This is a genomic window from Thioclava sp. DLFJ4-1 (assembly GCF_002020145.1).
Classification (GTDB): Bacteria; Pseudomonadota; Alphaproteobacteria; order Rhodobacterales; family Rhodobacteraceae; genus Thioclava; species Thioclava sediminum.
Genome location: NZ_MPZT01000001.1, coordinates 561,969 through 619,639, shown reverse-complemented (window position 1 = coordinate 619,639; position 57,671 = coordinate 561,969). Strand labels below are relative to the sequence as shown.

The following is a 57,671-nucleotide window of genomic DNA, read 5'->3' as shown; positions in this document are numbered from 1 at the left end:
GCGAATCTCGATCTCCTCGTCAGATGAGGGCACGCGCATCGTGTCGAGCAGGATGCCGCGCGTCACCAGCTGCACCATCCCGCCCACGGTCGCCACATCCGCGCCGAAGCGGCCTGCGCGGGTTACGTCCACGTCGACCACCCAGTCGATGCCGGGCAGGGGGCGGGTGTCTTCGATCGCGGTGACGCCCTTCATATCCGCCATATGTGCCTCGACCTGCCGCACGGCCTTGTCGAGCGCCGCGAAATCATCGCCCTCGAGCCGGAGCTGGATCGGCTTGCCGGAGGACGGCCCGCGATCCTGAGCGAGATATTCGGACTGGATGCCGGGGATCGTGGCGATCTTCGCCATGATCTTCTCCATCACCACATCGCCATCGAGCGCCGGGTCGTCCTTGCGCTCGGCCCAGGGGATCATCTCGACCTGAATCTGGCCGATCGTGTCGCGCGGCGCGCTGGCCCCGCCATTGTTCTGGTTCAGCCCGCCTTCGCCCGCGAAGGAGAAGACCGCGCCGACGCCGGGCGTGCCGATCACCATGTTCTCGGCTTCCTGCAGCAGCGCGTCCTTCTCGGACAGCGAGAGGTTGCCGCGGCCCCGGATATAGACGATCGCCTGTTCGACCTCGCTGTCGGTGAAGAACTGGGTGCCGTTATTGTTCTTGCCGTAATAGCCGAAGGTCATGACGACGCCGGTCACGATCACCGCGACCACGATCAGCGGCATGATCGGATTGCCTGCGATGGCGGCGGTGAAATAGCCGAAGGGGCGGCGGCGATAGCCCGCCTCGATGGGCTTCGGTTTGCCTTGGGGCTTGGCCGCTGTGAAGGTGATCGAGCTGAGCAGCGTCGCGATCACGAAGAGGATCACGCCGGGCAGCGACGCCAGCAGATTGCCCGAAGCTGTATGCGTGCCCGAGAAGAAGGCCGGGTTGAGCGTCAGGAGCGCGCCGAGGAAGACGAGTCCGGCCGAAGCTATGGCAAGCAGCAGGCGCAGCCCGTACGGCCAGCCCTTGATTACCCGCGCGCCTATGTCGAGACGGCGGCTCATCCGGCCCGCGACGCCGCCCACGACGGGCAGGTAGATCAGCGCCACGACCAGCGAGGCCGAGAGCACGAAAATGATCGTGACCGGCAGCATCCCCATGAACTCGCCCGGCACGCCCGGCCAGAACAGCATCGGCAGGAAGGCGCAGAGCGTGGTCGCAGTCGACGACACGACCGGCCAGAACATGCGTTTCGCGGCTTCCGTGTAGGCGGCCATCGGGCCGGAGCCCTCAGAGATCCGCTTGTCGGCATATTCCACCACCACGATCGCACCATCGACCAGCATCCCCACCGCGAGGATCAGGCCGAACATCACGATATTCGAGATCGGCACGCCCATCGCGCCCAGCAGCAGGAAGGTCAGTAGGAAGGAGGTCGGGATCGCGAAGCCCACCAGCAGCGCCGAGCGCGTGCCCAGCGTCGCCAGCACAACGATCATCACCAGCGCGATCGCGGTCAGCACCGAGCCCTCCAGCTGGCTGACCATCGCGCCCACCGTCTTCGACTGATCGAGCGAAATCCCCACATCGACGGCGCGCTGCAGCGGCTCGGGCCAGCGGCTCTCGGTCTCGGCCACGGTCTTGCGCAGCAGGTCCACCGTGTCGATGATGTTGTAGCCTTTGCGCTTGACGATCTGCAGCGCCACCGTCGGCTCGCCATTGAAGCGCGCGGTGCCGGTGCGGTCCTCGAAAGTCAGGCGGATATCGGCCAGATCGCCCAGCGTCACGACGCTTTCGCCGTTCTTCTTCACCGGCAGCGCATAGACATCCTGCGCGGTCTCGAAGGTCGCGGGGATCTTCACCGAGAACGCGCCGCCATCGGTCTCGACCTCGCCTGCCGCGATCAGCTGGTTGTTGGCCTGCACGACATTGATCAGCTCGGGGGCGGTGACGTTATAGGCCTCGAGCTTCAGCGGATCGATCACGACTTCCAGCATCTCGTCGCGCTGGCCCGCGATCTGGGCTTCCAGCACCGGCTCCAGCCCCTCGACCTCGTCCTGCAATTCGCGGGCGAGCTTTTGCAGGGTGCGCTCGGGCGCGTTGCCCGACAGCGTCACCACGACGATCGGGAATTCGGAGAAGTTGATCTCGTTGATCGAATACTTTTCGGCCCCGTCGGGGAACTTGCCCTCGGCGGTGTTCATCGCATCGCGCACATCGGCGATGATCTTCGTCTTGTCCCAGCCGAAGTCGAATTCGAGCATCAGCCCCGCGTAATTCTCCTTCGCGATGCCGGTCATCTTGTCGAGCCCGTCGAGCCCGGCCAGTTCGGTCTCCATCGGCTTGACCAGCAGCTTCTCGGAATCGGTGGCCGAAATGCCGGGGAAGGGGACCGAGATGAACAGCATCGGAATCTCGATATCCGGCTCGCCCTCCTTGGGCAGGCTCAGATAGGCGGTCAGCCCCGCGAGGATCGAGATCGCCACGAAGGCGATCACCATCCGCGCGCGTGCTGCGGCCCAATCGACGATGCCGGTCATTGCGCGGCCCCGTCGGTGGCGTCGCCATCGTTTTGCGGGGCGGGCGTCATGGGGGCAGGCGTGTCTTGGGCCGCATCGCCCGGCGCGTGCTCGACGAGGGTCACGGCGACGGGCGAGCCCTCGGTCACGTAGTCTTGCCCGACCACGATCACTGTGGCGCTTTCCGGCAGGCCCGCCAGCCAGACGCCCTCGGGCGTGTCACGCAGGAAGTCGACCGGGGCGAAGCGGGCCACGCCGTCCACCGCGAGCCGCACGCCCAGCTTGCCCTGATCGTTCAGCGTCATCGCGGAGGCGGGCAGGAAATGTGCCTTGGTCCCATCGGCGGCGACGATCATCTCGACCGTCTGGCCCTCGCGGATCGAATGGCCGCCATTGGGCGCTTCGGCCTCGATCCGGAAGGTGCGGGTGGCGGCATCCGCCGATTGCGAGACGAAAGTGACCTTGCCCATCACCTCGCGCCCGGTCGCAAGCCGTGCGCCGACCATCGCGCCGGTCTTGACCCGGTCGATCTCGGTTTCAGGGATATAGCCCACGAGCTTGATCGGATCGAGCTGGATCACGGTCGCGCAAAGCCCGCCCGCCGAGAGCAGCGAGCCCAGTTCGGCGGTGTCTTCCTCGATCATCCCGGCAAAGGGCGCGGTGATCTCGAGCCGCGCCAGTTCCGTCTGCGCGGCCCCGACGGCGGCGCTTGCGGCTTTCAGCGCCGATTGCGCGGAGGCGGTGGAGGTTTCCGACCGGTAACCGCCTTCTTTCAGCTTCTCGGCGGCGGTGGCGTTGAGCCGCGCTTCCGCCAGCCGGGCCTGCGCTTCGGCCAGCGCTGCGGGCCGCGTGCCGGGATCGAGCTTGCACAGCAGCTGACCTTTCTCGACCTGCGCGCCCTTGCCGAGCGGCTCGGAAATCACCTTGCCCGTCGTCTCGGAGCGCACCTCAACGCGGCGCGCGGCCTCGGTCTGCCCGCGCGTCAGAACGCCCTGATCGAGCGGCTGCGCGGTCGAGACCATCGCCTGCACCGGCACGGCGGGGGTGCCGGTCGCCTCGACCTGCTGCGCTTGCTCGGCAGGCGTCGCGGCATCGCCGAGATAGCCCATCAGGCGGTCGCGCTCGAACACCAGAAGGTAGAGCGCGACAAGAACGAGGATCGCGTTAAGGATCGGGACCGGACGCATCGGCGGGCTCCTGTATGTGGGCACGGCGTCTCGCCAAAATGGGGACTGAACCGCAGCGTTCAACTTACCGAGAGCGGCGCGTGATCTCAAGGCTTGCATTCCTCAAGGACCCGCGTGAACAGAGCGGTTCGTGCGGCCCTTGGCAGCGCCGGGGGAGCCGTGTAAGAGGGGCGCCAAAGCTACGAGGAGACCCGCGCGTGAGTGATACCGACAGTTTCATCGACGAAGTCACCGATGCCGTGCGTCAGGACAAGCTCTGGGCGGCGTTCAAGAAATGGGGCTGGATCGGCGCGGTGATCATCCTCGCTATCGTCGGCGGCACCGCTTGGAATGCGTGGCAGAAGGAAAAGACCGAGGCCGATGCGCGCGCCTTTGGCGATCAGGTGATGGCGGCCGTGAACGGTGACGCCACCAGCGCCGATCTCGCCAAGGTAACGCCCGACGGTCCCGGCCGCACCGCGGTTCTCAAGATCATGCAGGGCGACGCCGCGATCGAGGCGGGCAAGCCCGACGAGGCGATCAAGTTCTTCGATGCGGTGAGCGCCGAGCAGGGCCTGCCGCGCTCGATCAGCGATCTCGCGAAGCTCAAGGCGGTGATCGCGGCGGGCGACAAGATGGATTCCGCCAAGCGCGACGCGACGCTGCAGGAACTGGCGACCCCCGGCGCGCCCTACCGCCTTCTGGCGATGGAGCAGCAGGCGGCAGCAGCCGTCGCATCCGGCGACACGGACGGCGCGATCTCGATCGCCCAGCAAATTCTTCAGGACGCCGGCCTCACGCCGGGCTTGCAACAACGCGCGACAGAGTTGATTGTGGCGCTGGGTGGCGAAGTGCCGACCCAGCCGGGGCAGTCCGCTCCGGCACCGCAAGAGTAAAGGGTTGAACCGGCGCGCCTTTATCGGGCGTGCGGGCACTGCAAGAGAGCCGAGACAGGCAGGGGGAACGGGCGTGAAGCTGAGCAAGACGATCTGCGTGCTGAGTGTGGCGGCTTTCGTGGCAGGCTGTACCAAGGAAACGATCCTCCCCGGCGAGCGTCTCTCGCCCCGCGACGCGCTGCGCGCCGAAGAGGGGCTGCCGCTGGCCGACGCGCCGGCCCAGCAGTCGCTGCCGATCTCGCTGCCGCGTCAGGTGGGCAATGCCGAATGGCCGCAGCGGGCTGGCTCGGCGACCCATAGCCTGTTCAACGCGGCGCTCGGCAACGGCACGACGCCGGTCTGGTCCGCCGATATCGGTTCGGGCAATGCGCGCCGCTATCGCATCACCGCCGATCCGATCGTGGGTGGCGGCAAGGTCTATACGCTCGACAGTCAGGCCCGTGTCACCGCGACGGCGACGAATGGCGGGCGCGTCTGGCAGACCGACATCACGCCTCCGGGCGACCGTCAGGGCGATGCTTCGGGCGGCGGCGTGGCCTATGCCAACGGCACGGTCTACGTGACCTCCGATTTCGCCGAGCTCGTCGCGATCGACGCAGCCACCGGCGGCATCAAGTGGCGGCAATATTTCGACGCGGGCATCGGCGGTGCGCCGACCGTGAAGAACGGTGTGGTCTATGTGGTCGCGCGCGATTCCTCGGCCTGGGCGATCCGCGCCAGCGACGGCAAGGAAATCTGGCAAGTGCCGGGTGCGCCGTCGGCTTCGGGCATGACCGGCGTCTCCTCGCCTGCCGTCACCGATCGCATGGTGATCTTCCCGTTCTCCTCGGGCTTCCTGAGCGGCGTCCTGCCGCAAAGCGGGATGCAGATGTGGAACTCCAAAGTGCCGGGCGCGCGTCCGGGCGTGGGCTATGCCAATATCGTCGATCTGACCGGCGATCCGGTCGTGGTGGGCGATACCGTCTATGCGGGCTCCTCGGCGGGCAAGCTGGCGGCCTTCGACGTGAATTCCGGCGAGCGGATCTGGACCGCGACCGAAGGGGCCAACAGCCCCGTGCAGGTTGCGGGCGGCTCGATCTTCCTCGTCTCGGATCAGGGCAAGATCGTGCGTCTCGATGCCAAGACCGGCGATCAGATCTGGTCCAAGGATCTGCCCTATTACACCAAGGACAAGCCGAAGCGTCAGCGTGACATCGTCGCGAGCTACGGTCCGGTTCTCGCAGGCAACAAGCTGTTCGTCGCGTCTTCCGACGGCGTGCTGCGCGTCTTCAGCCCGATCGACGGCAGCCTGATCGGCCAGGCGAAGATCCCGGGCGGGGCTGCGACCGATCCGGTCGTGGCGGGGCGCACCCTCTACGTCGTCGGCGGCGATGGGAAACTGCACGCTTTTCAGTGAGCCCTTTAGGGTGTAAGGGGGCCGCTTACGACCGCCCAAGGAGGGCATCATGAGCTTTACCCTGGCCATCGTGGGCCGCCCGAATGTCGGAAAATCGACGCTGTTCAACCGGCTTGTCGGCAAGCGACTCGCGCTTGTCGACAACATGCCCGGCGTCACGCGCGACCTGCGCGAGGGCGATGCGCGTCTGGGCGATCTGCGCTTCATCGTGATCGACTCGGCCGGTCTGGAACTGGCCGAAGACGACAGCCTTCAGGGCCGGATGCGCCGCCTGACCGAGCGCGCCGTGGAAGAGGCCGATATCTGCCTCTTCATGATCGACGCGCGCGTGGGCGTGACGCCCGCCGACGAGATTTTCGCCGATATCCTGCGCAAGAAAAGCGCTAACGTCATCCTCGCGGCCAACAAGGCCGAAGGAGCGGCAGGCGATGCGGGCGCGATGGAAGCGTGGAGCCTTGGTCTGGGCGAGCCGCTGCGGATCTCGGCCGAGCATGGCGAAGGTCTGGACGATCTCTATACCGCGCTGGTGCCGCTGGCCGATGAATTCGCCGAGCGCAACGCCGCGAACGCGCCGGTCACCGATATCGTGATCGAGGACGAGCTCGAGGAAGGCGACATCCCCGCCTACCAGCCGCCCTCCGCCACGAAGCCGCTGCAGCTCGCCGTGATCGGGCGCCCGAATGCGGGCAAGTCGACGTTGATCAACAAGATTCTGAACGAAGACCGCCTGCTGACCGGCCCCGAGGCCGGGATTACCCGCGATGCGATCTCGGTCACCGCCGATTTCATGGGCACGCCGATGCGGATCTGGGACACGGCGGGGATGCGCAAGAAGGCGCGTGTCACCGACAAGGTCGAGAAACTGAGCGTGGCCGATGGCCTGCGCGCGGTGCGCTTCGCTGAAGTGGTCGTGGTGCTGCTCGACGTGAATATTCCGTTTGAAACCCAAGACTTGCGGATCGCCGATTTCGCCGAGACCGAGGGTCGCGCCGTTGTGGTTGCTGCGAACAAATGGGATCTCGAAGAGGATAAACCCGAGAAGCTGAAGGAACTGCGCGAGGCGTTCGAGCGCCTGCTGCCGCAGCTCAAGGGCGCGCCTCTGGTGACCGTCTCGGCCAAGACCGGCAAGGGGCTCGACCGGCTGCATAATGCGATCCTGAAGGCCCATGAGGTCTGGAACCGCCGCGTGCCGACCGCGAAGCTGAACAACTGGCTGACCGCGATGACCGAGGCGCACCCGCCGCCGGCTCCCGGCGGTCGTCGGATCAAGCTGCGCTACATCACGCAGGCGAAAACCCGTCCGCCGGGCTTCGTGGTGAAATCCACCCATACCGACAAGATCCCGGAAAGCTACGAGCGCTATCTGGTCAACGGTCTGCGCGAGAGCTTCGACATGCCGGGCACGCCGATCCGCCTCTACATGCGCGATCAGGGCAAGACGAACCCCTACAAGGATCGCAAGAAGTCGATCCCGTCGCGCCTGAAAAAGCACGTCGATGCGAAAAAGCGCTCGGCCCACAAGGAATCGGCGCGTAAAGCGCGCGAGGCGAAGAAGGGCGAGTAAGGCTCTAATCCTAAAAGAAAACGCCCGCCGGAGGATGTCGAAATCTCCGGCGGGCGTTTTTCGTTTCAGCGATGCCGACGCGCTTTACAGAAAGCCCAGCCGATCGAGGGCGGCTTGAGCGCGTGCGCGCTCTTCGGTCGAGTCCGAAAGCACGCTCGCATTGATCTCCGCCATCAGTTTCGACAGCGTCTTTTCCCGGCGCATCGCGATGATCTGCGCGGGGATCTGGTCCTCACCGATCTCGAGAATGCGCCTCATCAAGACGCTATCCCGCTTGTGCGTGACTGTTACGGACATGTGCAGCTCTCCCGGCGACTCACTTCTAACACGGAAACGTTAACAACGTTCCCGCCCGGAGTCTTGCGTCGCCGGGTCGCAGTGTCAGGCCAGCTTGCCGTCGACCAGGCGCGTCTTGCCGCCGAGATAGGGGTGCAGGCAGGCGGGCAGGGTGACCGAGCCGTCCTCTTCCTGACCGTTCTCCAGCACCGCGATCAGGCAGCGCCCGACCGCGAGGCCCGAGCCGTTCAGCGTCGCGATGAATTCGGGCTTGCCGCCGCCTTCGGGCTTGTAGCGTCCGTTCATCCGTCGCGCCTGGAAGGTGCCGCAGGTCGAAACCGAAGAAATCTCGCGATAGGTGTTCTGACCCGGCAGCCAGACCTCGAGGTCATAGGTCTTCTGCGCGCCGAACCCCATGTCGCCGGTGCAGAGCACGATGCGACGATAGGGCAGTTCCAGCGCCTCCAGCACCGCCTCGGCGCATTTCGTCATGCGTTCATGTTCGTCGATCGCGGTCTCGGGCGTGCAGAGCGTCACCATCTCGACCTTCTCGAACTGGTGCTGACGCAGCATTCCCGAGGTGTCCTTGCCTGCGGACCCGGCTTCCGAACGGAAGCAGTTCGTATGGGCGCACATGCGCTGGGGCAGGGCGGCAGCGTCCATGACCTCGCCATTGGCGTAGTTGGTCAGCGTCACCTCGGCGGTGGGGATCAGCCACCAGCCATTGGTGGTCTGATAGCTGTCCTCGGCGAATTTCGGCAATTGCCCGGTGCCCATCATCGCCTCGTCGCGCACCAGCACGGGGGTGATGTTCTCGGACAGATCGTGCTTGTCCACATGCAGGTCGAGCATGAATTGCGCGAGCGCCCGGTGGACGCGGGCGACCCCGCCCTTGAGCACCACGAAACGCGAGCCCGACAGCTTTGCCGCCGTCTCGAAATCCATCTCGCCACCCACCGCGGACAGCTCGAAATGCTCTTTCGGATCAAAGGCGAACTCGCGCGGCGTGCCCCAGCGGCTCACTTCGACATTCTCGTCCTCATCTGCACCATCGGGCACATCGGCCAGCGGCAGGTTCGGGATCGTCATCAGCAGATCGCGCAGCTTGGCGTCGAGTTCGCCCGCCTCGGTCTGCATCTGTGCGACCTCGGCTTTCTTCTCGGTCACCAGCGCGCGCAGGCGCTCGAATTCGACTTCGTCGCCTTTCGCCTTCGCGGCGCCGACTTGCTTCGACGCGGCGTTCTGATCGGCTTTCGCGGTCTCGGCGGCGTGGATTGCCGTGCGGCGCGCCTCGTCCATCGCGAGAATCTCGGGCGAGAGCGGCGAGAGCCCCCGCCGCGCCAGCTGCGCGTCGAATTCTTCGGGGTTTTCGCGGATTGCGCGGATATCGTGCATCTCACCATCTCCAAGACTGTTGCGGGAAAGGCTTTAGCGCATGAAAGTGAAAGCGAAAACCCCCGGCGATGCGGCCATGACACAGGTCAATGAATTCGAGCCTGTGGAGTGGTTGTATTCTGTTGGGCGAATACATATTCAATAACCGGAATATAAATTGCAGGCGCAGGGGCGCGCCGGTAAGGGAAGGGAACCCGAGATGACGTTGAAGCTTCTGCCGTTGGCATTCGCCGCGTTGATCCTGCCGGGAATCGCGTTGGCGCAGGACGGGGCGATTACGGTCGAACCGCAGGTCGTGACCGATTGGAAGTCTGTCTACGGGCAGGTCGAGGCAAAGAACACGATTGCGGCGCGTGCGCGGATTTCCGGCACGATCACCGCGCTTGACGTGACCGAGGGCGACGAGGTCAAAGCCGGTCAGGAGATCGGCAAGATCACCGACCAGACGCTCGATTATCAGATCGGCGCGGTCGATGCGCAGATCAACGCGCTCGAAGCTCAGCTGGAAAACGCGAATACCGAGCTCAAGCGCGGGCAGGAATTGCAGGCGCGCGGCGTCTCGACCTCGCAGAATGTCGATCAGCTTCAGACGCAGGTGAATGTCTACGAGGGCCAGATCGCGGCGCAGAAAGCGCAGCGCAAGGTCTATGAGCAGCAGCAGGAATTCGGCACCGTGACCGCGCCGATCGACGGCAAGGTCGTGACCGTGCCGGTCACCAAAGATGCCGTCATCATGGGCGGCGAGACCATCGCGACGATCGGCGGCGGCGGGTTCTTCCTGCGTCTGTCGATCCCCGAGCGTCACGCTGACACGCTGCACATGGGCGACACGATCATGATCACCGATCCCGACGGCAAGGAAATCGAGGGTAAGCTGGCCAAGATCTACCCCGAGATCGAGGGTGGCCGGGTGCAGGCCGATGTCGAAGTGCCTGATCTGGATTCGCGCTTCGTCGGCGCGCGGCTTCTGGTGAAGCTGCCGATGGGCGAGCGTGACGCGATTGTCATCCCGCAGGACTATGTCTTCAACCGCACCGGGCTCGATTTCGTCCGCGTGAAAGAAGCGGACGGCACCTATCTGCGCACGGTCGTGCCGGGCGTTAAGGTCAATATCGACGGCCAGGACATGGTCGAAGTTCTTACCGGTCTGAACGCCGGCGACACGGTGGTGCCGAACGATGAGCAATAACCAAGGCACCGGGCCCGAGACGCCCGAAGACGACGAAATCCACGTCAAGCTGGGGATCGCGGGGGGACTCACGAAGTCCTTCATCCGCTCGGCGCTGACGCCGCTGATGATCCTCGCCGCGATCGCGGTGGGTCTGGTCGCGCTGATCTCGCTGCCGCGCGAAGAAGAGCCGCAGATTTCCGTGCCGATGGTGGATATCCACCTGCAGGCGCCGGGTCTGAAGGCGCAGGACGCGATGAAGCTGGTGACCGAGCCGATGGAAACCATCGTGCAGGGCATCAACGAGGTCGAGCACGTCTATTCGCGCACGCAGGACGATTATTCGCTTGTGATGGCGCGCTTCAAGGTCGGCACCTCGTCGGATGCCGCGATCCTGCGCGTGCATGAAAAAGTCCGCGCGAATATGGACAAGATTCCGAAAGGCATCCCCGATCCGGTGATCGTGGGCCGCGGGATCGACGATGTGGCAATCGTCTCGCTGACGCTGACCGGCAAGGATGGCGCGCAGGTCGACAGCGACGAACTGACCCGTGTCGCGCGCGAATTGCAGACCGAGGTCACGAAGATCCAGAACGTCGGCCTGACCTATCTGGTGGGGGACGCCACGAGCGAGATCCGCATCGAACCCGAGCCCGACAAGCTCGCGCTCTACGGCGTCACGCTGCAACAGCTCTCGAACAAGGTCACGCAGGCGAACCGCGCCTTCAACACCGGCAATATCCGCCATGAGGGCAAGCAGATCAGCCTGTCCGCGGGCGAGACGCTGACCGCGCCTTCCGAGATCGCGGGCCTTCTGCTGACCACGCGCGACAACCGCCCCGTCTATGTGGCCGATGTCGCGAAGGTCTCCTATGTGCCGGACGCCTCGGACCATATCGTCTCCAACGTGCAGCGCGACGCCAATGGCAAGATCGAGCGCTCGCCTGCCGTGACGCTGGCCATCGCCAAGCGCGCAGGCTCCAACGCCGTGGTCGTGGCCGAGCATATCCTCGACCGCGTGCACGAGCTGCACGGCCAGCTGATCCCCGACAATGTCGAGGTGAAGGTCACCCGCGACTATGGCGAGACGGCGAACGAGAAGGCCAACGAACTGCTGTTCCACCTTGGCCTCGCGACGGTCTCCATCGTGGGCCTCGTGCTGGTCGCGATCGGCTGGCGGGAATCCATCGTGGTTGCGGTGGTCATTCCGGTGACGATCCTGCTGACGCTGTTTGCGGCCTATATCATGGGCTTCACGCTGAACCGGGTGTCGCTCTTCGCGCTGATCTTCGCGATCGGTATTCTCGTCGATGACGCCATCGTGGTGATCGAGAACATCGCGCGACACTGGGCGATGAAGACGCCCGGCAGCCGTGTGACCAAGGCGATCGAGGCCGTGGCCGAAGTGGGTAACCCCACCATCGTCGCCACCCTAACCGTTGTCGCCGCGCTGCTGCCGATGCTCTTCGTGTCGGGCCTGATGGGGCCCTACATGTCGCCCATTCCGGCGGTGGCCTCGGCGGCTATGATCTTCTCCTTCTTCGTGGCGGTGATCATCACCCCGTGGCTGATGGTGAAGGTCGCGGGCAAGGCGCAGCTGCATGGCCATCACGGCGATGACGACGCCTATGGCGGCGAACATGCGGGCGGCAAGCTCGGTCGGATGTATAGTGCCGTGGCGCGGCCGATCCTGAAGACCAAGGGCCGCTCGGGTCTGTTCCTGCTGGTCGTGTCGGTGCTGTCCTTCGGCTCACTGGGGCTGCTCTACACCAAGCATGTCACCGTGAAACTGCTGCCCTTCGACAACAAATCCGAACTCTCGGTCGTGGTCGATATGCCTGCGGGCACCTCGGTCGAGGGCACGGATGCGGTCGCTCAGCAGGTGGCCGAGATCGTGACCAAGCTGCCCGAGGTGCTCTCGGTGCAGACCCATGCGGGCACCTCTGCGCCGTTCAACTTCAACGGGCTCGTGCGCCACTACTACCTGCGCGCGCAGCCCAATCAGGGCGATGTTGAGCTTCAGCTTGCGCCGAAAGGGGAACGGGATCGCACCAGCCACGAGATTGCGCTGGAGATCCGCGACAAGATCAAGGCGATCAAGCTGCCTGAAGGCGCGAGCCTGAAGACGGTCGAACCGCCGCCGGGTCCGCCGGTGATCGCGACGCTTCTGGCCGAGGTCTATGGCCCGACGCCCGAGATGCGCCGCGACGCGGCCCGCCGGATCGAGGACGCCTTCAAACAGGTGCCTTATATCGTCGACGTGGATAACAGCTTCGGCATCCAGCCCGACAAGTTGCGCGCCACGGTCAATTCCGACGATCTGGAGTTCTACTCGGTCTCCGAGGGCGATGTCTGGGATACGCTGGGGATGCTGAACGGCTCGACCACGGTGGGCTATTCCCATCGCGGGCAGGAGCGCCAGCCGATCCCGATCGTGATGGAGCGCTCGAAGTCGAACAAGGTGATGAACGAGGAAACGCTCTCGACGCCGATCCCGGCCAATGTCCTGCCCGGCGCGCGCGGCGTGGTGGAGCTGGGCGACGTGGTCAGCGTCGACAAGGAGAAGGCGTCCTATCCGATCTTCCGCCATAACGGGCGCGAGGCCGAGATGGTCACCGCAGAGCTCGCCGGCAAATTCGAGGCGCCGCTCTACGGGATGCTCGCCGTTGACGATGCGATCAACAACATGGACTGGCCCAAGGGCGAGAAACCGGTCGTATCGCTGCATGGCCAGCCGCAGGACGAAAGCCATGTGACGCTTCTGTGGGACGGCGAATGGGAGGTGACCTGGGTGACCTTCCGCGACATGGGCGCGGCCTTCGCCGTGGCGCTTCTGGGGATCTACATCCTCGTCGTCGCGCAGTTCGGCTCGTTCCGCCTGCCGCTGGTGATCCTGACCCCGGTGCCGCTGACCTTCCTCGGGATCATGCTCGGCCACTGGATCTTCCACGCGCCGTTCTCGGCCACGTCGATGATCGGTTTCATCGCGCTGGCGGGGATCATCGTGCGCAACTCGATCCTGCTGGTGGACTTCATCCGCCACGGCAGCCACGAGGGCAAATCGCCGACCGAGGTGCTGATCGAGGCGGGGGCCATCCGCTTCAAGCCGATCCTGCTGACCGCGATCGCGGCGATGATCGGTGCGGTGGTGATCCTGGCCGACCCGATCTTCCAGGGTCTCGCGATCTCGCTGCTGTTCGGCCTGCTCAGCTCGACCCTGCTGACCGTGCTCGTGATCCCGGCGATCTACCGGATCTTCAAGACCTGATCCGGTCACCGACCTGAAACGCGAAACCGCCCGCACGTCTCTCTCGTGCGGGCGGTTTTTCTTTATCGGATCGCGGAGCGGCCCCCCCTTCGCCTTGGCGAAAATATCCCGGGGGTGAGGGCGCAGCCCGAGGGGGCAGAGCCCCCTCCCTGTTAAGTTTTGTCGCCCTCCGGCGACGGGGGCAGAGCCCCTTAACCCGGTTGCCGCTCAGCCCAGCCTGCGAAGATCTTCTCCAGCGCGACGACGGCGTAATAGAGCAGGATGCCCAGGAAGGCCAAGGCGATCAGCACCGCGAACATCAGCGGGTAATCCCCGTTGGTCTGACCCGACAGGAACAGCGCGCCGAGGCCTTTGCCATGGGGCGAGATGATCTCGACGAGGTTGGTGCCGATGAAGGCCAGCGTCACCGAGACCTTCAGCGCGCCGAAGAATTCGGGCAGGGTTTTCGGCAGGGCGATCTTGCGGAAGATGGTGAATTTCGAGGCCCCCAGCGCGCCCAGAATATCGCGATATTCCGGCTCCAGCGTCGACAGGCCGATCCCCACCGAGACCGCGATCGGGAAGAAGGAGATCATGAAGGCCATCAGCACGGTGTTGAAGTCATGCGCGCCGATGAAGAGAAGCGCGAGCACCGGCACCACGGTCGCTTTCGGCACCGCGTTGAAGCCCACCAGAAGCGGATAGAGCGCATCGCGCGCGGTGCGCGAAAAGCCCATCACCATCCCGAGGAACGTCCCGAAGACGATCGAGATCGCAAGACCTGCTACCGTCCGCCACAGCGTCTGCCAGCTATCGATCAGGAACAGGTTCCAGTAGCGCATATAGGCGGCGGGCAGGTCCGAGGGCGAGGCCATGACGTAATTCGGCCAGCCATTCGCCCAGACGATGAATTCCCAGATCGCGAGGAAGGCGATGATCGACAGGATCGGGGTGAGGATTTTCTTGAAGTCCATCAGTGCATCTCCTCGTCGCGGCCCTGAGCGATCCGGATCTGGTCGCGCAGCAAATGCAGCATGTCGACGGCTTTCGGCTCGTAGAGAATGTCGATCGTGCGATCCTTCGGCAGGTCCACATCCAGCACATATTGCGTATGTGCCGGGCGGCCCGAGAGCACGATGACCTGATCGCCGAGGAAAACGCTCTCGCGCAGGTCATGGGTGATCAGAACGGCGGTGAAGGGCTCGGCGGCGCGCAGGTCGCGCATCGTCTGCCACAGATCTTCGCGGGTGAAATTGTCGAGCGCACCGAAGGGTTCGTCCATGATCAGGACATCCGGCTTATGCACGATGGCACGGCAGAGCGAGGCGCGCTGGCGCATCCCGCCGGACAGCTCGGAGGGGCGCTTGGTCTCGAACCCCTTCAGGCCCACCATCTCCAGCAGATGCTCGGCGCGCGCGACCTTCTCGGATTTCGCCATGCCCGGAGCCACGATCTCCAAGGGCAGCATGACGTTCTCGATGATCGAGCGCCATTCCAGCATCACCGGGTTCTGGAACGCCATGCCGACGGTCTTGCGCGGGCTGGTGACCTTCTCGCCATGCAGCCAGACCTCGCCCTGATCGGGCTTCATCAGCCCCGCCACCAGACGGGTGAGAGTGGATTTCCCGCAGCCCGACGGGCCGACCACGGCGCAGAACTCGCCCTGCGGCACGCGGATGTCGAGATGGTCGAGCACGGGCAGGGGGCCATGCTTGGTTTGATAGGCGTGGGTCACGCCGCGAATGTCGATGAGGTTTTCCATGAGGGTCCGGCGCGAGAAGGCAGAGAAAAGGAGCGGGCGCGTCTGCGGCGCCCGCCCCCGAGACGGTGACGGATCAGTCGATCTTCAGCTCTGCCGCGTCGGGCAGGTATTCGCGGTCGAAATAGAGCGCCGCGTCAGGCGTGTTCTGGAACTCGTAGACGGTTTTCGTCTGCTCGATCGCGGTGGCCATACGGTCCGCGTCGATGCCGCCCATGCCGTTTTCCTTGACGTAATCGGTCAGGACGTTGGCATCGATCGCCATCTGCAGGCGCTCGGTCTCCAGATCCTTGTCGGCGGCGGGGTTGCGCTTGAGAAGCGCGTCCACGGCCTTGCCCGGATCGGCCACGGCGGCTTTCCAGCCCTCGGCGGTCGCTTTGATGAAGCCGGTGATCTCTTCGGGATGCGCCTTCGCGTAATCGGTGTTCACGATGATCGCGTTGCCGTACAGCGCCACGCCGTAATCGGCCATCAGCAGGATCGACTGGTCATCCATGCCGACGCCGAGGCGCTTGAGGTTGAGCGTCGAGGAGAAGGAGAAGCCGGTGACCGCATCGACCTTGCCCTCGGCCAGCATCGGCTCGCGCGTGGGGAAGCCGACGGGTTCGACCTTGATCTTGTCCATGTCGAGGCCGGTCTCCTTGGCGAAGATCGGGAATTGCGCCCAGGCACCATCCGGCGGCGGCGCGCCCAGCACCTTGCCTTCGAGGTCTTTGGGCTCGTTCACGCCCTGCGACTTGCGGCCGACCACGGCAAAGGGCGGCTTGTCATAGACCATCATCACGGCGGTGACGGGTGCGCCGGGGTTCTGGTCGAGGAATTTCATCAGCGAGTTGATATCGGCGAAGCCCACCGGATAGGCACCGGTCGCCACTTTCGGAATCGCGTCGAGCGAGCCCTTGCCCTCTGCGATCTCGACGTCGAGCCCGGCATTGCCGTAATAGCCCTCGTCCACTGCAAGGAAATAGGGCGCCGAGGGGCCTTCGAATTTCCAGTCCAGTGCGAAAGGCATCTTGGTTTCGGCCTGTGCCAGCGTGGCCGAGAGGCCGAGCGCGAGCGCCGCGAAAAGCCCCGGTTTGATGTGCAGCATGATATCCCTCACTTCGTTAATCCGTTTTCGCCCCGATCCTGACCGGCGGCGCGCGGGGGTAAACTCAAACCGCGCGCGCCATGCGAACAGGCGGGGCGCTCACGGTTCCGTGATTAAGTTTTGGGCGGGGTGCTGTAAGAATGCAAGAAAATTAGGCGCGGCATCGGCGGGCGCTCAGAGCGAAATCTCCAGGGGCAGAAACCCATTCGCGTCGACCGGCCCGGAAGACGCGCGCAGCCCCGCCTGTTCCAGTTCGCAGAGATAGGCCGCGGCACCGGGACCCGTATGGTAGAGCGCGCGCGCACCGGGCAGGGGAGAGAACCGCCAAATCGGGGGCGCGTCGAGATGCAGCGGTCCCTCCTGCGCATCGATCTCTTCGAGCAACAGGTCGCGCACCAGCACCGGCTCCGGATCGATTGGAACGGGACGGCCTCGCCGCTTGAAACCGCCGCCGCCCGACAGGCGGAAATCATTGCTGACGACGATGAAGCGGTCGGTGTTGCTGATCCGAGCGCCCTCATGGCGCAGGTCGCGGATGCGCCCGGGCGCGGCGGGGCGCAGGCTGCCATCGGGGCGGAAACGCGGGGGTTGAGAGAGGTCGATCTCGTAGGTGATCCCCGAGATCACGTCGAAATGGTAGCTCGCGAAGGTGAGGTCGCAGAGCATCCGCAACTGCCCGTCGGGATGCTGCTGGTTGTAGATCGAGGCCGCCTGTTCGAGCCAGTCGCGCAGCTCCGCGCCGTTCAGCTCCACCGCGCCGACCGTATTATTGAACAGGTAGATGTCGTCGACATGGCTCATCCGAAGCGGGCCGGGGGGGATGTCGATGAAATGGGCCGAGCCCGCCGCGCCGCCCGATTTGAAGCTCGACGCGGCGCCGAGCAGGGGCAAATCCGCCTCGGGGCGACCGGCGAGCCGTTCGCGGGCGAAGCGCCGCTTCGCCGCGCTGATCAGCGCGAGCGTCCGGTCCGGTGCGATCTGTGTGAAATAGCTGTGCAGCGGGTCCGCAGTGGTGCCGATGGGACGGCGGATATGATCGAGCGTGCGGCGATGCGCGCGATCGGAGGCGGCGAGCACCGCCGCGCTGTCTGGCCCGGTCTCCTGCTGCGCCGGGCGCAGTTCCGCCCGATGTGCCGCGAGTCTCCAGCCGTCTTGCGTCTGTTCCAGCACGAGGTCGAGCACCCCCAAATGCGTGCCGCGCGCGCCCGCATTGAGCGCGGGCTTGCCGTGAAGCGTGCCGAGAACGGGGTCGATCCCCGCGAAGGCCGGCCGTGTGGCATCGGGAAAGCCATGATGGTCATGCCCGGCCAGCACGACGTCGATCCCGTCGAGCCGCGCGACCGCGAGCGCCGCCCGTTCGGCAGAGTGTTCGGGGTCTTGCGATTCCTCGTCCAGCGGCGGCAGGGGCGAAATCCCGGTATGGGCGAGGGCGATCACAAGATCGGCGCCCGAGGCGCGGACCAGTTGCAGCTGAGCCTCCGTCGCCTCCAGGAGCGAAGAGGTCGAAAGCTCGGCCCCGGGCCGGGCCTCGAGCCAGGCGAGGCTGGGGGGCGGCAGCACGCCGATCACCGCGATGCGCAGGGTCTGCTCGGTGCCGTGACTGTCGAGCAGGCGGCGTTCGAGCATCGCCCAAGGGCGGATCGGCGTGCCGATGGAGGCGCTCAAATTGGCGCAGAGCATCGGAAACTTCGCCGCTTCCAGCGCTTGAGCGAGCGGCCCGATCCCGAAATCGAACTCATGATTGCCAAGCGCCGCCGCGTCGTAGCCCAGAGCGTTCATCGCCGCGATCATCGGGTTCTCGCCGTCGTGGCTGCCTGCGATCTCGCATGGCTCGCTCCAGAGCTGCGTCAACGGCGTGCCCTGAAGGAAATCGCCGCAATCGAACAGAAGGCAGTTCGGGGCTTCGCTGCGCGCTTGCGCGATTTCCGCGGCCAGCGCTGCTAGGCCTCTGCGCGGGGCGGGGCGGTCATTGAAGTAATCGTATCCCCGAGCTTGACCATGCAAATCGGTCGTCTCGAGAAGCCTCAGCGCGAGTGTGACGCGCTGATCCGAAAACTGGCCGGGCCAATCCCGGTCAGACAGTTTTCCCATATGATCCCCTTGGCCCGAAATTGACCTTTTATCGTTGTAATGCCGCCTTTTGGCGGTCGCGTGTCCCCATACGCAACCTAGAGTAGAGGTCGGTCATTTGCCAAGTTTTAAATTGACGTAACGTACTTGCGAGGTAAGGCGGGTGGCGAATGTGGCCGATGCGCGTCACCTGATCGGCACTGGTCTCCGGTCGGCGGCTCGTGGCATGGGTAGGGCGTTCCGCAGGAGTTTTTCATGCCGCCCGATTCCCTCGCCGAGACCCAGCAACCGATTTCGCAGCCCGCCCGGCTGTCTCAAGGACGCATGCTCGATCCGCGGGGATTGGCCTTCGCCGAAGCGCCGGGCGCGTTGGAGCGGGCGGCCCATCTGCGGGGCGACGCAGAGCGGCTCGCGGAGTTGCGCGCAGGCGAGGCTGCGCGGGTGGTTGCACTTTGGCGCGGGCGTCCGCTGTTCGGGCCCGAAGGGCTGCACCTTCTGCGCGCGGGCGAAGTGGCGCTCGGGGCGATGCCGGGACCGGAGATATTCCTCGGGTGTCACGACGGGCTTGCGCTGTTTTCCCGCGATGTATCTGCGTTCGAGCCTGATGGCGAACGACCCGACGGGGCCGCCTTCTTCGACGCCTCCGAGCAGCGTCATCCAGATCTGCCCGACGATATCGTCTTCGCGGAGCTGCGCGGGCGGATGGGTTTCCTCAGCCCGGTCGAGGCGGAGATCGCAGCCACCGCGCGCGGGCTCGTGGAATGGCACCGGACCCATCGCTTCTGCTCCACCTGCGGCGCCGAGAGCGAAGCCGAACAGGCTGGCTGGCACCGGCGCTGCCCGGTCTGCGAGCGGCACCATTTTCCGCGCACCGATCCGGTGGTGATCATGTTGATCACCCATGGCAACCAGCTCTTACTGGGGCGCGGCCCGCATTGGCCCGAGACGATGTATTCCTGCCTCGCGGGGTTCATGGAGCCGGGCGAGACGGTCGAGGCCGCCGTGCGCCGCGAGGTCTTCGAGGAGAGCGGCGTCGAAGTGGGCGAGGTCTCTCTCGTGGCCTCGCAGCCCTGGCCGTTTCCGGCTTCTCTGATGCTGGGCTGTCGCGGGGTGGCGACCACCACCGAGATCACCATCGACCCGGTCGAGATCGCCGATGCGCGCTGGATCAGCCGCGAGCGGCTGCTGCAGGTGGTGGCGGGGCGCGATCCTGAGATATCTGCGCCACGCCAAGGCGCGATTGCCGGTTGGCTGATGCGCGAGTGGCTTGCAGATCGGTTGGAATGAGGCCAGTTTGCCCCGCACGGTGTGCCACTCCCCGGTCTCCGATCTGCTGCCCTGAGGAACTCGCCTGATGAAATTGTCGACCCGCACCGATATTTCCGCGCCCGCCGGTTTCGTCTTCGAGCGGCTCGCGGATTTCGGCAGCTTCGAGCGGGTGGCGATGCGGCGCGGGATCACGCTGAAACGGCTCGACACGCTGAGCGAACCCGGCGCGGGCATGTCTTGGGATATCGGCTTTCGCTTTCGCGGCAAGCAGCGCCAGATGATCACCGATGTGAAGCAATTCGAAGTGCCGGAGCTGATCGTCTATGAGGGCATGTCGAACAGTTTCGAGGCGGTGATGGATTTCGATCTGACCGATCTGTCGAAGACCCGCACGCGTCTGCAGGTCGGGCTGGATCTGAGGCCGCGCAGCCTCGGCGCGCGGCTGATGATCCAGTCGGCCAAGCTCGGTAAGGGCAATCTGGAACGTCGCTTCAAGGAGCGGATCGAGCAATTCGCGCAGGATATCGAGCGTCAGCACGAGAAAACCGCCTGACGCCCTGATCCTTAGCCGTCGCGTTCGGGGGCGGAGGGATAGACGCCCAGAATTTCCAGATAGCTGGTGAAGTAGTCGAGTTCTTCGAGCGCACGCGCCAGCGCCGGATCGTCCGGGTGGCCTTCGACATCGGCGTAGAACTGGGTCGCGGTGAAATGCCCGCCGACCATGTAGCTTTCCAGCTTGGTCATGTTCACGCCATTGGTCGCGAAGCCGCCCATCGCCTTGTAGAGCGCGGCCGGGATGTTGCGCACCCGGAAGACGAAGGTGGTCATCATCTTCTCGCCGCGCGGGCGGGTGTCGGGCTCGGTGCCCATGATCAGGAAGCGCGTGGTGTTATGCGCGTGATCCTCGATATGGCGGGCGAGGATGTTGAGGCCATAGGTCTCGGCGGCCATGTCCGAGGCCAGCACGCCGACGCTGCGGGTCTGCGCCTGCACGAGTTCGGCCGCTGCGCCCGCGCTGTCGGCGGCGGCTTCGCCACGGATGCCGTAGCGCGCGAGGAAGCTCGCCGCCTGCGGCAGAAGCACCAGATGCGCGCGAACCTTTTCCAGCTCCTCGATCTCGACGCCGGGCAGGGCCATCAGGCTGATATGCACACGCACGAAGGCCTCATCGAGAATATGCAGCCCCGATTCCGGCAACAGGCGGTGAATGTCGGCCACCCGCCCGTAGGTGGAGTTCTCCACCGGCAGCATCGCGAGATCGGCATCGCCTTTCTTCACGGCGGCGATCACGTCCTCGAAGGTGCGGCAGGGGACCGGCTCGAGGTCCGGGCGTGCATCGCGGCAGGCCTGATGCGAATAGGCGCCCAGCTCGCCCTGAAAGGCGATCCGACCGGTTTTCGGCGATTGTCCTTGGCGGCTCATGTGCAATCCCCCGCACTGATCTTGTCTTGCGCCCTGCCTAGCCCGTGCCCGCGCGGAAGGGAAGGGCCGGGACGTGGGAGGCTCACGCCGCGTCATTCATTATCCACCCTCTGAAAATCCGATCACATCTGGTAAAGTTCCCTTGATCTGAAAGGCCCTGTGCGGATAGATGCGCGGGACGACGACGCATATCAGGGACGAGACATGTTCAATACCATGACCTTTACCAAGGCGGCGGGCGCGTTTCTGGGCGCGTTGCTGTTCTTCCTGCTCACGGCCTGGGCCTCGAGCGCGCTCTATACCGTTGGCGAGAGCCACGACGCTTCGGGCGGCAGCGAGCACGAAATGAAGGACATGATGTCCGCAGCCCCCGGCGACCTACTGGCGACTGAGGACGCAGGCGATGGCGCGGCTCAGGAAGAGGAAGTCGCACAGATCGAGCTTGGCACCGGCGACGCGGCCAAGGGCGAGAAGATCTTCGGCAAGTGCAAGGCCTGCCACTCGATGGAAGGCAAGAACGGCGTTGGCCCGCATCTCGATGGTGTGGTCGGTCGCGCGGTCGCCTCGGTCGGGGACTTCTCCTATTCGGACGCCCTCAAGAGCCACGGTGGCGAATGGACGCTCGAAGCGCTCAACTCGTGGCTGGAGAACCCGAAAGACTACATCCCGGGCAACAAGATGTCCTTTGCCGGTCTGAAGAAGCCCGAAGACCGCAACGACGTGATTGCCTATCTGCAAGAGAATTCGAACTGAGGCAAATCCCTCTCGAATCTTCTCAAGGCCGCCTCTTTGGGCGGCCTTTTGCATTTCCCGTCCTGCTTTACAGATTCGTAACTTGCTCCCTGCGCACTTAGGCTTTTAGCTAGGCGGACGCGAAAACGCTTTGGAGCAGGGAGCAGGTGTGCATGGCAAAAGCGCGAGTGGCGAGTAAAGCGATCGATACGGATTGGACGCAGGTGGCGCCGCGCGCGCTGAGCGGGCTGGTTGCAGCGGGTCTGATCTGGGCGGGACTGGCCTTTGGCGCACATGCACAAGACAGCACGCAAAGCGGCGATACGATCACCTCCTACGGGATCGCGACGCTCGGACATCTGAAATATCCCGCCGATTACACCCATCTCGATTACGTCAATCCGGACGCGCCGAAGGGCGGAGAAATCTCGGAATGGGCGCCGGGCGGGTTCGACAATTACAATCCCTATTCGATTCAGGGTCGGGCCGCCGCGCTGTCCTCGGTTCCGCTGGAATCGCTGATGGAGGGCACCGCCGATACGGTGGGGGAACTGTATTGCCTGCTCTGCAAGAGCCTCGAATATCCGCCGAGCAAGGACTGGGTCGTTTTCACGCTGCGCGACGGGATCAAATTCTCCGACGGCACGCCGCTGACCGCGCAGGATGTGGTCTTCTCCTATGAACAGTTGCGCGACAAAGGGCTGAGCTCCTTCCGCGCGGTGATCGCCCAGCAGGTCAAATCGGCCGAGGCGATCGACGACACGCACATCCGTTTCGAGTTCCAGCCCGATTACCCGCGCCGCGATATCATCCAGTCGGTGGCGTCGCTGCCGATCTTCTCCAAGGCGCAGTTCGAGAAGGAGAACATCGACCTGTCGCAGACCTCGCCGGTGCCCTTCATCGGCTCGGGGCCGTACGTGTTCGACAGCGTCAAAAGCAATCGCGCGATCACGTGGAAGCGTAACCCCGACTATTGGGGCAAGGATCTTCCGATCAACAAGGGGCGCTCGAATTTCGACAAGATCCGCGTCGAGTATTTCGGCGATTACCAGTCGGCTTTCGAGGGCTTCAAATCCGGCACCTACACCTTCCGCAACGAGGCCAGTTCGATCATCTGGGCCACCGCTTACGACTTCCCGGCGATGCAGTCGGGCGAGGTCGTGAAGGCGGAACTGCCCAACGGCAATATCGCCTCGGGGCAGGGCTTCGCGATCAATCTGCGCGAGCCGAAATTCGACGACGTCCGCGTGCGCGAGGCGCTGGGGCTCGTCTTCAATTTCGAATGGTCGAACGAAACGCTGTTCTACGGCCTCTATGATCGGGTCGAGAGTTTCTGGGAAAACTCCAAGCTGCAGGCGCAGGGCAAGCCCTCGGCGGAAGAGAAGAAAATCCTCGAACCGCTCGCCAAGGACCTTCCCGAGGGTGTGCTGAGCGACGATGCGGTGATCCAGCCGGTCTCGGGCAAGCGCCAGCTGGACCGCAAGAACATGCGCAAGGCGGCGAAGCTGCTTGAAGAAGCGGGCTGGGTCGTCGGCGATGACGGCATGCGTCGCAACGCCGAGGGCGAGAAGCTGACCGTCGCGATCCTCAACGACAGCCAGACCTTCGACCGTGTCATCAACCCCTATGTGCAGAACCTGCGCGCGCTCGGCATCGACGCCCGAATGGATCGCGTCGATGACAGCGAATATGAGAACCGCCGTCGCAGCCACGACTTCGACATGATCACCACCCATCTGGGTCAGGACGAAATCCCCGGCTCGAACCTGCAGCAGTATTTCGGCTCGGGCTCGACCGATGACGTCTTCAACGCGATGGGGCTGAAGAATCCGGCGATCGACAAGATGATCCGCATGGTCGAAGAGGCGAATACCGAAGAAGAGCTGCTGCCGCGCGTCCATGCGCTGGACCGCAGCCTGCGCGCCCTGCGTTTCTGGGTGCCGCAATGGTTCAAGCCCACCTATACGGTCGCCTATTACGATATGTACGATCACCCGAAAAACTTGCCCCCCTACGCTCTGGGAGAACTGGATTTCTGGTGGTATGACGCCGACAAGGCCAAGAAACTGAAAGCGAGCGGCGCACTCTGAGCGACCGCCGATAAACGAGCAGAGGGCCGGACATGGGTGCCTATATCCTGCGGCGATTGCTGATGGTGATCCCCACTTTGTTGGGAATCATGATCATCAACTTTACGCTGACGCAATTCGTCCCCGGCGGGCCGATCGAACAGGTCATCGCCCGCGTGCAGGGCGAGGCGGATTCGATGCGCAATATCTCGGGCGGCGGGGATGCGGGTACGCAGAACCAGGGCGGCGTCGAGGATAGCGGCTATCAGGGCGCGCGCGGCATCTCTCCGGAGCTGCTCAATCAGCTCGAAGTGCAGATGGGCTTCGCGCGGATCGTCTGCGACGACGGTTTCACCGGCACGCCCGATCTGGCGGACCCGGCCTGCCACAAGGAGAAAATCCCCGCCTGGCAGCGTTTCGCGATCATGATGAAGGGTTATCTGACCTTCGATTTCGGCAACAGCTTCTTCCGCAACGAGAGCGTCGTGAACCTTGTGATCGACAAGATGCCGGTTTCGATCACGCTGGGCCTGTGGTCGACGATCCTCGCCTATATCATCTCGATCCCGCTCGGCATCCGCAAAGCGGTGCGCGACGGCACGCCCTTCGATACCTGGACCTCCGGCGCGATCATCGTGGGCTACGCGATCCCGGGCTTCCTGTTCGCGGTTATGCTGATGGTGCTGTTCGCCGGCGGCAGCTATTTCAAGATATTCCCATTACGCGGCCTGACGTCGGATAATTTTGACCAGCTGACGATGATCGGCAAGGCGCTCGATTACCTGTGGCACATCGCGCTGCCGGTGACGGCGACGACGATCGCGAGCTTCGCCACGATGACGCTGCTGACGAAGAACTCCTTCCTCGACGAGATCAACAAGCAATACGTGATGACCGCCCGCGCCAAGGGCCTGTCCGAGAAGAAGGTCCTCTACGGTCACGTCTTCCGCAACGCGATGCTGATCGTGATCGCGGGCTTCCCGGCGCAGTTCCTCGGCATCTTCTTCGGCGCGTCGATCATCGTGGAGACGATCTTCTCGCTCGACGGTCTGGGCCTGCTGGGCTTCCAGGCGGCGGTGGAGCGCGACTACCCGGTGATCTTCGGCACGCTTTATATGTTCGGGCTGATCTCGCTCGTCGTGAATATCATCTCCGACATGATGTATGTCTTCGTTGACCCGCGGATCGATTTCGAGAAGAGGTCCGGCTGATGGCATTGTCTCCTCTCAACCAACGTCGCTGGCGCAACTTCAAGGCCAATCGCCGTGCCTTCTGGTCCGCGATCATCTTCGCCGTGCTCTTCGTCCTCGCGATGTTCGCGGAGTTCATCGCGAACGACAAACCCATCGTCGTGAGCTATCGCGGCGAGCTGTATTTCCCGATCTACAACTTCTACCCCGAGACCGCCTTCGGCGGCGATTTCCGCACCGAGGCGATCTATCGCGACCCGACCGTGCAATGCCTGATCGAGACCGGCGGCACCGAGGGCTGCTTCGACGCGGACGACCCGAAGGCCTTCGCGAACGAGGCGCTGCAGGCGGGCGAGGTCGATGGCGAAAAGATCGAGAAGGGCTGGCTCCTCTGGCCGCCGATCCCTTACAGCTACAACACGATCAACGATGTGGGCACCGCGCCCTCGGCCCCCGATGCCGATCACTGGCTGGGCACGGATGATACCGCGCGCGACGTGCTGGCGCGGGTGATCTACGGCTTCCGCACCTCGGTTCTGTTCGCGCTGATCGTGACCGGGATCGGCTCGATCATCGGGATCGCGGCGGGCGCCGTGCAGGGCTATTTCGGCGGCAAGGTGGACCTGTTCTTCCAGCGCATTCTGGAGATCTGGTCCTCCACACCCGCGCTCTACGTCATCATCATCCTCTTCGCGATCCTGGGCCGAAGTTTCTGGCTGCTTGTCATGGTCTCGATCCTCTTCGGCTGGCCCGCGCTGGTGGGCGTCGTGAGGGCTGAGTTCCTGCGCGCGCGCAACTTCGAATATGTCCGCGCTGCCCGTGCGCTTGGCGTATCGGACCGGGTGATCATGTTCCGCCACATCCTGCCCAATGCGATGGTCGCCACGCTGACCATGCTGCCCTTCGTGATCACCGGCGCGATCGGCGCGCTCGCCTCGCTCGATTATCTGGGCTACGGGCTGCCGTCCTCCGCGCCGTCGCTCGGGGAGCTTGCGCTACAGGGCAAGCAGCACCTGCAGGCACCGTGGCTGGCCTTCTCGGCCTTCTTCACCTTCGCCATCATGCTCTCGCTTCTGGTCTTCGTCTTCGAGGGCATCCGTGACGCGTTCGATCCCAGAAAGGTGTTCCGATGAAACCGGTTCTCGAGGTCGAAAACCTGAAGGTCGCCTTCAGCTCCGAGGGCAAATTTACCCCGGCCGTGAAAGGCGTGAGCTTCACCGTGAACGCCGGCGAGACCGTCGCGTTGGTGGGCGAGTCCGGCTCGGGCAAATCGGTGACCGCGCTGTCGACCGTGGCGCTGGTCGGGGGCAATTCAAAGGTCGAAGGCTCGATCCGCTACGAGGGCCGCGAGATGGTCGGCGCGACCGAGCGCGAGCTGATGCAGGTGCGCGGCAACGATATCAGCTTCATCTTTCAGGAGCCGATGACCTCGCTCAATCCGCTGCACACGTTGGAAAAGCAGATTGGCGAAAGCCTCGCGCTGCACCAGGGCGTGACGGGCGAGCAGGCGAAGAAACGCATCATCGACCTGCTCGACAAGGTCGGCATCCAGAACCCGGCGGACCGGCTGCAGGACTATCCGCACCAGCTCTCGGGCGGGCAACGCCAGCGCGTGATGATTGCGATGGCGCTCGCGAACGGGCCGGACCTGCTGATCGCGGACGAACCGACGACCGCGCTCGACGTGACGATTCAGGCGCAGATCCTCGAACTGCTGGCCGATCTGAAGCGCGACTTGGGGATGAGCCTTCTGTTCATCAGCCACGACCTCGGCGTGGTGCGGCGCATCGCGGACCGGGTCTGCGTCATGCAGCATGGCGAGATCGTTGAGCAGGGGAAGACCGAAGACATCTTCGCCAACCCCAAGCACCCCTATACGAAGAAACTGCTCGAGGCCGAACCCACCGGCCGCGCCGAGCCGGTGCCCGAGAATGCGCCCGAACTGGTGCGGACCGAGCATCTGAAAATCTGGTTCCCGATCCAGCGCGGTCTGCTGCGCAAGACCATCGGCCATGTGAAGGCGGTCAACGACGCCTCGCTGTCGGTGAGGGCAGGGGAGACGCTGGGCATCGTCGGCGAATCCGGCTCGGGCAAGACCACGCTCGCGCTCGCGATCATGCGGCTCATCGCCTCCGAAGGGCCGATCATCTACGAGAACCAGGACATCTCCAACTGGCAGGCGAACAAACTGCGCGCGCTGCGTCGCGACATGCAGATCGTGTTCCAGGACCCGTTCGGCTCGCTCTCCCCGCGCATGACGGTCGAACAGATCATCGGTGAGGGGCTGACCGTCCACGGCGTCGATCCGGGCCGCAACCGTCGCGAGATGGTGGCCGAGATCATGGAGGAGACCGGGCTCGATCCCGCGATGATGGAGCGCTACCCGCATGAATTCTCGGGTGGCCAGCGCCAGCGGATCGCCATCGCCCGCGCGATGATCCTGCGTCCCAAGGTCGTGGTGCTGGACGAGCCGACCTCCGCGCTCGACATGACAGTGCAGGTGCAGATCGTGGACCTGCTGCGCGACCTGCAGAAGCGCCACGGGCTCGCGTATCTGTTCATCAGCCATGACCTGCGGGTGGTGCGCGCGCTCAGCCACAAGATCATGGTGATGAAGCGCGGCGACGTGGTCGAGGCGGGCAACGCGGTGGAGGTCTTCGCCAATCCGCAGACCGCCTATACCCGCCAACTGATGGTGGCCGCCTTGGGGGAGAGTTCGCTGACCCCCGAGATTGCATGAAGATCCTCTTCGTTCACCAGAACTTCCCGGGCCAGTTCGTGCATCTGGCACCGGCTCTGGCCGCGCGCGGGCATGACATTCTGGCTCTGACGGTCGAGACGAACCAACGCCCCTCGCCGGTGAAGGTGGTGAAATACCGCAAGCCCGATCCGGTCGAGATGTCCTCGCGGCTCACGCGCCTTTATGCCGAAAGCGCGGCGCGCGGGGCAAAGGTCGCACTCGCCGCCCGGCAGCTGCGCGACAAGCACGGCTATGTGCCGGATGTGATCTTCGGCCATTCCGGCTGGGGCGAGACGCTGTTTCTGCGCGAGGTCTGGCCCGAGGCGAAGCTTCTGGTCTATGCCGAGCTGATGTATCGCACGACCGGGATGGACACGGATTTCGACGCGGAGTTCCAGCGCCCCGGCCTCGAGACCCGGATCTCCACCACCGCACGTTCGGCCCATCTGATCCAGTCCATGGTTCAGGCCGATGCGGGGCTTGCCCCGACCGAGTTTCAGGCCGAGACCTTCCCGCCGGAGCTGCGTGCCAAGCTCACCATCTGCCATGACGGGGTGGACTGCGCGCGGCTCGCACCGAACCCGCAGGCGCGTTTCACCGTGCCGGAGACGACGCTCACCTTCCGTCCCGGCGACGAGGTGCTGACCTTCGTGAACCGCTCGCTCGAACCCTATCGCGGCTACCACTCCTTCATGCGCGCGCTGCCCGATGTGCTGGCTGCGCGGCCCGAGGCGCATGTGCTGATCGTGGGCGAGGAGGGGCAAAGCTATGGCGCCCCGCCGAAGGACGCCAAAAGCTGGAAGCAGAAATTCTTGGGCGAGGTGCGCGACCGGCTGGATATGAGCCGCGTGCATTTTCTGGGCCGCATCCCTTACGGCGATTACGTCGACATGCTCCATGTCAGCCGCACCCATGCCTATCTGACCTATCCCTTCGTGCTCAGCTGGTCGCTGATGGAATCGATGGCTGCCGGCTGCGCCATCGTGGCCTCGGATACCGCGCCGGTGCGCGAGGTGATCACCGACGGGCAAACCGGGCGGCTGATCGATTTCTTCGACATCCCAGGCTGGTCGAAGGCACTGACCGAAGGGCTGGCGACCCCGCAAAAATTCGCCCCGATGCGCGAGGCGGCCCGCGCCCATATGTGCGAGCGTTACGATCTGCGCACCCATTGCCTGCCGCGCCTGATCGCCTTCGTCGAGGGCGCGATCGCCACGCCCTGATACGCGCCCGTCCGCGAGACGGACTCGACTCCGCAGCCCGCGAGATCTAAAAAGAACAAAGCACGAACAAATGACTCGAACCCTAGGCTCAGCGACATGCTCGACGGGCGCACACGGCGTATTCTCACCCTCTGGTTTCCCCGGCTGGCGAGCGACCGGGTTCTTCGCGCACGGCCCATCGAGGGGCCCTTCGCGCTGGTCCTGCGCGAGGGCAATACCGACCGGCTGCACTGCCTGAACGCGGCGGCCGAGGGGCAGGGGCTCGCGCGCGGCATGGCGCTATCTGAGGCCCGGGCCTTCTGCCCCGCGCTGCAGACCGCGCCCGCCGATCCTGCCCGCGAGGCGCAATTCCTCGAAACCCTGCGCCGCTGGGCCACGCGCTATTGCCCGTGGGTGGGGCTGGAGGACGAGGGTCTGGTGCTCGACATCACCGGCTCGGATCACCTCTGGGGCGGGGAGGAGCCGATGATGGCCGAGATGGCCGCCCGGCTGGAGCGCGCCCGGATCACCGCGCGGCTGGGCCTCGCCGATACGCGCGGCGCGGCTTGGGCACTGGCGCATTTCGCCTCCGGACGGGCCGCGCCGGGCGCGCGGCTCTCGGCACTGGGCAAGCTGCCCGTCGCCGCGCTGCGCCTGCCGCATGAGACGGTCACGGGGCTGCAGCGGCTGGGCCTGCGCGAGATCGGCGATCTGACCCGCACACCGCGCGCGCCGCTCGTGCGCCGCTTCGGCGCGGGGCTGATGGCGCGGCTCGATCAGGCCTTGGGCGATCTGCCCGAACAGGTCTCGCCCGTGGCCGATCCGCCCCATTACGGCACCCGACTGACCCTACCCGAACCTATCGGGCAGCAGACCGATGTGATGGCCGGGATCGAGCGGCTGCTGGACCGGCTCTGCGCCAAACTCAAGGAAAACGAGACCGGCGCGCGGGTGCTCTGCCTCACCCTGCGCCGCGTCGATCAGGCCAGTCAGGAGGTAGAGCTGCGCCTCGCCACCCCGCTCCGCGACCCCGCCCGGATCGCGGCCCTCTTCGCGCGCGGCATCGAGGATATCGATGCAGGCTTCGGGATCGACCAGATGCGCCTCGCCGCCACTCAGGTCGAACGACTGCCCGCCCGCCAGATCGGCGCCATCGCCACCGAGCGGCGCGACAAGCTGGGCGATTTGATCACCCGGATCGGGCTGCGCATCGGGCTGGAGAACGTCCAGCGCTACCTGCCCGCCGACAGCCATATCCCCGAGCGCAGCTTCCTGATCGCGCCCGCCGCCTTCACCGAACCCGAGGGCAACTGGCACCAGCCGCATCCCCGTCCGCTGCGGCTGTTCCCGCCCGAGCCGCTGATCGCGGATGCGCCCGATCCGCCCCGCCGCTTCCGCTGGCGCCGCCAGTCGCTCAGCGCGGAACGCATCGAGGGGCCGGAACGGCTGACCCCGGAATGGTGGTTCGACGATCCGAACTGGCGGCGCGGGATGCGCGACTATTGGCGCGTCGAGACCGGGCAGGGGCTGCGGCTCTGGATGTTCCACACTCCCCAAGACCCCGGCTGGTATGTCGAGGGGGTCTTCGCATGACCGCCCCCTTCGCCTTGGCCGAAATATCCCGGGGGGCGCCCGACGGGCGCGGGGGCAGCGCCCCCTCGACGGTCGTGACCACCGCCAACACCCCCGCCATTCCGCTGGCCTATGCCGAGCTTTGCACCACCTCCAACTTCACCTTCCTCACCGGCGCATCCCACCCCGAGGAGCTGATGGTGCGCGCCGCCGAGCTGGGCCTCGAGGCCATCGCGATCACCGACCGCAACTCGCTCGCGGGCGTGGTCCGGGCGTTTTCGGCGCTCAAGGAGCTCAAGCGCGAGATCGGTGAGGCGCTGCGCATCCGCTCGGAAGTCCAGCGCGATGAAAGCTCCCGCCAGCCCATCGGCTCACCGCAGGATCTGGCCCGGCCAACCACCGCGAAACTGCCGAAGCTGATCGTCGGTGCGCGGCTGGTGCTCACCGATTGCCCGGTCGAATGGGTGGCGCTGCCCACCGACCGCGCGGCCTATCACCGGCTGAGCCAGCTTCTGACCCGCGGCAAGCGCCGGGCGGGGAAGGGGGAGTGTCACCTGACCCGCGCGGACCTGCTGGAGGGCTGCGCGGGGATGATCCTGATCGCCCTGCCGCCCGCCGATCTGGCCCGTGCCTACCGCCCGCTGCAGGAGATGCGGCGGCGCTTTCCGGGGCAGGTCTTCCTTGGCGCGCCGCCGCGCTATGACGGCTCGGATCAGCGCTGGTTCGATGCCTGCGCGGCGCTCGCGCTGAGGGCCTCGACGCCGATGGTGGCGACCGGCGACGTGCTGATGCATCGCGGGTCGCGCCGACAACTGGCCGATGTGCTGACCTGTCTGCGCGAGGGCTGCACCATCGACGCGCTTGGCACCCGCGCGCTGCCCAATGCGGAACGCCGCCTGAAAGGGGCCGAGGACATGGCGCGGCTCTACCGTCGCCACCCCGCAGCCCTGCGCCGAAGCTGCGAGATCGCGGCGCGCTGCGGCTTCGATCTCGACGAACTCAGCTACGAATATCCCGATGAGGTCGCTCAGAACGAACCTGCGCAGGACCGGCTTGACCGGCTCGCCCGCGAGGGGCTGGCCCGGCGCTCTCCGGGGGGGATTTCGGAACGTCACGCGGGGTTGCTGGAGAAGGAACTGCGCCTCGTCTCCGAGCTGGGCTTCGCTGCCTATTTCCTCACCGTCCATGACATCGTGAGCTTCGCCCGCAGCCGCGGCATCCTGTGTCAGGGGCGCGGCTCGGCGGCCAATTCGATCATCTGCTGGGCGCTTGGCATCACCGATGTCAGCCCCGACCAGATCGGCATGGTCTTCGAGCGTTTCATCTCGAAATATCGCGGCGAGCCGCCCGATATCGACGTCGATTTCGAGCATGAGCGCCGCGAGGAAGTCATCCAGTGGATCTACGAACGCTACGGCCGCGACCGCGCTGGCCTCTGCGCGACCGTGATCCATTTCCGCACCCGCGCCGCGATCCGCGAGGTGGGCAAGGTGATGGGGCTGAGCGCCGATGTCACGGCAAGCCTCGCGGGCCAGATCTGGGGCATTTCCGGCAAGGGGCCGGACCATGCGCGGATGGGCGAGCTGGGCCTCGACCCCTCCGACCGGCGGCTGTCGCAGACGCTGAAACTGATCGGCGAGATCATCGGATTTCCGCGCCATCTCAGCCAGCATGTCGGCGGCTTCGTCATCACGAAAGGCCGCCTCGACGCGCTCTGCCCGATCGAGAATGCCGCGATGGAGGGGCGCACCTGCATCGAATGGGACAAGGACGATATCGACACTTTGGGCATCCTGAAGGTCGATGTTCTCAGCCTCGGGATGCTCACCTGCATCCGCAAGAGCTTTGACCTTCTGGCGGGGCACGAGAAGCTCGATATGTCGCTCGCCACGATCCCGCAGGAGGACGCGCCGACCTATGACATGCTGTGTCGCGCCGATGCGGTGGGGGTGTTTCAGGTGGAGAGCCGGGCGCAGATGAACTTCCTGCCGCGGATGCGTCCGCGCATCTTCTATGACCTCGTGATCGAGGTCGCCATCGTCCGTCCCGGCCCCATTCAGGGCGGCATGGTCCACCCCTATATCAACCGTCGTCAGGGTCGCGAAAAGGTAGATTTCCCCTCGCAGGAACTGGAAGGCGTGCTGGGCAAAACTCTCGGCGTGCCGCTGTTTCAGGAGCAGGCGATGCAGATCGCTGTGGTCGCGGCGGGCTTCACGCCGGAGGAGGCCGACCGCCTGCGCCGCTCGCTCGCGACCTTCCGCAAGATGGGCACGATCGGCACTTTCCGCGACCGGTTTGTCGAAGGGATGCTGGCGCGCGGCTACACGCCCGATTTCGCCGATCGCTGCTTTTCCCAGATCGAGGGGTTCGGCGAATACGGCTTTCCCGAAAGCCACGCGGCGGCCTTCGCGCATCTCACCTATGTCTCCTCCTGGCTGAAATGCCACCACCCCGCGATCTTCGCCTGCGCGCTCCTGAATTCGCAGCCGATGGGCTTTTACGCCCCCGCCCAGATCGTGCGCGATGTGCGGGAACACGGGGTCGAAGTGCGGCCCGTTTGCGTGAACCATTCGAGCTGGGACAGCTCGCTGGAACGCCGTGCGGACGGCGCCTTGGCGCTGCGTCTGGGCTTTCGCCAGATCAAGGGATTTCGCGAGGAGGACGCGGGCTGGATCGTCGCTGCACGGGGCAATGGCTACCCCGATCCGGAGAGCCTGTGGCTGCGCGCGGGCACGCCGCCGCATGTGCTTGAACGCCTCGCCGAGGCCGATGGATTTGCCGGAATTGGCCTCACGCGGCGCGATGCGCTCTGGGCCGTGAAGGCGATCCGCGCCCCCGCGCCACTGCCGCTTTTCGCCGATCCGATGGATGGGGAAGGGGGGCGCGAACCGGCCGTGGAGCTGCCCGCGATGCATCTGGGAGAGGAGGTCGTGGAGGATTACGTGGCGCTAAGATTGAGCCTCCGCGCCCACCCGATGGAGTTGCTGCGCCCCTCGATTTCCGGCCTCACGCCGCATTGCGAACTGGTCGGCACGCGGCAAAATCGGCTCACGGTTTGCGGCCTCGTGATCACCCGACAGCGCCCCGGAACGGCCTCCGGGGTGATCTTCATCACCCTCGAAGACGAGACCGGTGTGAGCAATGTCGTGGTCTGGCCAAAGCTCTATGAACGGTTCCGCCGGGCGGTGATGGGCGGGCGTCTTCTGCGGGTCTCAGGGCGGCTCGAACGGGAGGGAGTGGTGGTCCATCTGATCGCCGAAAAGATCGAGGATCTGTCCCCGCGACTGGCCGATCTGGGACACCCGCTCGACGACGTTCTGGGCCTCACCACACCCCAGGCGGACGACGCTCCGAGGCCCCGTCCGCAGACCACCGCACGCCATCCGCGCGAGCAGGCGAAACGGCTTTTTCCGAGCCGAGATTTCCACTGAAATCCGGCCTCTATCGGTCGTCGCGCGACACATTGCCCGGTGCGGCGATTCGCCTCGCCTTGGACGCAATTGTTTTCGTAACGTCAAGAACGCCCTGTGGATAAGTTTCATTGTTGACGCTAAGTAAGGATATTAAGTCGCTGAAATATATATGTTTCATATGATTTCGGCGCCCTGTGGATACTATTTTCGTTGCAATATTGCTGCGTGAGTTCAGCCTAAAGGGGAGCAAAATTTCGTCAGATGGCGGAACCGCGTTCATATCGCAACTTGGGGAGGGAGCTTGCCGATATCGGTGAGCTTCAGGCGCGTCTTGTCTTTATTTGGCTTGACCAGTGTGACGAAATTCCTGCGTCGGACCCGCTCCGACGTGCAGGATGCTGTCGGTCTGGCCAATGACACCGCCCTCCACGAAGCCGATAACACCCTTCACCGCGAGGAAAATTACCGCATCGAGGCTCTCGAGCCGCGGCTTTTGCTCTCGGCGGACCCGATTTCGGGAGAACTGGCCCGGATGGCAGCCAATGCGCAGCCATTGGACCTTCTCGAAGACCTCATCGTGCTTGTTCAGACGGCTTTCGACCAGAATGTGCGGGGCGAGACGGGGGCTGATGAAGGGGCTTCGGACACCGGTTCGAACAGTGTGGACTGGCCGGAAGACTGGGGGAATCCTGCCGCTGCAACGCAAGCCGTCGCTCCGCAGGACGTGCAGGAAGAGGGGCAGCCAACGCCCTTCGAAGCGTTCCTTGCCCAGTTCGATATTCAAGAAAATCAGGGCATCGAAGGGCTGCGCGAGCTGCTCGGTTCGATGCTGTCGCAGCTACGTGGAAGCTTTGGCGCGGGACAAGACCCCGCAAGCAGCTCCGTGGCCGATTTGACCGGAAATGAGCCTACTGGCCCCCCGGCCGCAACCACTAATACACTGACGAATAACGAAAATACGCAAAACGCCAACAATGGGGCGGTTCTCGCTGCGCTCCAGGACCTGTTCCAAAAAATCAGTGAAACCCTTGGTCTTGGCGAAATTTTCAACGCTGGTCCGTGGGGCTCGCAAGCCGATTACCTCCATTTCGCTGGCACCGCCCCGACGGGCTCGAGCGCGGCGGATCTGACCGAGGAACAGCTTGCCCCGGTCTTCGAGGAAGCGCTCGCTCAGTGGGCGGCCCGGACCGATGACGCTGCGATCCTGTCGCAGCTCACCATCTCGATCACCGATCTCGAGGACGGCGCGCTTGCCCGGATCACCGGCACGCATATCGAAGTCGATGCCGACGCGGCAGGGGCCGGTTGGTTCACCGGTCTCGATACGAGCGAGCCGATCGATGGCGTCGATCTGCTGACGGTCCTCACCCACGAGATCGGCCATGCGCTCGGTTACGACCACGACGCCGATCTGGCCGTGATGGGGGAGAGCCTCGGTACGGGTGAACGGATCGCGCTTCCCGAACTTCAACTCGCAACCTCGGACCCGGTCGATGGCGCGCTCCAACTGTCCGACGCGTTCACCGCGCCGGTCATCACGCCCGGTGCCGGGTTCGCCGAGAACCTCCGCGCGCTGTTCGCTGGTCTGGCCTCGGCACTCGGCATCCAGATCCCGTTTGCGGAGGAGAGCGGACAGTCGCTTCGTCTCGATCCCGCGGCGGCTGGCACCGGCACCACCGATCTCACCGAGGCACAGGTCGCCCCGATCTTCGACGAAGCCCTCGCTCAATGGGCCAGCCGCACCGACGCGGCGATCCTGTCGCAACTCACCTTCACCATCACCGATCTCGAGGACGGCGCGCTCGCGCGGATCACCGGCACGCTGATCGAGATCGACGCTGACGCCGCCGGGGCCGGTTGGTTCATCGACGCGACGCCGGGCGAAAGCTCCGAGTTCGATCTGCTCGCAGGCGACCGTCTGGTGGCGACCGACGGTGCGGCCTCCGAGGGCGTCGACCTCTACACCGTCCTGCTCCACGAGATCGGCCACGCGCTCGGCCTCGACCATGACGCGGACGCAGCGGTGATGGGCGCGACGCTTGGCACCGGCGAGCGCATCGGTCTTCCCGACGCGGCCCCGAGCCTCGGCGCTCCGGTGGCCGGCGCGATCTCGGAAGCGGCTGGCGCGCTCGACGGCACCGCCGACAGCAACCTCACCTACACCGTGAACCTCGACGGCACCGTCACCGTCAACGGCACGACCTATGGCACGCCCGGCGCCCCGGTCACCTCGATCGCGGCAGGGACCGGCCTCAGCGACACGATCGAGGGTCCGGACGCCGCGACGGTCTGGACGATCACCGGCATCAACGAAGGGTCGCTGAGTTGGAACGGCCTCACCATCACCTTCACCGGGGTCGAGCGTCTCGAGGGTGGCACCGAGGCGGATGCCTTCGCGATCGACGGTCCGGGCTTCGTGACCGCGGGCTTCGCGGGCAATGCCGGTCTGATGGAAATCTCGGTCGGCGATTTCGTGAGCCTCGCGACCAGTGACGGCGTCGGCTCGCCGATTGGCTACACCACCAACACCGGGCTCGACGGTGTGCTCTACGAAGTGGGCACCGGCACGACCACCGCCGTCACCGCCGGGTTCGACGTCACCACCATCTCGCTCACCAGCGGCTCGTTCTTCGCGGGCAGCGGCGCGAACGGCTACTTCACGCTCGGCCAGCCCAGCAGCTCGGTCGGCTTCGCAGTCGATAACCTGAGCTTCTCGATCACGATGATCCGCGAGACTGCGACGGACCGTCAGTGGGTCATCGCCAATGGCGCGGTCGATGCGCTGGGTCTCGTGAACGTCGACAACGTGACCGCGACGCTGTCCAACGGCACGCTGGAGCTGGTGACCTCGCAACTGACCGACCCGAACGATGCGCTGAGCGCCAAGCTCGTCGTCTCCGAGATCGACAGCGTGGCGACAGGCGCGACCGCACCGCTGGCCAAAGTCTCGGGCGATGTGACGCTGGCCATCGGCGGCGAGGTTCTGATCGCGGGCGGCTTCAGCTTCACCAAAACCATCGTCAGCGGCCTGACCGGCGCGACCGACACGATCGGCGATCTGATGGTCTTCGGCTTTGACGCGGTCAAATTCTTCGCGGGCACCGGCGCGGTCTTCGATACGAGCGGTCCGGTCACCGTCGACATCACTAACGCCTTCGGCTTCTCGGTCACCGGCTTCACCGGCACCTTCGCGGTGCTGAGCTCGGGCGGCACCACCTATACCGGAATCGACTTCTCCTTCGCCAACGCGACCCCGGTCGGCATCACCGGACTGACCGCCGAGGTCAGCAATGTTTCCGTTCAGGTGAACACCGCCTCGGGCGTGGCCACTCCGTTGGACTGGGACCAAGGCGGGCTGAGCGAAGCCGGGCTGACGCTGAACGGCGCGCTCACCAAGGTCGAGGCCACCGCGACCCTGATCGTGAGTGACGCGGTCTATGTCAGCGGCACCTTCGCGCTGGAAAGCTCGGCCAAGACCGGCGTGACCTTCGACGGCGCGACGGTGGATGGCGATTACTTCACCCTCTCGATCATCGGCGGGCGTCTCTTCGCGGGCGTCGGCGCCGAGGTCTCGGGCGGCAGCTACGATCTGACCAATGCGACCGGCTTCGAAATCCCGACCCTCGATCTGACGCTCGCCATGTTCACCGTGACCTCGGCTGGGGCCAACCTCGGCCAGAAGGTCACCGCGCTGGAACTCTCGACCGCGGCCACGCTGCACGGGATCACCGATGTGACCGCGACGGTCGATGCGCTCGACGTGACCTATGCGAGCATGGCCTTCGACTGGAGCCAGGTGGGCGGGCCGAGCTTCAGCTTCGACAGCACTTTCACGGGCTTCACCATCGATGTGCGCGCGGTCTTCACGATCAAGAGCACCGTTCTGCTCGCGGGCGACATCTCGATCACGGTGACGAAGCAGACCATTGCGGCAGCGGATAATCCGCTTGGCACCGATCTGACCGACGCGCAGGTGATGACCTTCGCGCTGGCCGATGGCTACATCTTCGTGGGCAGCGGCGGCAGCTTCACCACCGATGGGAATGGCAAGGTCAACGGGCTGACCCGCGATGGCGACAGCAAACTTGTCGGGACCGGCTTCGGCGCGGAAGGGGTGCTGTTCGAATTCGCCTCGGTGAAGAATGTCGATGGCACGACCGGCGCCGTGCTGAACGCCTGGAGCGCGATCAAGCTCTATGTCGGCACCGTCGAGGTCGCGGGTATTCCGGGCTTCACCCTCGCGATCAGCGATTTCGTGGTCGAGGTGAACGCCGCCGATGCGATGGTCGCGGTGAACCCGACCGTGATGACCTGGAAGGGTCTCGATCTGGGCGCGCCGCTCGCGCTGACCGATGCCACGAACGGCTTCGACAATACCGAGCGTTTCTTCATCGGCGCCACCATCGACGAGCTGAACATCTCGGATACCGTGCTGCTGACCGGCAGCTTCTCGGTCGAGAAGACCGCGGGCACCTCGGTCGGCGGCGTCACCGGCGATCTGCTCTACATCACGCTCACCGATCTCAGCCTCTTCGCGGGGGCGGGCGCCACGATCGGCGCAAGCGGGATCGATACGACGAACGCTATCGGCTTCTCGGCAGCGGGCGGCAATTTCTACATCGGCATCCTGACCACCACCGACCCGATCCCGGTCAGCTATACCGGCGTGTCGGCGAGCCTCGCGAGCCTCGGTCTCGTGAATGTCGAAGGCGTGACGCTGAACCTTGCGAGCCTGAAAGTGCTCTACAACTCGGTCAGCGACACCACCCTCTCCAATCTCGACTGGTCGAGCCTGACCGGCCTCGAAGATGTGACCGACACGGTGAGCCTCGCGGTGTCGGGCAAGCTGACGCTGGCGGTTGGCGATTTCGTCTATCTGCGCGCGGGTTTCGGGCTGAAGGCGATCGACGTGACGGCGCAGGCGGGCAGCACCGAGACGCTCGATCTCGTCGATATCACCACGGGCACGCTGACCTTCGTGACGCTCAGCGATGTCGAGTTCTTCGCGGGCACCGGCGCGTCGACCACCACCGATGAGGCGACCGGCACGACGACGCTGAACCTCTTGGGCGATGCCGCGGGTTTCTATGCGAATGGCGGTAATCTCGCGCTCGGCCTGCTGACCGACACGACGACCGGCGTAAAATATACCGGGGTGATCGGCTCGCTGAGCGCGCTGGAGGCCAAGGGCATCGACGCGGTCCAGATCAAGCTGTCGGGCATGGCGCTGGCATCGAACTCGACAACCGCGCCGACCGGCCCGCGCCTCGACTGGTCGACTGTGAACGATACCGACGTGACCACGGCGCTTGGCGATCTGGGCCCGGGTGATCAGCTGGCGGTGTCCGGCACGCTATCCGTCGAGATTTCCGAGACGGTCTTCGCGCTGGCGACCTTCAACTTCTCGGCCTCGACCGAGACGATCGACGACACCATCCAGGCGGCGATAACCGATGCGCAGGTGACGCGGCTGACCCTGACGAATGTGAACTTCTTCGCCGGTGTCGGTGGTGCCTTCGATGACGCCAATGCGCCCACCGAGATTGCCGATCAGGGCACGGGCTTCCTTGCCTCGGGCGGCACGCTCGAACTGATCGTCGTGAAAGAGAAACTCGGCACCGCCACACCCAGGAGCTGGAGCGCGCTGTCGCTTTCGGTCGATTACGTCGGGATGCGCGGCCTGCCCAACGAGTTCGCGCTCGGGGTCACCGGTCTCTACTTCCGCATGAACACGGCCTCGATGGGCGCGACCAAGCTGGACTGGTCGGCCATTGTCGATCCGGCCGAGAACCCCGGTATCGCTCAGATCAATGCCGATACCGGCATCGCCTTCGGCGGCACGCTCGATCTGGCGCTCGACGGGTTCGTGCTGGTCTATGGCACGGTCGAAGGCTCGATCTCGACGGCCGATATCGACGATGGCGTGATCACTCTGACCGCCGCCGATATCACCAGCTTCAAGATCACCGGTGCGCAGATCTTCGTCGGTGCTGGCGGCGCGTTCGACCGTGATGCGACCACGAACGAGGTGACCGGGCTTCTCGATCAGGGCACCGGCATCTATGCCTCGATGGCTCTGGGCGATGCGCTCGAATTCGCGCAGGTGACCCGCCTCGGCGTGCTGACCGATAATGCGGCGACGAATGACAACGATCCGGCTACGCAATGGGACAACGAGACCGTCACCATCGGCTGGACCGCACTGCGCGTCACCGTCGCGAGCCTTGGCCTGCGCGGGATCGACGCCTTCCAGATCGCGCTGGCCGATCTCGCGGTCGACGGGAATTTCGCAGCCATCGACGGCACCTTCCTGAACTGGGCCTCGCTGGGCGCGGTCACCGGGCTCGACACGCTGAGCCTCGCCGACGCCACCGACGGCCTGACCCGCGACGATGGCTTCTCGGTCTCCGGCACCGTGTCGGAATTGAACGTGGCGGGCGTGATCGTGGCCTCGGGTACCTTCGGCATCAAGAGCTTCGCGAGCGACATCATCGTGCCTTCCGGCATGACGACCGAGACCGTGCTGGGCGCGAATATCCTGATCTTCACCCTGTCGGATCTGAACCTCTTCGCAGGTGTCGGCGGCGCGCTCTTGGGCGACGGCACGATCGACCCCGATCAAGGCACCGGCTTCGTGGCCGAGAACGCATCGCTGCAACTGGTGCTGGTGAAGGAAAATCCGGCAAGCGTGATCCTTCCGGCGGTGGCGCGCAGCTGGACCGCCGTGGCGCTCGACGTGGATGCGGTGCGCCTGCAGGGCCTGCCCAACACGGTCAATGTTCAGGGGCTCGATCTCTATTTCGGCTTCAATGGCCCTGATGCGGTGAATGGCGAGCGGATCGACTGGGCCGCGACCGGCGTCACCGAGATCGGCAATCTCGCCTCTGTCGATCTGTTCGATGTGACCGAGATGGGCGCGAGCTTCAACATCGCCTTCGGCGGCTATGTCGAGTTCACCGTGGACGGTTTCGTCACCGTCGCGGGCACCATGGCGGGCCAGATCCTGACCGAGACGCTCGACGACGGCAACGGCCTGATCGTCGAGGGCGCGTCGGTGATGACCTTCGCGCTGACCGGCGGTTATTTCTTCGCGGGGCAGGGCGGTGTCTTCACCCGCACCGCTGGCAAGATCACGGATGTGAGCACGACCGAGGGTACTGGCATCTACGCGAACAACGTGGGCATCGAGTTCGCCTCGGTCACCCAGACCGCCGACAACCCGCTGACGACCGGTGTGGTCGAGACCCGCACGGTCAAAAGTTGGTCGGCAATCCTCGTGACCTCGCAAAGCGTCGGCGTGACCGGCCTTACGGGCTTCACGCTGCGGATATCGGACGTCGCGGTCGAGGCCAACTTCGGCTACACCGACCCGCTGAACGCGGCCAACAACTCGGTGATGAACTGGAAGGGCCTCGATCTGGGCCTGACGATCACCGACGACACGGATGGCTATGACGCGACCGCGATCCTGTCGGTGACCGGCACCGTGTCGGAGCTGAACGTCGCGGGCGTCGTGATCGCGACGGGTACCTTCTCGATCAAGAGCCTGCTGGCCGATGTGGCGGTCGCCACCGCAATCGACGCCGATGGCACGCTGAGCGGGGCGAAGGTTCTCATCTTCACCCTGAGCGATCTGAACTTCTTCGCCGGTGTGGACGGTGTGCTCAAGAATGACGGCACGATCGACCCCGATCAGGGCATGGGCTTCGTGGCGCAGGGCGGCTCGATCGAGCTGGTGATGGTGTCGGAAGACCCGGCCACCGTGACCTCGCCTGCCGTGGCCCGCAGCTGGATGGCCTTGTCTCTGCGCGTCGATCAGCTGGGTCTGCAGGGCCTGCCGCTGACCGCGACGGTGAAGGACCTCTATTTCGCGATGAACGGCGCGGATGCGGACGGTAACAAGCTCGACTGGGGCGCGACCGGCGTCGATCAGATCAACGCGCTCGCCGATATCACCAATCTCGACGCGGGCTTCGGCATCGAATTCGGCGCCTATGTCGAACTGCAGATCGAAGGCGCGATCCTGTTGGCGGGCGGTCTGTCGGGTGTGATCCGCGATCTCACCGTCGACGATCCGCAGGGCGGCACGATCAGCGCCAAGGCCTTCTCCTTCTCGATCGACGGCGCCTATGTCTTCGTGGGCGCGGGCGGAGAGTTCACCTATGACGAATTCGACCGGGTCGACGCGGTCGCCAATGCGGGCACGGGTTTCGCGGCCGAAGGGCTCGCCTTCGATCTGATCTCGGTGACCGAGGTGGTCGATCTGGTCGCAAACCCGAGCGCCGTCGCGCGCAGCTGGACCGCGATGTCCGCCCATGCCGACACGATCTCGCCGCGCGGTCTGCCGCAGGGGCTGGACCTGACGGTGAACTCGCTCGACTTCACGCTGAACGGGCGCGACGCGATCAATAGCGATCAACTCGACTGGGCGCCGATCATTCAGGATCTGGGCGTCGATGCGGTCGCTCCCGAAGATGGCACGGATCTGGTGATCTCGGGCGGTCTGGATCTGGATATCTTCGGCTTCGTCACCGGCTCGGCCACCTTCGACATCGTGATGCGCAACCAGATCGAGGCCGAACTGGACAGCACCAATGCGGGCCTCGAAGACGCGAGCCTCATGCTGATCGGCCTGCATGTCGAGAACCTCTTCGTCGGCCAGCCCGGCGGTGTGGGCCTGTCGGTGGCTTCCGCCGATATCGCGCTTGCGCTGATCAAGGCGACCCCGCCTGCAAACAGCACGTTGCCCTTGACCACCACGCCCTCGGCGACGGCGGTGCTGGGCAATATCCAAGGCGGCACGCTCGCCGGTCTGCCCGAGGGGATGGAGCTGACGGTCAATGCCTTCTCGCTCGACTACTACGCGACGAAGCCCGCCGGGAACGACACCACGACCTTCTTCAACTGGAATTCGATCGATCTGGACGGCACGCCTGCGCAGGGCGATCCCGCGAACGATCCGGCGGGTCCGGTCTCCTTCACCTATGGCCCGAATGACGAGGTGGTCACCTTCGACGCCAGCGCAGACCGCACGCAGGTCGTGGGCTATCTGACGCTCAACGCCTTCGGCTTCGTCGATGTGGGTGCGAAGTTTACGCTCTCGCAGGATATCGTCGATGTAGATGTGAACCACGACGGCACTTTCGACATCGCGACCGACATGAACGATGCGGTGCTGACCCGGATCAGCCTGAGCATCGATCCCGCCGACGAGGCCGCGAATGGCGGCGACGCCCCGGCCGATTACGAGGCCAAGTTCTTCATTGGCATCCCGGACGGCCCCGGTATCACCATCGCGAGCGCCGATATCCTGCTCGCCTCGATCAAGGCGGCCAACCCGCTCACCGATACCCGCGCCTTCACCGCGCTCAAGGCCGATATCGCCTCGGCCTCGCTGACCGGGGTCGATCTGGTGGATATCACCCTCGACACGCTGTCGCTCGAGATGAACAAGGCCAATGATGCGAGTGGCGTGATCGACATGCTCGATTGGGGTCAGTCGATCAATCTTCTCTCGACCGAATGGAGCGACACCGCCACCGGCCTCACCGGTCAGGACCTGCTCGCCGCGACGAATGGCAATGACGTCGACCCGGCCACCACTGACACGGTCCTCGACATGAACCAGTCGGGCTTCTCGCTCTTCGCGGGGGCCACCATCGTCATCGAGAACTTCGTCCATATCGAAGGCCAGATCACGCTGACCAAGACCGACAAGGTCGCAGCTCGCATGGTCGGTTCGACCACCTCCTTCGAGGCTTCGGTTCTGTCGGTCGGTATCTCGGACGCGGTGGTCTTCGCCGGGGTCGGCACGCCGACGATCACCAATGGCGAGGTCGATGCCGCCTCCGACGCGACCGGTGTGGCGCTCTCGCTGCAGCGCATGGGCCTGCATATCGTCAAGGAAATGCCGCTCGATCCGGCGAACCCGACCGCGACCCCGCTCAAGAGCTGGATGGTCGTGAAGGCGACGGGCGGGGCCTCGCTGATCGGCGTCGCCAATGTCACGGTCGATGGCTCGCTCACGCTGATCATGAACCGCGGCGGCAACGAGACGACGCCCTACAACACGCTCGACTTCACCTATGGCGGGGCGGGCGGCACCTGGGACATCACGGTCGGCGCCGAGACGATCACCTTCGACGAGCTGACCGTGGCGACGCTGGAAGTGTCGGGCTCGCTGACCATCGGCTTCGACTCCTATGTGTTCATCCAGGGCGAGTTCGCCTTCACCCAGTCGAGCGAGATTTATTCCGCCCTCGTCGCGGGCACGAGCACGAGCCGCAATCTCAAGGCGGTGACGGTCGGCGCGCAGCATGTGAACATCTTCGTCGGCACCGGCTACGACCTGACCAAGGGCTTCGACGATCAGGGCGATGCGGTCGGTCTGAAGATCACGGACGCCTATCTCGCGCTCGCGATGTTCAAGACGGTCGACGCGAATGGCGTGGCGCTGGCTGCGACCGATCCGGCGGCGGCCTCCTATATGGCACTGAAAGCCGGTGGCACGGTCGAGCTGGTGGGCATCGACGGGGTCACCCTCTCGGGCTACGGGCTCGAGGTCGAGCTGAACCAGGGCAAGCTCCTGAGCACGCAAGCCAAGGAAGCGCTGAACCTCGCGAGCTTCGATGGTGGCGGCTTCGACGTGAAGGTGAGCGACACCGATATCGTGACGCTGGATGCCAATGGCGCGATCCTCGCGGCCTCCGGCTTCGTCGTGCTGGGCTTCGAGGATTACGTCTTCCTCGCCGGGCAGGTTGCCTTCCAGAAGGGCGCGACCCTGACCGTCGGCACCGCGCCGAACCAGAAGACCTTCGCCGCGACCGAAATCTCGGGCGATGGCATCAGCGCCTTCGTCGGCACCGGCGGGCCGTATTTCGAGGTTGATACCTCGGGCGACACCCCGGTCGTGCAGCCGATGGCCGATACCTCGGGTGCGCAGGGTCTGGTGCTGACGAACTTCTCCTTCCGTCTCGCCATGCTGAGCCAGGTCGATGCCAATGGCGTCGCGGTGGTGGGCGGTGAGAAATACACCGCGCTCTATGCGTCGATCGAAGAGGTTGCGCTTGCCGGTATTCCGGGCGTCGCGATCAGCGCGAGCGGCGTCGAGCTCAAGCTGAACCAAGGCAAGTCGGGCACCGCGGGAGCGGGCGCCCAGACGATCCTCACGGGCTTCGACTTTACGGAGGTGACGGGCCTCGACCCCGGTGCCACGACCTTTGCAGATATGACCCCGCTTCAGGCGTTCTACAGCCTTGGCTATGCGGGCACTTTCCTTTCGGTCTCGGCTTATGGAGATCCGGTGGGAACGGGGATCGAGCTTCTCGTGAACCTCTCGGGCGATACGCCCACCAGCGCAGACGATGCCGACTTTGCCTTCTCCGGCGATCTGTCCTTCGAAAAGACCACCAGCGCGACGGGCGCGGTCTACTCGAAAATCTCGCTGACCGACATCACCCTGACATTCGGCGATTATGAATTCACCGGCGACGCGCTGCTCTATCTGATGCCGCAGGGCATGGCGGGCAGCTTCTCGGTCACGCTTCCCGATATCGCATTCGACGACGGCACCAATGCCTACCAGATCGGCAATGGCACGACGGCGACGCTCGAGATCAATACCTCCATTCAGGCGGTCTATGTCGAGTTCGCGAATGGCGATATCCTAGATCTGCCGCGCGGCCAGTTCCTGCGGGTCGAAGTCGAGAACGCCGCCTTCTATGTCGACTTCAACGCGACCGATACCGACAATGACGGCACGCTCGATGTGGGCGCCTCGCCGGAGATCAGCCTGACCGGCACGTTGATGTTCTCGCAGCTGACGACCGGGATTGCGCCGAACCAGACCAAGCGCATGACCATCGCCTTCACCGGGGTCACGGGCGGCTATACGGACTCGAACGGAGACGGCTTCACCATCGAAGACGCGAAGGGCGTGATCCTGATCTATTCGGGCTCGGCCACGCTGTCGCAGAACGGCATCGCCGCGCAGATCGAGGCGAGCGCGCAAGGCTCGGGGGCAGGCTTCGAGGTCTCGGCGAGCGCGATCATCCGCATCAACACCACTTCGCGCACCGATATCTACGAAGAGGTCGATGTGGGCGACGCGACCTACATTCTCGACTTCCAGGGGCAGGCCAATGTGAACCAGATCGCGCTGGCCGAGGTGAAGCTGAGCTACGAGCCCTACTTCACCATCGAAGGCAGCCTGAGCGACATTCTCCCGGCGGAACTGCCGGCGGGTGCCACAAGCGGCAAGATGGGCCGCAATATCTCGATCTTCCTCGGCGATGCGGGCGATCCCAACGATCCGAGCGACGATATCGGCCTGCTGATCTCGAACACCACGATCGCGATCTTCGAATTCGGAACCTCCGCCAACCGCAAATTCGCGGTCTATGCGAAGGGCGAGGTTCAGGCGCTGGGCATTCCGGGGCTCAATATCTCGGGCACGGTCGAAGTGTGGCTCAACACCTCGGGCACCGCTTTCTCGACCACCGTGACCGGCTTCCCGCTGCTCGAAGGCGGCACCTCGGCGACCCCGGTCGCGATCACCTTCGCCGCCCCGCAGATGGAGCGCGTGAAAGGCTCGGTCGAGATCAGCTTCGGCGTGGCCGAGACCGGCGATCTGCTGGTGATCAGCTCCAACGACGTTCTGTTCAACAAGACGCCCGATGGCCGGATCTCGGTCGATGCGCCCGAGACCTCGATCACCGTGACACCGCCGGGCGCCGACAGCTTCGGCATCGAAGGCGCGGCCCAGTTCAGCTTCGGCGGCGCGACCGGCTTCCAGCTGACCGATATGCGGGTGACGGGCTACACGCTCTTTGGCGAGACCGTCTCGGTGACGCCGACGACGAACCTGCGCCCGCTGACCGCCGATATTGCCTCGCCGCTCAATGGCCAGATTATCAATCTCGACGGCTTCACCTATATCGACGTCACCTTCTACAACACCAACCGTCTCGATGCGGATGCCTACCCGGCCTATCCGCTGGGCATCGACCCGGACTCGATCACCGATATCGATCCGGAATTCACCATCACCGCGCGCTATGGCGACACGACGGCGGCGATCACGGTCGACGGGGCAGGGGTGCTGGTCGAAGGCACGGCGCGCCCGACCTATCGCTACCAGATCACCACGCCTGTGAGCCTGTCGGCGAACACCACCTATGAGGTGCAGTTCCTCGCCAATTCCTGGCGCGATGCGGCCGGTGCGCAAAGCGCCGCCGAATACGAGCGCTTCACGATCCGCAAGACGCCGGTTCAAAACGCGCCCGCGGCGAACCCGGCGACCGATCCGCAGGATCTGACCACGATCACCGCCGCACCCTCGATCGAGCTGGCCTCGCCCTTCAATGGCGCGGTGATCGACAAATCGATGCTGAACTCGAAGGGCTATATCGACGTCACCTTCGTGCTGCCCAATGGCGAGATTCTCGATGGAAGCTCGATCAATGGCGACGAGATCCGCTTCGTGCGCACGGGCGGCGCGTCGAACGTCAATCTGCTGACGAACACCAACGGCACCTACACGGTCGAGAAGATCGGCAAGACCACCTATCGCTATTACGTCTTCGCCGAGCCGCCCGCCGCGACCGCCACCGGCACGGGTGTGGTCGGCACGCCGACTTCGACCTCGACCTCGCAGGCGAACCCGGCCTTCAACGTGGGCGATGTGCAGGTCGAGTTCATCACCGGCACCTGGAAATACACCGATCGCGGCACTGATCTGAACAGCACCGCCGACGACGTCGTCTACTGGTTCGGCGGCGAGAACGGCTCGGTCGCGTCGCCTGTTAAGACCACCGCCTATGTGCAGATCTTCAAGGTGCAGGAACTGCCGGCGGCCGAGGCTGCGACCCCGATCAAGGTCGGTCCGGTCTCGATCCTCGCGCCGAAAGTCGGTCTCGCGAAGCTCGGCTTCAAGGACGGTCTGCTGGTCCTGACGATCTCAGTCGGGGCGGAAAGCGCCTCGCTCGCCTTCGGTGGCACCGCGACCCAAAATGCCGACGGCACTCAGACCAATAGCGGTGGCACTCAGATCACCCTGACCAACCTGCTGGTGAAGTTCGATATCGGCATCGACGTGATGGGCGTGATCTCGGGCGGCGGCGACGATCCGGTCGTCTCGCTCACCGGCAAATGGTCGATCACGGCCGACAAATTGGTCGGTTCGATCCCCGACGTGGTCCTCTTCGAGGCCGACCGCATCAAGGTCGAATACGATCCTTCCTGGACGGCGCCCGAAACCCCGGTCGCGGGCACGCCGGAAGGCGCGGGTCAGGAGATCATCAAGATCGACACCATCAAGGTCACCTTCCCGAAATTCGGCATTGCGGGCCAGATCACGACCTTTGAGGGCGTGCGCGGTCTCACGATCTACGACAACGGCTTCCGCATCGGGCGCGGCGAGATCATCTATTCGGGCACCGGTGCGGGCTCGGGCACCGGCACGGGCGCGGTCCAGCGCACCGACGGCGCGACCGGCAAGATCAAGTTCGGCTCGATCCTCGAATTCGACGACCTGCGCATCGGCGTCACCGACTTCTCGCTGATCTTCGATCAGGACGTGACCTTCGACGGCACGATCTATGTCGGCTCTGGCGGGGCGACCTTCGCGCCGGGCAAGGCGATCAACGCCAAGGTCACCGACCGCGTCTCGGGCGAGGACGTGAACGACACGCTCGCTCTGAAGGCCGGCCTGACCTTCACCGATGGCGTGGTCGACGGCTTCATCTTCGAGCTCGACACGTTCGAGATCAACATCGGCTCGGTCCTCAAGCTGAAGGGTGTGGGCCTGTCGCTCGATACCGGGGCAGCCGATGACGAGGAGCTGATCAGCTTCGTCTCGATCGGCGCGGAACTGAAGATCGGCTCGCTGAACCTCTCGGGCGAGGCGCGCCAGTTCGCCTTCCTCGGCGACGGCACTTTCGTCACCAAGCAGGGCTTCGGCGTCTTCATCGGCGTGGGTGGGGCCTCGGGCGCGAACTTCAAATGGCCGAGCTGGCTGCCGATCAAGATCACCGAGATCGGCGTGCAATGGCCCGACATTCAGGCCGACCCGAGCGATTTCGTCCTCACCTTGTCGGCGTCGATCACCGGGCTGCAGGGCTATGACGGGCTGACCTTCGAGGGCACGGTCGAGGGCATCCGCATCGATGTGGGCCTGCTGCTGGAAGGCAAGTTCCCGATCATCGGCATCGACTCGATCGGCGTGAAAATCGGCGGCAACGCCTTCGGCGGCGAGATCGAGGGCGCGCTGATCGGCGGCATCATTCGGATCGGCGAGGGCAATCAGGTGCTCTCCACCTTCGACCTCACAAGCCCAGTGAAAGACCGCGTCTTCTTCATCGGCGTCGAGGCGGGCTTCTCCTTCTCGGGTCTGGGCGGCTTCACGATCCGCTTCGCACTGTCGGAGCTGGGACCGCTCGGCGTGCTGGTCTCAGGCTCGGTGCCGGGCGGTATCCTGCTCGAGCCGAATTCGGGTCTCGCGATCAACGACTTCACCGGCGGCGTGGACTTCTTCAAGTCGCTGCCCGACATCACCGATCCCGACGAGCTCAACGGCCCCGATTTCGCGCTGCCGCTGAACGTGTCCATCGATGACTGGCTGAACTCGGTGCAGCAGCAGGTCGTGAACCAGTATATCGCGATCCAGAACGGCTCGGCGGCGGGCGGCGGGTTTGCGGCGGCCTTCACCTCGCCGATGATCATCACCGGCTCGGCCAAGCTCTATTCGATCTACACCTCGCAGGCGGTGTTCAACGGTCAGGTCACGATCAAGATCTCGACCGACGGCAAGATCCTCGTGATCGGCCAGCTCAACTTCGCAGCGGACAACCTGTCGCTCTCGGCGCGGCTCTACGCGAACTTGTCGAAGATCGCGTCCGGCGAGGCGACGATCCTTCTGCTGGTGAAGATCCCCGATCAGGTCGATCTGCTGACGATCAAGGGCTCGCTGCAATTCGGCTTCAAGGACATCCTCGGCGAGGCCACGCAATTCGCCGTGGTCGAAGAACAGGCCGCGACGCCCACGCAGCGCCTCGACGGGCCCAGCGATGGCGGCGTGACCGGTGTCGGCAACTTCAACGAACGCGCCTATATCGATATCACCTTCCCGACGGTGAACGGTGCGACGGTCGATGCGGCTTCGGTCTTCGACCTGACGCCTGAGATCGAAATCACCGGCGGCGATTTCACCCTCGACAACACGCAGGCGCCTGCACAGGTCAGTGACGACACGTTCCGCTTCTGGCTGACCGGCACGGGCGATGTGAACTCGGTGACCTACACCTTCCTGTTCCAGTCCTGGTCCTACACCGAGACCGCGACCAACGAGACGGTCTATGCGGATGAGGACAACACGACCCAAAGCGGCGACCCGGCGGTCGCGGGGCCGTGGGTCGATATCAAGTTCATCGCCGAGATCGGCGGCGAGATCACCGCCGAGACGCTGGCCGCGATCGCGACCAACGCGGTGGCACCGTTCAAACTGTTCAACGACAATGGCGACGAGATCGACATCCTCGGCGCCATCGCGATCGGCGGCGGCAAGGTGCGTTACTTCATCGACACTTCCGATCCCGACCTCACGAACAACCAGCTCGCCGTCGGCGACTACACCGTGCGTTTCACCGCCGATACCTGGGCGAATAACGACAGCCAGACCGGCAAGAACAACACCGCGACCGCGGATGCCGTGTTCTCGGTGGTCGAGCCTGAAGCCTCGCTCAGCGCGCCTTATCAGTTGGACGGCGACGGCTACACGGTCGACGTGAACCTCGCCAATGCTGATCAGCGCATCATCGTGACCTTCGATCCGGCGGGTAGCGGCTCGCTCGATTACGGCTCGATCCTCGATACGAATGACGAGTTCACCCTGACGCGCACCGGTGCTGCGGATGGCTCCACGGTGAATACGGCCGTCGGAATCTCGGATACGCCGGTTCCGGTTGCGATGTTCATGAACGAGGACGGCACGGCGAGCCTGAAGACGCTCGGTCTCGATGCCGAGGGCCGGATCGTCGCCTCGGACAGCGCGGACTATGACCACCCGCTCCCGACCAACACGGCAGAGCTCTATGCGCTCCTGAAGAAAGAGGGCATCACGCAATTCGCCTATGCCATCACGACCGCGAATTTCGATTTCGCGCCGGGCACCTACACGCTCACCTTCACCGGGGCTTGGGCCGATGCGGCGGGCAATACGGGCGCGACCGGGGACAAGGTGATCACCGTCGAAGGCGCGACCGCGATCATGGTCGATCCGGGTGCGGGCGCTGCGATCGACGTGAACCTCCTCAACGGTCGCAACTATATCGACATCGAGTTCCCGAACGTGCCCGACAGCGATTTCGTCTATGACGCGGCCTCGATCACCGATGGCGGCGCAGAGTTCACGCTGAGCGGTGCGGGCCTCGGCACGGTGCAGATCGACAATGGTGTGGCCCCGGTCCGCGTGGGCGGCACCGACGCGGCCCCGATCTATCGCTACTGGCTGACCGGCAGCTTCGACAGCAGCCAGACCTATGGCGATGTGACCATCGCGGCGGTCGAGCAGGGCTGGTCCTACCGCTATTCCGACAGCGCGAACCCGACCACCGACCCGGCGATCAAGAGCGGCGAGGACGGGCTTGGCGTGGTCGCCAATCTCGAGATCAGCGAAGGCTCGGTTGAGATCACCTTCACCAATATTCCGGCGGGCTACACGCTCGACCCGGCTTCGGTGCTCGACCTCGCCGCCGAGTTCACCGTGCAGACCGATACTGTAGAGACTTCGCGCCTGAGCGGCGGCACCTTCCGTGTCGAGCTGGGCGAGGGCGCGCCGGCCCTGCTGCAAAACGACCCGAACGATCCGACGAAGATCTCCTTCATCTACTCGCTGCAGACCTTCATCGATGAGGGCAACCCGGCGGAGCCCGCCTCGCTCACTGGCGAACTCTACCCGCAGACGATCACGCTGGAGTTGGACATCACGTCGATCTCCTTCTTCTCGACCGCGGCGCTGAGCGCCCCGAGCATCGTAGTCAAGAGTGGCTCGACCTACTCCGCCGCCAACGACGCCGCGAACCTGCCGGGCGCCCGCACCTATTTCGACATCGCGCTGAGCGGGGCTTATGGCGAGGACATCACCGATCAGCTGGCGATCGGCGACGTGAGTGTGACGGGCCTGACCATCACCGAACTGATGGATATGGGCGGCACGATTCGCGTCTTCGCAGACGGCTCGCTCGGCATCGGCAGCCATGACGTGACGCTGGCCGCGAACAGCTTCGGCGACGCCGCCAAGAACCGCGTCCAGACGCTGTCCTTCACCGTCTCTGGCCCGCAGGGTGATCTGGTCGATCCGGCGAATGAGGGCAGCACGGGGCTCGGCGATGTGAATGGCCGCGGCTATGTCGATCTGCATTTCGAGCGCCCGGTGGGCGGCGCGCTCGATGTGGGCTCGATCACCGATCTCGCCCCGGAATTCGCCTTCGGCGGCAGCGGCTCGATCACCTTCGACGACACGCTGGCCCCGGTCTGGCTGAACCCGCAGGCGACCTCGGGCGACTATATCTTCCGCTACTTCACCACTGGCGCTGCTGCGGCCGACACCACGATCTCGCGCATCGCGACTTTCGAGGATCAGCCGACCGTTCTGCGCGCCGATGGCACGGCCGACGATGCGACCGGCCCGGTCTCCTTCGATGCGAGCACCCTCTCGGTCGCCTTCCTCGACGTGCGCTACACGCCGACCTATGGCGACGAGATCGACTTCGGCACGCTGGGCGACGAGATCAGCTTCTCGGGCACCGGCGCGAATGGCGTCGCCGTTTCCTCGGCTCTGATCGTGGGCGACGGGCTGACCGTGCGCTACTTCCTCACCGGCAAGTTCACCGCCGGCACCGTTCAGGTCGATTACGCCGCAGCCAGCTTCGGCTCGGGCGCCTATGACAATGACGCGAAAACCCAGAGCTTCCGCCTCGTCCAGCTCGGTGCGAGCCTGACCGACCCGGTCGAAGGCGCTTCGGTGGGGCAGGCGCCCCTGAACGAGCGCGGCTTCATCGACGTCACCTTCGAGCTGCCGAGCTATGCCACCGGCGTCGATCTCGAGAGCATCACCGATGCCGGTGCCGAGGTGATCCTGAGCGCGACCGGCTACACGATCGAAGTAGATGACAGCCAGGCGCCGACCTACATGGGCGACGATGCGAACGGCAATCCGATCTTCCGCATCTGGTATCTCGGCGACTTCGCGGGCTCGAACCTCGACGACAATGTCTCGGTCGAGTTCATCTCGGGCAGCTTCGACTGGATCGGCACCGATGGCGGCACGATCAAGGCGATTACCGCGACCAACAGCGAAGATCTGGTGGTCACGACCGGCAAGATCGGTCTGGGCGCCAGCGCGCCGACGGCGACCTATGTGGCGCTGTCGCTCGGCACGAGCCAGACGCTGACCGATAGCAGCCTCGCGACCACGGACTTCACGCTGACCGATATCGACGGCAACTCGATCACGATCACCGGGATCCAAGCCCGTGGTCCCCCAGGCGAGTTCGCTGTGACCTTCGACTCCGCCGACGCCGCTGACGGCGCGGTGCTGACCCTGACCTATGCGGCGGGCGCATGGACCTACGGGGCCGCTGCCTCCGAGGCGATCGATCCGACGACGCTCTCGATCAAGCCCACCGACACCGCTTCCTATATCGACATCACCTTCGACACGCTGGGCGATCCGAGCCTCAACGCGCTCTATGCGATTGACGCGGCCACGATCAACGGCGACGAGTTCACCCTTGGCGGGGCAGGCGGGGCCAATCTCGATCTGCTCGACCTCACCCCGACCGACATGGGTGACGGCACCTTCCGCTACTATGTCTCGCGCGAATTCGGCCTCGGCACGGTCACGGTTTCCTTCAACGAGGGCAGCTGGTCCGACCTGCAGGGCAACGAAGGCGGCGCGAGCCAGCAGAGCTTCCGCGTTATCGACCAGATGCAGGAGGGCGGCCAGCCCGGCGCCGATGCCGACCCGGCCACCACCCGCGTCTTCTTCATCCGCGTCTCCGGGTCGATCACCCTGAATTCGGCGGGCATCGTCGACGAGCCGCTCGTGGAACTGCGCGCGCAGGCCGAACTGACCTTCGGCGATTACATCAAGGCCGACGGCTCCAAGGTCTTCCGCTTCGCGCTCGAAGCCTCGGGCACGATCACGGTTTACAAGCTCGGCAATATCGGCTCGGCGGCGGCGCGCTTCGTGCTGGAGACCGGCGGTCTGTCGAGCGGCCTGCCGCAGTTCTGGGGCGTGGCCACGATCCAGCCGAACTTCGAGGCGCTCAACGAATACGGCGTCTGGATCAAGGGCAACGCGACCCTGATGATCAACATGTCGGGCGAAGACAAGGTCGAGACCCTGTCGCTCGAAGGCATCCTCGGCGATCAGCTCGAGCGCATCTCGGGCGGCGACGACGACACGGTGGCCGTGGCCGATCTCGGCGCGCTGCCGAGCCAGGCCAATGAGGGCTTCTACGAGAAGCAGGCCGTCAGCACGCAAGTGCGCGCCACCTTCGCGGAATTCGGCGTCACGCTCAGCTCGGAAGCCAAGATCGAGCTGGTGCGCGAGCTGAACACCCAGTCGCGCTGGCGGATTACGGACGGCGCGAAGAAGTACTTCATCGAGAGCCTCGACGGCACCGCGACGCTGCATTCCGAAGAGCAGACCTACGAGCTGACGCGCAACTCGGTCGTCTTCTATATCGGCGGCGCGATCAAGCTGACCGATCAGAACGCGAACGACCCGGATGTCGACACGAGCGTCAACGTCTATGCCGAGCTGACCGGCGCCTTCTACCTGAAGATTTCGCAAGACCGGGTCGAGGTCTTCGTCGCGGCCGGCGCCAATGTCTTCAACGTGATTTCTGGTCAGGCGGTCGGTCTGCTGATCATCGACTTCGGCACCGCCCCGGGCAGCGCCTTCGGCGTCGCGGGCAGCCTGTCGCTCGAGGTGAGCGTGGGCGATGCCGGCGGCGAGAATACGGACGCGGCGAACAATGCCGGCAGCTTCGGCAATATCGCGGAAGACGTCTTCCGCTTCGAGGCCGAGGTCATGGTCCTCTTCAACACCACCGGCATCACCCAGACCTTCGATGTGCCCGACGCGCTCGTGCCGTTCCTGCCGCCGAATGTTCCGACGACTTTCGAGATCTTCGAGCGTCCGCCGATCCTCGGACAGAACGAACGGGACATGACCAAGGATGCGGGCCCCTATTTCGTGGTCCAGATCAGCGGCTCGGTGACGCTCTTCGACTCGGTCACACTCAACGGCTTCCTGTCCGTCACGGGCACCGGCGACTCCCTGACGATCCAGGGGACGGTTTCCGGCCGGATCGCGAATTTCGGCGCGGTCGAGGGGATGCTCTATCTCGAGGCGAATATCGGCGCGAGTGATCCGGGCGTGGTCGGGCGGGCGCAACTGTCGCTGGTCGGCGGGCTGGAGCTTCCGGGCGTCAGCCTCGGCGGGTCGCTCTCGATCATGCTCGAATTCAACACCTACGCGACGACGCAGGATCGCTACACGATCGTCACGCAGGGCGAATATGACGATCTCGTCGCCAACGGCGATGCGACCGCGACGACCGACGGCACCTTCTATTACGGCACGATCTCGGTCGAGAACGGGCTGTTCCTGAAGGTCACCGGCACGCTGGTCGTCTCGGATGTGATCGAACTGACGGGCGTCTTCACCTTCCGCATCGGCACCGCGCCCGATTTCGAACTGGTCGCGACGCTGGATGTGCAGGCGAAGCTCGTGGGTGTGGCCGAGTTCGGTCTGACCGGCGGTCTCGTGATCGCGGATGGCGGGCTGGTGATCTATGCCGAGATCGATCTCAATATCGACCTCGCAACCGTCATCACCGTGACTGGCGACGCGACCTTCCAGCTCAACACCTTCTCGACTGCGCGCACCCTCGAGATCCCGACCATCAATGCCAGCGGGCAGGAGAGCACGATCTCGGTCACCGTGGCCTCGGGCTTCAGCCTCGAGATCGTGGGCTCGGTCAACTTCGTTGGCCTCGCGTCCGCCTCGGGCCGCGTCTATATCGGCCTCAACGCGAGCGAGTTCCGCGTCGAGTTCGATGTGACCTTCGGCCTAGCCGGGCTCAACATCTCGGCCGCAGGCGGCGCGGTGCTGTTCTTCAACGCCTCCACTGGCGAGCTCGACGGTCTCGCGCTGCTTCTGGATGTCAGCATCAACGCCAATATCGCGCTGGTGATCGACATCGAAGCCAGCGGGAAACTGATGCTGAACACCGTCAATCGCGACGTGACGATCTCGGGCCGCGTGCTGGAGCGCAACTCCTTCGTGCTCGATCTCAGCGGCAAGGTCGAGTTCCTGAAGGTTCTCAAGTTCGAAGCGGGCTTCCGGATCGAGGTCACGGACAACGCCTGGCGCGTGGACTTCAACGCGAGCATGGACTTCTTCGGTCTCGCCACGATGAGCGTGAACGGCTGGTTCAACTCGAAGGGCTATTTCGACCTCTCGCTGAGCGGTCGCCTCGTGCTGGGCTCGAATAGCTTCGGCCTGACGGGCAACTTCTCGATCCGGGTCTATTACCTCTTCGACGATGCGGCGGATGTCTACAAGCTCGGTGTGTCGGGCTCGGCCTCGGTCTCGCTGCGCGCCTTCAACATCAGCTGGGCCACGGTTTCGATCAGCTTCTCGGCCACGGCGACCGGCACCGGCCGCGTGCCGATCGTGATCTCGGCCAGTGCGAGCGTGAAGGTGCTCTTCGTGAAGGTCTCGGTGAGCATGTCCTTCACCGTGGGCTATGTCGAATTCCCGACCCCGATCTATCTCGCGGGCGACCTGAACGGCGACACCAATTCGGGCACCTACAAGGATTGGGATGACACCTCCACGATCCTCGTGCTGAACATGGGCGACGCGAATACCAAGCGCGGCATCGGCGAAGCGACAGAGGGCGAGACCTATATCATCGAGGCCGTCACCCCGGTCGTGAACGGCGCGCAGGCGATCCGCGTGATCTATTCGGGCCGCGAGCAGGTCTTCGAGCACGTCCACGAAATCCGCGGCTATGGCGGCACCGGCGACGACCTGCTGGTCGTGCGCGACGGCGTCGCCGTGCCGATCCTCTTCGTGGGCGGCGCGGGTGTCGATACCGTGGCCTACGAGGGCGACGGACAGGTCACGATCAACTCGGCCTCCGAGGGCGGTACTGCGGGCGATCTGGGCGATCAGATCAGCATCGGCAGCGGCGTCGCGGCTGGCTCGATCATCTACGGCTCGGGCGCGAATGACCGGATCGTCTCGGATGCGCTGGTGCCGATCACCATCTACGCGCTCGGCGGCGATGACGTGGTGCTGCAAAACGGCACGGGCGTCGCCACGATCTACGGCGGCACCGGCGCGGACCGCCTGATCGGCGGCGCGGCGGCGGATGTGATCAACGGCGAGGGCGGGGCGGACGAGATCGACGGTCGCGGCGGCGCGAACACGATCAACGGCGGCGGCGACAATGATCGC

The 57,671-nt window shown here is 64.7% G+C and carries 25 protein-coding genes (2 of these 25 cut by a window edge); 16 read left to right on the top strand and 9 right to left on the bottom strand.

Annotation, left to right across the window (positions count from 1 at the left end):
* Both BMI85_RS02715 and BMI85_RS02710 read right to left on the bottom strand, forming a co-directional pair.
* Positions 1–2,523 carry the 5' portion of an efflux RND transporter permease subunit gene (locus BMI85_RS02715; protein WP_078599418.1) on the bottom strand. 1,032 nt of this gene lie to the left of the window's left edge, so only the first 2,523 of its 3,555 coding nucleotides appear in the window; its start codon is at positions 2,521–2,523; its stop codon lies beyond the left edge, outside the window.
* Complete coding sequence (locus BMI85_RS02710; protein ID WP_078599417.1) at positions 2,520–3,689, bottom strand: efflux RND transporter periplasmic adaptor subunit; 1,170 nt, start codon at positions 3,687–3,689, stop codon at positions 2,520–2,522. Before BMI85_RS02710 ends, BMI85_RS02715 begins: the two co-directional genes overlap by 4 nt.
* Before the next feature lie 197 nt (positions 3,690–3,886).
* Between BMI85_RS02710 and BMI85_RS02705 the strand changes: the two genes are divergently transcribed.
* The 3 genes from BMI85_RS02705 (at position 3,887) to der (ending at position 7,524) form a co-directional block, all read left to right on the top strand.
* Positions 3,887–4,564: a hypothetical protein gene (locus tag BMI85_RS02705; protein WP_078599416.1), complete on the top strand. Its 678-nt coding sequence runs from the start codon at positions 3,887–3,889 to the stop codon at positions 4,562–4,564.
* A gap of 73 nt (positions 4,565–4,637) precedes the next feature.
* On the top strand, positions 4,638–5,960 hold the full coding sequence (locus BMI85_RS02700) for a PQQ-binding-like beta-propeller repeat protein (protein ID WP_078599415.1): 1,323 nt from the start codon (positions 4,638–4,640) through the stop codon (positions 5,958–5,960).
* 49 nt (positions 5,961–6,009) lie between these two features.
* Positions 6,010–7,524 carry a ribosome biogenesis GTPase Der gene (der, locus tag BMI85_RS02695; RefSeq protein ID WP_078546368.1) on the top strand — a complete coding sequence of 505 codons (1,515 nt, stop codon included), beginning with the start codon at positions 6,010–6,012 and terminating at the stop codon, positions 7,522–7,524.
* 84 nt (positions 7,525–7,608) lie between these two features.
* On the opposite strand, the gene BMI85_RS21315 is transcribed toward der, so the two are convergent.
* Complete coding sequence (locus tag BMI85_RS21315) at positions 7,609–7,782, bottom strand: hypothetical protein (protein WP_158522071.1); 174 nt, start codon at positions 7,780–7,782, stop codon at positions 7,609–7,611.
* A gap of 123 nt (positions 7,783–7,905) precedes the next feature.
* Positions 7,906–9,195 carry a serine--tRNA ligase gene (gene serS / locus BMI85_RS02685; protein ID WP_078599414.1) on the bottom strand — a complete coding sequence of 430 codons (1,290 nt, stop codon included), beginning with the start codon at positions 9,193–9,195 and terminating at the stop codon, positions 7,906–7,908.
* A 199-nt stretch (positions 9,196–9,394) separates the two neighbouring features.
* Here serS and BMI85_RS02680 point away from each other — a divergent pair, with 199 nt between their 5' ends.
* Together BMI85_RS02680 and BMI85_RS02675 are read left to right on the top strand one after the other, a co-directional pair.
* Positions 9,395–10,384, top strand: a complete 990-nt coding sequence (locus tag BMI85_RS02680) for an efflux RND transporter periplasmic adaptor subunit (protein ID WP_078599413.1) — start codon at positions 9,395–9,397, stop codon at positions 10,382–10,384.
* Entirely contained in the window at positions 10,374–13,631 is a 3,258-nt protein-coding gene (locus BMI85_RS02675) for an efflux RND transporter permease subunit (protein WP_078546374.1), read from the top strand. The genes BMI85_RS02680 and BMI85_RS02675 overlap by 11 nt, the downstream gene beginning before the upstream one ends.
* A gap of 191 nt (positions 13,632–13,822) precedes the next feature.
* On the opposite strand, the gene BMI85_RS02670 is transcribed toward BMI85_RS02675, so the two are convergent.
* The 4 genes from BMI85_RS02670 to BMI85_RS02655 all read right to left on the bottom strand — a co-directional run bounded on the left by BMI85_RS02670 (position 13,823) and on the right by BMI85_RS02655 (position 18,550).
* Complete coding sequence (locus BMI85_RS02670; RefSeq protein WP_078519584.1) at positions 13,823–14,584, bottom strand: ABC transporter permease; 762 nt, start codon at positions 14,582–14,584, stop codon at positions 13,823–13,825.
* Complete coding sequence (locus tag BMI85_RS02665) at positions 14,584–15,372, bottom strand: ABC transporter ATP-binding protein (RefSeq protein ID WP_078546376.1); 789 nt, start codon at positions 15,370–15,372, stop codon at positions 14,584–14,586. The genes BMI85_RS02670 and BMI85_RS02665 overlap by 1 nt, the downstream gene beginning before the upstream one ends.
* 73 nt (positions 15,373–15,445) lie before the next feature.
* The gene (locus BMI85_RS02660) at positions 15,446–16,459 is read right to left on the bottom strand and encodes an ABC transporter substrate-binding protein (protein WP_078599412.1); all 1,014 of its coding nucleotides are present in this window, start codon (positions 16,457–16,459) and stop codon (positions 15,446–15,448) included.
* Positions 16,460–16,633: 174 nt separating this feature from the next.
* Positions 16,634–18,550 (bottom strand): 5'-nucleotidase C-terminal domain-containing protein, encoded by a 1,917-nt coding sequence (locus tag BMI85_RS02655; RefSeq protein ID WP_078599411.1) that lies wholly within the window; start codon positions 18,548–18,550, stop codon positions 16,634–16,636.
* Between the two features lie 303 nt (positions 18,551–18,853).
* Here BMI85_RS02655 and nudC point away from each other — a divergent pair, with 303 nt between their 5' ends.
* Entirely contained in the window at positions 18,854–19,816 is a 963-nt protein-coding gene (nudC, locus tag BMI85_RS02650) for an NAD(+) diphosphatase (RefSeq protein WP_078599880.1), read from the top strand.
* A 67-nt stretch (positions 19,817–19,883) separates the two neighbouring features.
* Positions 19,884–20,351: an SRPBCC family protein gene (locus BMI85_RS02645; RefSeq protein ID WP_078599410.1), complete on the top strand. Its 468-nt coding sequence runs from the start codon at positions 19,884–19,886 to the stop codon at positions 20,349–20,351.
* A gap of 11 nt (positions 20,352–20,362) precedes the next feature.
* On the opposite strand, the gene BMI85_RS02640 is transcribed toward BMI85_RS02645, so the two are convergent.
* Positions 20,363–21,220, bottom strand: a complete 858-nt coding sequence (locus BMI85_RS02640) for a prephenate dehydratase (protein WP_078599409.1) — start codon at positions 21,218–21,220, stop codon at positions 20,363–20,365.
* A 204-nt stretch (positions 21,221–21,424) separates the two neighbouring features.
* Here BMI85_RS02640 and BMI85_RS02635 point away from each other — a divergent pair, with 204 nt between their 5' ends.
* The 9 genes from BMI85_RS02635 to BMI85_RS02595 all read left to right on the top strand — a co-directional run.
* Positions 21,425–21,973 (top strand): cytochrome c family protein, encoded by a 549-nt coding sequence (locus BMI85_RS02635; protein WP_078519577.1) that lies wholly within the window; start codon positions 21,425–21,427, stop codon positions 21,971–21,973.
* Between the two features lie 152 nt (positions 21,974–22,125).
* Positions 22,126–24,042 carry an extracellular solute-binding protein gene (locus BMI85_RS02630; RefSeq protein ID WP_078599408.1) on the top strand — a complete coding sequence of 639 codons (1,917 nt, stop codon included), beginning with the start codon at positions 22,126–22,128 and terminating at the stop codon, positions 24,040–24,042.
* 32 nt (positions 24,043–24,074) lie between these two features.
* A complete protein-coding gene (locus tag BMI85_RS02625; RefSeq protein ID WP_078539650.1) occupies positions 24,075–25,232 on the top strand; it encodes an ABC transporter permease subunit in 1,158 nt (385 codons plus the stop codon).
* Positions 25,232–26,344, top strand: coding sequence for an ABC transporter permease (locus BMI85_RS02620; RefSeq protein ID WP_078519574.1), 1,113 nt, complete (start codon positions 25,232–25,234; stop codon positions 26,342–26,344). The genes BMI85_RS02625 and BMI85_RS02620 overlap by 1 nt, the downstream gene beginning before the upstream one ends.
* Positions 26,341–27,951 carry an ABC transporter ATP-binding protein gene (locus tag BMI85_RS02615; RefSeq protein ID WP_078599407.1) on the top strand — a complete coding sequence of 537 codons (1,611 nt, stop codon included), beginning with the start codon at positions 26,341–26,343 and terminating at the stop codon, positions 27,949–27,951. The genes BMI85_RS02620 and BMI85_RS02615 overlap by 4 nt, the downstream gene beginning before the upstream one ends.
* Positions 27,948–29,174: a glycosyltransferase gene (locus BMI85_RS02610; protein WP_078599406.1), complete on the top strand. Its 1,227-nt coding sequence runs from the start codon at positions 27,948–27,950 to the stop codon at positions 29,172–29,174. The genes BMI85_RS02615 and BMI85_RS02610 overlap by 4 nt, the downstream gene beginning before the upstream one ends.
* 96 nt (positions 29,175–29,270) lie before the next feature.
* Positions 29,271–30,746, top strand: coding sequence for a DNA polymerase Y family protein (locus BMI85_RS02605; protein ID WP_078599405.1), 1,476 nt, complete (start codon positions 29,271–29,273; stop codon positions 30,744–30,746).
* Between the two features lie 104 nt (positions 30,747–30,850).
* The gene (locus BMI85_RS02600) at positions 30,851–34,156 is read left to right on the top strand and encodes an error-prone DNA polymerase (protein ID WP_246832490.1); all 3,306 of its coding nucleotides are present in this window, start codon (positions 30,851–30,853) and stop codon (positions 34,154–34,156) included.
* A gap of 337 nt (positions 34,157–34,493) precedes the next feature.
* Positions 34,494–57,671: the 5' portion of a matrixin family metalloprotease gene (locus BMI85_RS02595; protein ID WP_143594964.1), read on the top strand. The gene runs 16,125 nt beyond the window's last position; the window shows 23,178 of its 39,303 coding nt (coding positions 1–23,178); its start codon is at positions 34,494–34,496; its stop codon lies off the right edge, out of view.

What these genes read in the sequence shown, in the direction of transcription:
- BMI85_RS02615 (WP_078599407.1), top strand. Translation starts at nt 26,341, where the DNA reads ATGAAACCGGTTCTCGAGGTCGAAAACCTGAAGGTCGCCTTCAGCTCC.
- serS (WP_078599414.1), bottom strand. Translation starts at nt 9,195, where the DNA reads ATGCACGATATCCGCGCAATCCGCGAAAACCCCGAAGAATTCGACGCG.
- BMI85_RS02655 (WP_078599411.1), bottom strand. Translation starts at nt 18,550, where the DNA reads ATGGGAAAACTGTCTGACCGGGATTGGCCCGGCCAGTTTTCGGATCAG.
- BMI85_RS02640 (WP_078599409.1), bottom strand. Translation starts at nt 21,220, where the DNA reads ATGAGCCGCCAAGGACAATCGCCGAAAACCGGTCGGATCGCCTTTCAG.
- BMI85_RS21315 (WP_158522071.1), bottom strand. Translation starts at nt 7,782, where the DNA reads ATGAGGCGCATTCTCGAGATCGGTGAGGACCAGATCCCCGCGCAGATC.
- BMI85_RS02610 (WP_078599406.1), top strand. Translation starts at nt 27,948, where the DNA reads ATGAAGATCCTCTTCGTTCACCAGAACTTCCCGGGCCAGTTCGTGCAT.
- BMI85_RS02670 (WP_078519584.1), bottom strand. Translation starts at nt 14,584, where the DNA reads ATGGACTTCAAGAAAATCCTCACCCCGATCCTGTCGATCATCGCCTTC.
- BMI85_RS02635 (WP_078519577.1), top strand. Translation starts at nt 21,425, where the DNA reads ATGTTCAATACCATGACCTTTACCAAGGCGGCGGGCGCGTTTCTGGGC.
- BMI85_RS02665 (WP_078546376.1), bottom strand. Translation starts at nt 15,372, where the DNA reads ATGGAAAACCTCATCGACATTCGCGGCGTGACCCACGCCTATCAAACC.
- nudC (WP_078599880.1), top strand. Translation starts at nt 18,854, where the DNA reads ATGCTCGATCCGCGGGGATTGGCCTTCGCCGAAGCGCCGGGCGCGTTG.
- BMI85_RS02710 (WP_078599417.1), bottom strand. Translation starts at nt 3,689, where the DNA reads ATGCGTCCGGTCCCGATCCTTAACGCGATCCTCGTTCTTGTCGCGCTC.
- BMI85_RS02660 (WP_078599412.1), bottom strand. Translation starts at nt 16,459, where the DNA reads ATGCTGCACATCAAACCGGGGCTTTTCGCGGCGCTCGCGCTCGGCCTC.
- BMI85_RS02630 (WP_078599408.1), top strand. Translation starts at nt 22,126, where the DNA reads ATGGCAAAAGCGCGAGTGGCGAGTAAAGCGATCGATACGGATTGGACG.
- der (WP_078546368.1), top strand. Translation starts at nt 6,010, where the DNA reads ATGAGCTTTACCCTGGCCATCGTGGGCCGCCCGAATGTCGGAAAATCG.
- BMI85_RS02620 (WP_078519574.1), top strand. Translation starts at nt 25,232, where the DNA reads ATGGCATTGTCTCCTCTCAACCAACGTCGCTGGCGCAACTTCAAGGCC.
- BMI85_RS02675 (WP_078546374.1), top strand. Translation starts at nt 10,374, where the DNA reads ATGAGCAATAACCAAGGCACCGGGCCCGAGACGCCCGAAGACGACGAA.
- BMI85_RS02645 (WP_078599410.1), top strand. Translation starts at nt 19,884, where the DNA reads ATGAAATTGTCGACCCGCACCGATATTTCCGCGCCCGCCGGTTTCGTC.
- BMI85_RS02680 (WP_078599413.1), top strand. Translation starts at nt 9,395, where the DNA reads ATGACGTTGAAGCTTCTGCCGTTGGCATTCGCCGCGTTGATCCTGCCG.
- BMI85_RS02605 (WP_078599405.1), top strand. Translation starts at nt 29,271, where the DNA reads ATGCTCGACGGGCGCACACGGCGTATTCTCACCCTCTGGTTTCCCCGG.
- BMI85_RS02625 (WP_078539650.1), top strand. Translation starts at nt 24,075, where the DNA reads ATGGGTGCCTATATCCTGCGGCGATTGCTGATGGTGATCCCCACTTTG.